The 57,671-nt window shown below is 71.4% G+C and carries 52 protein-coding genes (1 of these 52 running past the window's edge); 5 read left to right on the top strand and 47 right to left on the bottom strand.

What is annotated here, in order from left to right:
• Positions 1 to 495: 495 nt before the first annotated feature.
• The 7 genes from tyrS to D8M39_RS08310 all read right to left on the bottom strand — a co-directional run bounded on the left by tyrS (position 496) and on the right by D8M39_RS08310 (position 10,058).
• Complete coding sequence (gene tyrS, locus D8M39_RS08280) at positions 496 to 1,803, bottom strand: tyrosine--tRNA ligase (protein ID WP_126874807.1); 1,308 nt, start codon at positions 1,801 to 1,803, stop codon at positions 496 to 498.
• Positions 1,804 to 1,816: 13 nt separating this feature from the next.
• The gene (locus tag D8M39_RS08285; protein WP_371413772.1) at positions 1,817 to 4,207 is read right to left on the bottom strand and encodes an AAA family ATPase; all 2,391 of its coding nucleotides are present in this window, start codon (positions 4,205 to 4,207) and stop codon (positions 1,817 to 1,819) included.
• Between the two features lie 88 nt (positions 4,208 to 4,295).
• The gene (locus tag D8M39_RS08290; protein ID WP_055086587.1) at positions 4,296 to 4,823 is read right to left on the bottom strand and encodes an adenine phosphoribosyltransferase; all 528 of its coding nucleotides are present in this window, start codon (positions 4,821 to 4,823) and stop codon (positions 4,296 to 4,298) included.
• A 47-nt stretch (positions 4,824 to 4,870) separates the two neighbouring features.
• Positions 4,871 to 5,581, bottom strand: coding sequence for a DNA-3-methyladenine glycosylase (locus D8M39_RS08295; RefSeq protein ID WP_055086589.1), 711 nt, complete (start codon positions 5,579 to 5,581; stop codon positions 4,871 to 4,873).
• Complete coding sequence (gene argH, locus D8M39_RS08300) at positions 5,578 to 7,023, bottom strand: argininosuccinate lyase (RefSeq protein WP_126874809.1); 1,446 nt, start codon at positions 7,021 to 7,023, stop codon at positions 5,578 to 5,580. Before argH ends, D8M39_RS08295 begins: the two co-directional genes overlap by 4 nt.
• A 226-nt stretch (positions 7,024 to 7,249) precedes the next feature.
• The gene (locus tag D8M39_RS08305) at positions 7,250 to 8,455 is read right to left on the bottom strand and encodes an argininosuccinate synthase (protein WP_055086593.1); all 1,206 of its coding nucleotides are present in this window, start codon (positions 8,453 to 8,455) and stop codon (positions 7,250 to 7,252) included.
• A gap of 88 nt (positions 8,456 to 8,543) precedes the next feature.
• Positions 8,544 to 10,058 carry a long-chain fatty acid--CoA ligase gene (locus tag D8M39_RS08310; protein ID WP_126874810.1) on the bottom strand — a complete coding sequence of 505 codons (1,515 nt, stop codon included), beginning with the start codon at positions 10,056 to 10,058 and terminating at the stop codon, positions 8,544 to 8,546.
• 182 nt (positions 10,059 to 10,240) lie between these two features.
• Between D8M39_RS08310 and D8M39_RS08315 the strand changes: the two genes are divergently transcribed.
• Complete coding sequence (locus tag D8M39_RS08315) at positions 10,241 to 10,672, top strand: ankyrin repeat domain-containing protein (protein WP_055085637.1); 432 nt, start codon at positions 10,241 to 10,243, stop codon at positions 10,670 to 10,672.
• Positions 10,673 to 10,751: 79 nt separating this feature from the next.
• Here D8M39_RS08315 and D8M39_RS08320 read toward each other — a convergent pair whose 3' ends face one another.
• Genes D8M39_RS08320 through argC form a run of 6 tightly spaced genes read right to left on the bottom strand, consistent with a single transcriptional unit; the run spans position 10,752 to position 16,750 of the window.
• Complete coding sequence (locus tag D8M39_RS08320; RefSeq protein WP_083482522.1) at positions 10,752 to 11,246, bottom strand: arginine repressor; 495 nt, start codon at positions 11,244 to 11,246, stop codon at positions 10,752 to 10,754.
• Positions 11,243 to 12,214: an ornithine carbamoyltransferase gene (argF, locus tag D8M39_RS08325; protein ID WP_126874811.1), complete on the bottom strand. Its 972-nt coding sequence runs from the start codon at positions 12,212 to 12,214 to the stop codon at positions 11,243 to 11,245. Before argF ends, D8M39_RS08320 begins: the two co-directional genes overlap by 4 nt.
• A 43-nt stretch (positions 12,215 to 12,257) precedes the next feature.
• On the bottom strand, positions 12,258 to 13,493 hold the full coding sequence (locus D8M39_RS08330) for an acetylornithine transaminase (protein ID WP_055085643.1): 1,236 nt from the start codon (positions 13,491 to 13,493) through the stop codon (positions 12,258 to 12,260).
• Complete coding sequence (gene argB, locus D8M39_RS08335; protein ID WP_055085645.1) at positions 13,490 to 14,440, bottom strand: acetylglutamate kinase; 951 nt, start codon at positions 14,438 to 14,440, stop codon at positions 13,490 to 13,492. Before argB ends, D8M39_RS08330 begins: the two co-directional genes overlap by 4 nt.
• A 10-nt stretch (positions 14,441 to 14,450) precedes the next feature.
• Positions 14,451 to 15,656, bottom strand: a complete 1,206-nt coding sequence (gene argJ, locus D8M39_RS08340; protein ID WP_055085647.1) for a bifunctional glutamate N-acetyltransferase/amino-acid acetyltransferase ArgJ — start codon at positions 15,654 to 15,656, stop codon at positions 14,451 to 14,453.
• A gap of 44 nt (positions 15,657 to 15,700) precedes the next feature.
• Complete coding sequence (gene argC / locus D8M39_RS08345; protein WP_094394728.1) at positions 15,701 to 16,750, bottom strand: N-acetyl-gamma-glutamyl-phosphate reductase; 1,050 nt, start codon at positions 16,748 to 16,750, stop codon at positions 15,701 to 15,703.
• 201 nt (positions 16,751 to 16,951) lie between these two features.
• Here argC and D8M39_RS08350 point away from each other — a divergent pair, with 201 nt between their 5' ends.
• Positions 16,952 to 17,929, top strand: a complete 978-nt coding sequence (locus D8M39_RS08350) for a quinone oxidoreductase (RefSeq protein ID WP_126874812.1) — start codon at positions 16,952 to 16,954, stop codon at positions 17,927 to 17,929.
• Positions 17,930 to 17,998: 69 nt separating this feature from the next.
• Here D8M39_RS08350 and D8M39_RS08355 read toward each other — a convergent pair whose 3' ends face one another.
• The 9 genes from D8M39_RS08355 to infC form a co-directional block, all read right to left on the bottom strand.
• On the bottom strand, positions 17,999 to 18,607 hold the full coding sequence (locus D8M39_RS08355; RefSeq protein ID WP_055085649.1) for a hypothetical protein: 609 nt from the start codon (positions 18,605 to 18,607) through the stop codon (positions 17,999 to 18,001).
• 39 nt (positions 18,608 to 18,646) lie between these two features.
• Positions 18,647 to 21,199, bottom strand: coding sequence for a phenylalanine--tRNA ligase subunit beta (pheT, locus tag D8M39_RS08360; RefSeq protein ID WP_126874813.1), 2,553 nt, complete (start codon positions 21,197 to 21,199; stop codon positions 18,647 to 18,649).
• Between the two features lie 4 nt (positions 21,200 to 21,203).
• Positions 21,204 to 22,262 carry a phenylalanine--tRNA ligase subunit alpha gene (gene pheS / locus D8M39_RS08365; protein ID WP_055085653.1) on the bottom strand — a complete coding sequence of 353 codons (1,059 nt, stop codon included), beginning with the start codon at positions 22,260 to 22,262 and terminating at the stop codon, positions 21,204 to 21,206.
• Positions 22,263 to 22,442: 180 nt separating this feature from the next.
• Positions 22,443 to 24,083 (bottom strand): DHA2 family efflux MFS transporter permease subunit, encoded by a 1,641-nt coding sequence (locus tag D8M39_RS08370; RefSeq protein WP_126874814.1) that lies wholly within the window; start codon positions 24,081 to 24,083, stop codon positions 22,443 to 22,445.
• A 2-nt stretch (positions 24,084 to 24,085) separates the two neighbouring features.
• A complete protein-coding gene (locus tag D8M39_RS08375) occupies positions 24,086 to 24,532 on the bottom strand; it encodes an NUDIX domain-containing protein (protein ID WP_309598336.1) in 447 nt (148 codons plus the stop codon).
• 155 nt (positions 24,533 to 24,687) lie between these two features.
• Positions 24,688 to 25,704 carry an RNA methyltransferase gene (locus D8M39_RS08380; RefSeq protein ID WP_126874815.1) on the bottom strand — a complete coding sequence of 339 codons (1,017 nt, stop codon included), beginning with the start codon at positions 25,702 to 25,704 and terminating at the stop codon, positions 24,688 to 24,690.
• A gap of 8 nt (positions 25,705 to 25,712) precedes the next feature.
• Positions 25,713 to 26,099, bottom strand: coding sequence for a 50S ribosomal protein L20 (rplT, locus tag D8M39_RS08385; RefSeq protein WP_055085659.1), 387 nt, complete (start codon positions 26,097 to 26,099; stop codon positions 25,713 to 25,715).
• 93 nt (positions 26,100 to 26,192) lie between these two features.
• Positions 26,193 to 26,390, bottom strand: coding sequence for a 50S ribosomal protein L35 (gene rpmI / locus D8M39_RS08390; RefSeq protein WP_055085669.1), 198 nt, complete (start codon positions 26,388 to 26,390; stop codon positions 26,193 to 26,195).
• Between the two features lie 117 nt (positions 26,391 to 26,507).
• Complete coding sequence (gene infC / locus D8M39_RS08395) at positions 26,508 to 27,560, bottom strand: translation initiation factor IF-3 (protein WP_055085661.1); 1,053 nt, start codon at positions 27,558 to 27,560, stop codon at positions 26,508 to 26,510.
• A 421-nt stretch (positions 27,561 to 27,981) separates the two neighbouring features.
• Here infC and D8M39_RS08400 point away from each other — a divergent pair, with 421 nt between their 5' ends.
• Positions 27,982 to 28,431, top strand: coding sequence for a DUF1844 domain-containing protein (locus tag D8M39_RS08400; protein WP_126874816.1), 450 nt, complete (start codon positions 27,982 to 27,984; stop codon positions 28,429 to 28,431).
• 113 nt (positions 28,432 to 28,544) lie between these two features.
• Here the strand turns inward: D8M39_RS08400 and D8M39_RS08405 are convergent, their stop codons facing one another.
• From D8M39_RS08405 to D8M39_RS08430, 7 genes are all read right to left on the bottom strand, one after another.
• Positions 28,545 to 29,405 carry an SseB family protein gene (locus D8M39_RS08405; protein WP_094393657.1) on the bottom strand — a complete coding sequence of 287 codons (861 nt, stop codon included), beginning with the start codon at positions 29,403 to 29,405 and terminating at the stop codon, positions 28,545 to 28,547.
• A complete protein-coding gene (priA, locus tag D8M39_RS08410) occupies positions 29,398 to 30,147 on the bottom strand; it encodes a bifunctional 1-(5-phosphoribosyl)-5-((5-phosphoribosylamino)methylideneamino)imidazole-4-carboxamide isomerase/phosphoribosylanthranilate isomerase PriA (protein ID WP_055083802.1) in 750 nt (249 codons plus the stop codon). Before priA ends, D8M39_RS08405 begins: the two co-directional genes overlap by 8 nt.
• Positions 30,148 to 30,223: 76 nt before the next feature.
• A complete protein-coding gene (locus tag D8M39_RS12735) occupies positions 30,224 to 30,385 on the bottom strand; it encodes a hypothetical protein (RefSeq protein ID WP_164497809.1) in 162 nt (53 codons plus the stop codon).
• Positions 30,382 to 31,098 carry an imidazole glycerol phosphate synthase subunit HisH gene (gene hisH, locus D8M39_RS08415; RefSeq protein WP_094393656.1) on the bottom strand — a complete coding sequence of 239 codons (717 nt, stop codon included), beginning with the start codon at positions 31,096 to 31,098 and terminating at the stop codon, positions 30,382 to 30,384. The genes D8M39_RS12735 and hisH overlap by 4 nt, the downstream gene beginning before the upstream one ends.
• Entirely contained in the window at positions 31,095 to 31,712 is a 618-nt protein-coding gene (gene hisB, locus D8M39_RS08420) for an imidazoleglycerol-phosphate dehydratase HisB (RefSeq protein WP_055083799.1), read from the bottom strand. Before hisB ends, hisH begins: the two co-directional genes overlap by 4 nt.
• A 207-nt stretch (positions 31,713 to 31,919) precedes the next feature.
• A complete protein-coding gene (locus D8M39_RS08425; RefSeq protein ID WP_055083797.1) occupies positions 31,920 to 33,023 on the bottom strand; it encodes a histidinol-phosphate transaminase in 1,104 nt (367 codons plus the stop codon).
• A 140-nt stretch (positions 33,024 to 33,163) separates the two neighbouring features.
• Positions 33,164 to 33,664, bottom strand: a complete 501-nt coding sequence (locus D8M39_RS08430) for a LysM peptidoglycan-binding domain-containing protein (RefSeq protein ID WP_083482394.1) — start codon at positions 33,662 to 33,664, stop codon at positions 33,164 to 33,166.
• 293 nt (positions 33,665 to 33,957) lie between these two features.
• Between D8M39_RS08430 and lexA the strand changes: the two genes are divergently transcribed.
• On the top strand, positions 33,958 to 34,722 hold the full coding sequence (gene lexA / locus D8M39_RS08435) for a transcriptional repressor LexA (protein WP_055083795.1): 765 nt from the start codon (positions 33,958 to 33,960) through the stop codon (positions 34,720 to 34,722).
• Between the two features lie 222 nt (positions 34,723 to 34,944).
• Here lexA and D8M39_RS08440 read toward each other — a convergent pair whose 3' ends face one another.
• A complete protein-coding gene (locus tag D8M39_RS08440) occupies positions 34,945 to 37,008 on the bottom strand; it encodes an ATP-dependent DNA helicase (RefSeq protein WP_126874817.1) in 2,064 nt (687 codons plus the stop codon).
• On the bottom strand, positions 37,005 to 38,657 hold the full coding sequence (gene hflX, locus D8M39_RS08445; RefSeq protein WP_094393654.1) for a GTPase HflX: 1,653 nt from the start codon (positions 38,655 to 38,657) through the stop codon (positions 37,005 to 37,007). The genes D8M39_RS08440 and hflX overlap by 4 nt, the downstream gene beginning before the upstream one ends.
• A gap of 87 nt (positions 38,658 to 38,744) precedes the next feature.
• On the opposite strand from hflX, the gene D8M39_RS08450 reads away from it, so the two are divergent.
• On the top strand, positions 38,745 to 39,362 hold the full coding sequence (locus D8M39_RS08450; RefSeq protein ID WP_126874818.1) for a class I SAM-dependent methyltransferase: 618 nt from the start codon (positions 38,745 to 38,747) through the stop codon (positions 39,360 to 39,362).
• A 221-nt stretch (positions 39,363 to 39,583) separates the two neighbouring features.
• Here the strand turns inward: D8M39_RS08450 and dapF are convergent, their stop codons facing one another.
• From dapF to D8M39_RS08530, 16 genes are all read right to left on the bottom strand, one after another.
• Positions 39,584 to 40,528, bottom strand: coding sequence for a diaminopimelate epimerase (gene dapF / locus D8M39_RS08455; protein WP_371413773.1), 945 nt, complete (start codon positions 40,526 to 40,528; stop codon positions 39,584 to 39,586).
• Positions 40,529 to 40,538: 10 nt separating this feature from the next.
• Positions 40,539 to 41,474, bottom strand: coding sequence for a tRNA (adenosine(37)-N6)-dimethylallyltransferase MiaA (miaA, locus tag D8M39_RS08460; protein WP_126874831.1), 936 nt, complete (start codon positions 41,472 to 41,474; stop codon positions 40,539 to 40,541).
• A 48-nt stretch (positions 41,475 to 41,522) separates the two neighbouring features.
• Positions 41,523 to 43,061 (bottom strand): tRNA (N6-isopentenyl adenosine(37)-C2)-methylthiotransferase MiaB, encoded by a 1,539-nt coding sequence (miaB, locus tag D8M39_RS08465; protein ID WP_126874832.1) that lies wholly within the window; start codon positions 43,059 to 43,061, stop codon positions 41,523 to 41,525.
• A gap of 195 nt (positions 43,062 to 43,256) precedes the next feature.
• Complete coding sequence (locus D8M39_RS08470; protein WP_055083782.1) at positions 43,257 to 43,790, bottom strand: regulatory protein RecX; 534 nt, start codon at positions 43,788 to 43,790, stop codon at positions 43,257 to 43,259.
• A gap of 299 nt (positions 43,791 to 44,089) precedes the next feature.
• Entirely contained in the window at positions 44,090 to 45,235 is a 1,146-nt protein-coding gene (gene recA / locus D8M39_RS08475) for a recombinase RecA (protein WP_055083926.1), read from the bottom strand.
• 165 nt (positions 45,236 to 45,400) lie between these two features.
• Positions 45,401 to 45,631 (bottom strand): DUF3046 domain-containing protein, encoded by a 231-nt coding sequence (locus D8M39_RS08480; protein ID WP_371413774.1) that lies wholly within the window; start codon positions 45,629 to 45,631, stop codon positions 45,401 to 45,403.
• A 219-nt stretch (positions 45,632 to 45,850) separates the two neighbouring features.
• Positions 45,851 to 46,276, bottom strand: coding sequence for a helix-turn-helix domain-containing protein (locus tag D8M39_RS08485; protein ID WP_055083928.1), 426 nt, complete (start codon positions 46,274 to 46,276; stop codon positions 45,851 to 45,853).
• Between the two features lie 153 nt (positions 46,277 to 46,429).
• Entirely contained in the window at positions 46,430 to 46,954 is a 525-nt protein-coding gene (locus tag D8M39_RS08490) for a CinA family protein (protein ID WP_083482400.1), read from the bottom strand.
• Positions 46,951 to 47,601: a CDP-diacylglycerol--glycerol-3-phosphate 3-phosphatidyltransferase gene (pgsA, locus tag D8M39_RS08495; protein WP_371413775.1), complete on the bottom strand. Its 651-nt coding sequence runs from the start codon at positions 47,599 to 47,601 to the stop codon at positions 46,951 to 46,953. Before pgsA ends, D8M39_RS08490 begins: the two co-directional genes overlap by 4 nt.
• Positions 47,580 to 50,537 (bottom strand): DNA translocase FtsK, encoded by a 2,958-nt coding sequence (locus D8M39_RS08500; protein ID WP_126874821.1) that lies wholly within the window; start codon positions 50,535 to 50,537, stop codon positions 47,580 to 47,582. The genes pgsA and D8M39_RS08500 overlap by 22 nt, the downstream gene beginning before the upstream one ends.
• A gap of 83 nt (positions 50,538 to 50,620) precedes the next feature.
• Entirely contained in the window at positions 50,621 to 52,315 is a 1,695-nt protein-coding gene (locus D8M39_RS08505; protein ID WP_055083934.1) for a ribonuclease J, read from the bottom strand.
• Between the two features lie 15 nt (positions 52,316 to 52,330).
• Entirely contained in the window at positions 52,331 to 53,266 is a 936-nt protein-coding gene (gene dapA, locus D8M39_RS08510; protein ID WP_126874822.1) for a 4-hydroxy-tetrahydrodipicolinate synthase, read from the bottom strand.
• A gap of 9 nt (positions 53,267 to 53,275) precedes the next feature.
• A complete protein-coding gene (locus D8M39_RS08515) occupies positions 53,276 to 53,911 on the bottom strand; it encodes a hypothetical protein (protein ID WP_055083935.1) in 636 nt (211 codons plus the stop codon).
• On the bottom strand, positions 53,908 to 54,666 hold the full coding sequence (dapB, locus tag D8M39_RS08520) for a 4-hydroxy-tetrahydrodipicolinate reductase (RefSeq protein ID WP_126874823.1): 759 nt from the start codon (positions 54,664 to 54,666) through the stop codon (positions 53,908 to 53,910). The genes D8M39_RS08515 and dapB overlap by 4 nt, the downstream gene beginning before the upstream one ends.
• A gap of 16 nt (positions 54,667 to 54,682) precedes the next feature.
• Positions 54,683 to 56,086 carry a pitrilysin family protein gene (locus D8M39_RS08525; RefSeq protein WP_126874824.1) on the bottom strand — a complete coding sequence of 468 codons (1,404 nt, stop codon included), beginning with the start codon at positions 56,084 to 56,086 and terminating at the stop codon, positions 54,683 to 54,685.
• Between the two features lie 21 nt (positions 56,087 to 56,107).
• Positions 56,108 to 57,671, bottom strand: partial view of a polyribonucleotide nucleotidyltransferase gene (locus D8M39_RS08530; RefSeq protein WP_126874825.1) — the 3' portion only. It continues 692 nt past the right edge of the window; the window shows 1,564 of its 2,256 coding nt (coding positions 693-2,256); the start codon falls outside the window, past its right edge; its stop codon occupies positions 56,108 to 56,110.

Here is a 57,671-nt window from a genome sequence, read left to right on the forward strand (position 1 = left end):
TGACACCCAACACCCCCAGGAAACGGGAAAACACCTGAAAAGGCGTCGGGCCATCAACCAAAAATATAAAACTTTGGTATCAACAAACTAGACACACTATTGAGTTGACAAACAACACACCACAACGCGATCCACTGCTCTTTGCAGGTTCACCACGTTCGGTTGACGACCGGATCACTGCCGGTCAGATTTGTTCGCTGCTTCCGCGGGCCAAGTGGCCCTCCGTGAAGCGGCTTGTACAGCTTAGTTCGGCTTGCTCGGCGTGTCAACTTGACTGTTCAAGCCGATCCGCTTCGCTGGTTCCGAAGCTCGGTAACCGTAGCATGAACGAGGTCCGAATTTCTCGGGCTGATCTTTGCCGGCCACCCGCCGCCGCTCGGTCCCTTCCGGGCCTTCGTCGCGACGACTCGGAATACATTACACACGACTCGGGACCGGCGCAAAACGCCGGTCCCGAGCTGAAGAGGGGTCTGATGGGTGCTGGTCGCGGCCGGTTTAGGCGCCGAAGGTGACCGCCGCGAGGTTCTTCTTCCCTCGACGCAGCAGGGCGAAGCGGCCGTGCAGCAGGTCCGACTCGCCGATCACGGCGTCCTCCCCCGTGACCTTGTGGTTGTTCACCGAGGCGCCGCCCTCCTTGAGGACCCGCCGCGCTGCGGACTTGGAGTCGGAGAGGCCCGTGGCCACGAGCAGGTCCGAGACCAGGTGCTCCCCTGCCGCCACCTCCGCGTGGGGAAGTGCGGCGGCCACCGCGGCGAGGGTCTCCTCGTCCAGGTCCTCGAAGGAGCCGCGGCCGAACACGGCGGCGGACGCCTCGATCGCCTTGCGCGTGGCCTCCTCCCCGTGGACAAGCGTGTTGACGTCCGCGGCGAGCACGCGCTGCGCCTCCCGCCGGTACGGCTCCTCCTCCGTGAGCCTGCCCAGCTCCTCGATCTCTTCCCTGGTGCGGAACGTGAAGACCTTGAGCCGGTCCACCACGTCCGCGTCAGCGGTGTTGAGCCAGAACTGGTAGAAGGCGTAGGGAGAGGTGAGCTCAGGGTTGAGCCAGATCGCGTTGCCCTCGGACTTGCCGAACTTGGTGCCGTCCGAGTTGGTGATCAGCGGCGTGCCGATGGCGTGGACCGTGGCCCCCTCCGTCTTGCGCACCAGCTCCGTTCCGGAGGTGAGGTTGCCCCACTGGTCGGAGCCGCCGGTCTGCAGCACGCAGTCGTACTGGCGGTAGAGGTTCAGGAAGTCCAGGCCCTGCAGGATCTGGTAGCTGAACTCGGTGTAGGAGATCCCTTCCTCCGAGTTCAGACGCTTGGCCACGATGTCCTTCTTGATCATGGTGCCCACGCGGAAGTTCTTGCCGATGTCCCGCAGGAAGTCGATGGCGGACAGCGGCGCGGTCCAGTCCAGGTTGTTGACCATCCTGGCCGGGTTCTCCCCCTCGAAGGAGAGGAAGCGCTGTACCTGCTCACGCAGCAGGTCCACCCACTCCGCCACCGTCTCGCGGGAGTTGAGGATCCGCTCGGAGGTCTGCCGCGGATCACCGATCAGACCGGTGGAACCTCCCACCAGTCCGAGCGGGTGGTGGCCGGCGAGCTGCAGCCGGCGCAGCAGGAGCAGCTGGACGAGGTGGCCCAGGTGCAGCGACGAGGCGGTGGGGTCGAAGCCGCAGTAGTACGTGATCGGGGGGCCGTCGACCACTTCGCGCAGCGCCTCCGGATCGGTGGAGACCTGGATGAGTCCGCGCCAGTTCAGCTCGTCCCACAGGGACGTGAAGGAGGGGTCGTTGTGCTGCGAGGTGAGATCGGTGGTCGACACGGGGACTAAGTTATCAGGCCCTCGCAGCGCCGACGACGCCGCCCGCCGCGGCGCCGTCGTCCCCGCCCGGTGCCGCGTGCCTGACCCCGGCCGCGACCCCGTCGGAAGCCGGAGGCGCGCCACCGTCCGCCGCCGCCCCGGGCCCCGCCGGCTCCACACCCGCGGGCATGCCGTGGGCCGCCACGAGGTAGAGCCGCTGGGTGGGTCGCGTCATGGCCACGTAGAGGTTGCCTGGGCCGCCGGACGGGTCCGCCTCGATCTCGGCGGGTTCCACGACCACCACGGAGTCGAACTCCAGACCCTTGGCATCCCAGGGCGTGAGGACCATGATGCGCCGGTCGAGACTGCGCATCCCGGCGGCCACGAGTCCCGGGAACGCACGCTCGAGGGCAGAGCCGACCGCCGCGATCCGTCGACCGGGACACACCACCCCCACCAGCCCTCCGGAGAGCAGCTCCAGCTCCCGGCCCACGGACGCGACGACCTCCTCGGTCACGGCGTCGTCCGAGGCGGCGGGCACCAGCACGGGAGGGTCCCCGTCCCGCACGGCCGTGGGGTGCGACACCGTGAGTCCCGCGGCGCGGGCCACCCGGACCGCGGCGTCTGCGATCGGCTGGGGCGTGCGGTAGTTCACCGTGAGCTCCTCGAGCGTGAAGCGCTCCCCCACGAACGGCTCCAGCGCACCCTGCCAGGTGGTCGCCGCGGCCGCGTTGCCCGCCTGGGCGATGTCCCCCACCACGGTGAACGACTTCAGCGGGCAGCGCCGCATGAGCACGCGCCACTGCATGGGCGAGAGCTCCTGGGCCTCGTCCACGACCACGTGGCCGTAGGCCCAGGTGCGGTCCGACGACGCCGCCTCGGCCGCCGTGACGCGGTGCGGCGCCTCCGCGTTGAACGCCGTGAGCTGCTCCACGGTCACCACGCCCTGCGCCCCGATGTCCTCGAAGCCCTCCGCCATGGTCTCCAGCGCCTTCTGCGCGGACTCCTGGGCCTTGCGCTCTTCGACGGAGCGGTCCCCGCGCACCTTGATCCCGGCCGTGTCGAAGTCCCCGAGCAGCTCCGCCGCCTCGTCGAGCAGCGCGACGTCCGCCACGGTGAGGGGCGCGTCCACGGGACGCAGCAGCCGAGCCACCTGCTCGTCGGTCAGCTCGGGGGCCGCGGAGCGCAGGTAGCGCTCCTTCCCGAAGAGCTGGGAGACGAGCTGCTGGGGAGTCAGGGGCAACCACAGGAGGTTGAGCGCGATGCGCACCTCCCGGCTCTGCCGCAGGTCCTCCCGCAGGTAGGAGCGGTCCATCGTGGAGCCGGACTTCTCGTTGAGCTCCGCCCCCAGGGCGTCTGCGAGCTCCTTGACGACCACCTTCACGAAGGTCTCGCGGGCCTCGTTGTGCGGCTTGCCAGTGGCGCGGGCCCGCTCCCGGGCACGGCGCACGAGTGCGCGGTCGAGCTTGACGGTGTGGCCGTCCACCGAGAGCCACTGCGTCCTCTCGGGAAGCTTCTGCCGGTCCGCAACGGCGCGCCGGACAACGTCCACCATGTGCAGCCCGGACTTCCAGCGCGCCACCCAGGGGTCCTCCTCGACCGTGCCGTGCACCCCCGGGTAGAGGTCCGCCAGCGAGGACATCACCACGCCCGTCTCCCCCAGCGCCGGCAGCACCCGCTCGATGTACCAGAGGAAGGAGGAGGACGGACCCACGATCAGCACGCCGGACTTCGCGAGGCGCTCACGGTGCTCGTAGAGCAGGTACGCCGCGCGGTGCAGGGCCACGGCCGTCTTGCCGGTGCCCGGCCCGCCCTGCACCACCCGCACCCCGGAGAGCGGTGCGCGGATAATGCGGTCCTGCTCTGCCTGGATGGTGGCGACGATGTCCGTCATGCGCCCGGTGCGCTCGGAGTTCAGGGCGGCGATCAGCGCGCCCTCGCCGTGGACCACGTCGTCTCCGGAGAGGGCCTCGGGATCGAAGACGTCGTCCTCCAGTGCGGTGACCTCCCGGCCGTCCATGATGAGGTGGCGACGGCGCACGAGGTCCATGGGGTTCGCGGCCGTGGCCTGGTAGAACGCCCCGGCCTCCCGGGCGCGCCAGTCCAGCACGAGCCGCTGGTGGTCCTCGGTCGCCAGCCCCAGGCGGCCCACGTAGTGGCGTTCGCCGCCCGCGGTGTCGAGCCGCCCGAAGACCAGGCGCTCGTCCACGGAGTTCAGCTGGGCGAGTCGGTCCTCGTAGTAGGTGGCAAAGGCGTCCCGCTCGGAGCGGGCCTGGTGACCACCGCCGAAGTGGGTGGTCCGGACCTTGCGCAGCTCGCGGTCGCTGAGCTCCCGCAGCTCGTCCAGCCGGGCGTAGGCCCCTGCCACGTACCGGCGCTCGTCCTCGAGCTGCCGGGACACATCCACCGCTGCGGAATCCTCCACGAACTTCACCTCACGCACCCTGCCGACGGAACCGGTCGCTCAACCGGCGATCGACCATCCTACCGCCCGTCGGGTGCGCCCCCGCGGGTCAGACGCGCAGGAGCGCGCGGACCCGGTGCCCGCCCAGCTGGGTGCGTCCGCGCAGGGCCGTGAGCTCCATGATCACGCCGAAGCCCGCCACGTTGTAGCCGCCGCGGGTCAGCAGCGCGGAGGCCGCGCCGAGAGTGCCGCCGGTCGCGAGGACGTCGTCGAGCACGAGCACGCGCGAGCCCCGTGGGGCGTCGTCGGTGTGGATCTCCAGCGTTCCCGTGCCGTACTCGAGGTCATAGGACTGGGACAGGGTCTCGCGGGGCAGCTTGCCCGCCTTGCGCACCGGGATGATGCCGGCCCCGGAGGCGTAGGCCACGGCGGCGGCGATCATGAACCCCCGTGCCTCGACACCCGCCACGCAGTCGTACTGGCCCCGGAAGGCGTCCACGAGCGCGTCCACCGTCCGGCGGAAGCCCTCCCCGTCCGCGAACAGCGGCGTGAGGTCGCGGAAGACCACCCCCGGTTCGGGGTGGTCCGGGATCTTCTCGCACAGCCGGTCGATCATCTGTTCAACGGATTCAGTCACCCGCCCATGGTATCCGCCGGGCACGCCCCCACTCGCCGCCGCGCGGCTCACCGGCTGCGCCGACGCTTGACCGCGGCCTTGCGGTAGGGGGACACGGTCGGGTCCCCCGCGATCGCGAAGCGCCACGGGTAGGTGTCCGTGCCGCCCTCGCCGGAGACCCCCGTCCGGGGGGTCACGACGACGTCGCCCACCGCTTCCTGCCGCAGCGCGAGTCCCGTCCACGCCGGGCCGGGCGTGCGGAGCACGGCCTGCTCCGCGAGCGCCACGGGGTCGTCGGAACGACCGAGGTCGACCAGCGCGGCGCCGTCGTCCTCCCGCGAGAGACCGAGTGCCTGCGCCACGTTGCCCGGGCCGCGGGCGAGTGCCACGAACGGCGGCTCGGAGCTGCGGTTGGCGAGCCGACGGCGCAGGGCGACGTCCTCGCCGAGCACCACCTCCCCGGAGCGCACGAGGATCCCGCCGCCGGTGCCCTCACCCCGGCACACGAAGTTCACGGCGTGGTGCAGCCCGTACGTGAAGTACACGTAGATCCGCCCCGGCGCCTCGAACATGGACGCGTTGCGCGCGGTGCGGCCGCGGTAGGTGTGGGCGCCCGGGTCCGGCAGGTCGGAGTCGTGCGGGCCGCCGTAGGCCTCCAGCTCGGTGAGGCGCACGGCCACCGTGCCGCCGGGCAGGGCGCAGACGAAGACCGCGCCGAGAAGTCTCGGGGCGACGTCGGGCGCCCGGCCCAGCAGCAGCTCCTGCAGTCCCTGCGTCACGAGACCACGGGCTCGCGCGCCTCGAAGCCCGCGAGCGCGGCCATCCGCCGTTCGAGCTCGGCGAGCTGCTGCGCCACCGCGTCCGGGGCGGTGCCGCCCTGGGAGCTGCGGGAGGCGAGCGAGCCCTCGACCGTGAGCACCTCGCGCACACCCGGGGTGAGGTGCTCGGAGATCCGTGCGAACTGCTCGTCGGTGAGGTCCCACAGCTCGATGCCGTGCTCCTCGCACACGCGCACGGCGTCGCCGGAGATCTCGTGGGCCTCGCGGAAGGGGACCCCCTGCCGGACGAGCCACTCGGCCACGTCCGTGGCGAGCGCGAAGCCCTGCGGCGCGAGCTCGGCCAGGCGCTCGGTGTGGAACGAGAGGGTGCCCATCATCCCCGCCACGGCGGGCAGCAGCACCTCGAGCTGGTCGATCGCGTCGAAGACCGGCTCCTTGTCCTCCTGCAGGTCACGGTTGTAGGCGAGCGGCAGGCCCTTGAGCGTGGCCAGCAGCCCGGCGAGGTCACCGATCAGCCGCCCGGCCTTGCCGCGCGCGAGCTCCGCGACGTCCGGGTTCTTCTTCTGGGGCATGATCGAGGAGCCGGTGGAGTAGGCGTCGTCCAGCGTGACGAACGAGAACTCCTTGGTGGCCCACGTGGTGACCTCCTCGCTCATGCGCGAGACGTCCACCGCGGCCATGGCGCACACCCACGCGAACTCCGCGTAGACGTCCCGGGACGCGGTGCCGTCGATCGAGTTGAAGACGGCGGAGTCGAAACCGAGCTCCGCGGCGACGGCGTTGGGGTCCAGGCCCAGCGAGGACCCCGCGAGCGCGCCGGAGCCGTACGGGGAAACCGCCGCGCGGGCGTCCCAGTCCACGAGGCGCTCGACGTCGCGCAGCACCGCCCACGCGTGGGCCAGCAGGTGGTGGGACAGCAGCACCGGCTGGGCGTGCTGCAGGTGCGTGCGCCCGGGCATGGGGGCGTGGGGGTGACGGCGCGCCTGCTCCACGAGGGCGCGCACCACGTCCAGCAGGTTGCGCGCGATGATCGAGGCGTGGTCGCGCAGGTACATGCGCCCCAGCGTGGCGATCTGGTCGTTGCGCGAGCGCCCCGCCCGCAGCTTGCCGCCCAGCGCGGGGCCGGCACGCTCGATCAGTCCGCGCTCCAGGCAGCCGTGGACGTCCTCGTCCGACTCGGCCGGGACGTACGCGCCGCTGCGCACGTCCGCCTCCAGACGGTCCAGCGCGTCGATCATCCCGCTCAGCTCCTCGGCAGTGAGCAGGCCCGCGGCGTGCAGCACCCGGGCGTGGGCGCGCGAGCCCGCGATGTCGTAGGGCGCGAGACGCCAGTCGAACTGGGTGGACTTGCTCAGCGCGGCCAGCGCGTCCGCCGGTCCCCCGGCGAAACGGCCGCCCCACAGGGCGCCCTCGTTGGTTCCGTGCTGCTCGTGCTGGGCCATGGTGCTCCTCGTGGACGGTGGTGGATCGGTGCGCCCCCGGCGGTGTGCGCCAGTGGCGCGGGGCGGTGCGCCGGGGCGGTCTGCCGCGACGACGTGACGGGGACGTCGGTGCGGGGGCGACGACGCGCGGCGGGGTCCCGTGCGCGTCGAACGGCCGGGCTCCAGTCTAGGAGCCCGGCCGTTCGTCACCGCGTCCGCGGGGGTGCGCCGCCCGCGGCGCGTGGGATCAGTCCTCGCCCAGGTTCTGCTCGCGCCGGGACGCGACCTTGGAGGACATTCCGAACAGCTCGATGAAACCGCGCGCGTTGGACTGGTCGAACGAGTCGCCCTCGTCGTAGGTGGCGAGGTTGAAGTCGTAGAGACCCGTGTCCGAGCGCCGCCCGGTCACGGTGGCCCGGCCCGCGTGCAGCTCCATGCGGATGTCGCCGTTGACGTACTTCTGCGTGTCGTCGATGAACACGTCCAGGGACTTCTTCAGCGGTGAGAACCACTGGCCGTCGTAGACCAGCTCGGTCCAGCGCTGGCCCACGGTCTTCTTGAAGCGGGCCTGCTCGCGCTCGACCGTGACGTTCTCGAGCTCCTTGTGGGCGGTGATCAGCGCCATGGCACCCGGGGCCTCGTAGATCTCGCGGGACTTGATGCCCACCAGGCGGTCCTCGACGATGTCGATCCGGCCCACGCCCTGCGCGCCCGCCCGACGGTTCATCTCCTGGATGGCCTGCAGCGGGGTCACGGGCTTGCCGTCCAGCGCCACCGGAACACCGCGCTCGAACGAGATCACGACCTCGTCCGCGGCGGGCGGGAACGTGGGATCGTCCGTGTAGTCGTAGACGTCCTTGGTGGGACCGTTCCAGATGTTCTCCAGGAAGCCCGTCTCCACGGCTCGACCCCACACGTTCTGGTCGATGGAGAACGGGTTCTTCTTGGTGGTCACGATGGGGAGCTCGTTCTTCTCCGCGTAGGCGATGGCCTTCTCACGGGTCAGCGCGAGGTCCCGCACCGGGGCGATGCACTTGAGCTCGGGGCCGAGCGTCTGGATGCCCACCTCGAAGCGGACCTGGTCGTTGCCCTTGCCCGTGCAGCCGTGGGCCACGGTGGTGGCCCCGAACTGCTTGGCCGCGGCCACCAGGTGCTTGACGATCACCGGGCGGGAGACCGCCGAGACCAGCGGGTAGGAGTCCATGTAGAGGCCGTTGGCCTTCAGCGCCGGCATGCAGTACTCGCTCGCGAACTCGTCCCGGGCGTCCGCGACGTAGGCCTCCACGGCACCGCAGTCCAGGGCGCGCTGACGGATGGTCTCGAGGTCCTCGCCGCCCTGTCCGACGTCCACGGCCACGGCGATCACCTCGGCACCGGTCGCCTCACCGATCCACCCGATGGCCACGGACGTGTCCAGCCCACCCGAGTAGGCCAATACCACGCGATCACTCACGGCGTTCTCCTCACACACTGCTCAACGACGACACTGACTGCGCGGGACGACCCGCGCTCCGTGCATGACTATACACAACTGTCGTTATTTATGCATCGAGCGAGAGCTCGCGCTTGAGGATCTTACCCGTGGGGCCCTTGGGCAGCTCGTCCGTGATGCGGTAGATGCGGGGGTACTTGTACTTGGCCACCCACTCCTGCACGAACGCGTCCAGCTCCTGGCTCAGCGCCTCCCGGCCCTTGGACTCGAGCACACCGGACTCGAAGACGACGACGGCGCCGACCTCCTCGCCGTGCTTCTCGCTGGGCACGCCCACGACCGCGGCCTCCACGACACCCGGGAACTGGTAGACGACCTCCTCGATCTCGCGGGGGTACACGTTGTAGCCGCCGCGCAGGATCATGTCCTTCTTGCGGTCCACGATGAAGATGGCGCCGTCCTCGTCCTTGCGGCCCATGTCCCCGGTGTGGAACCAGCCGTTGCGCATGGCCTCCTCGGTGGCCTCGGGCTTGTTCCAGTAGCGCTTCATCACGTACTGCCCGCGCACCGCGATCTCCCCGACCTCGTTGGTGGGGACCTCGTTGTCGTCCCCGTCCACGATCCGGATCTCCGCCCCGCGCACGACCGTGCCGATGGACCCGGGCTTGCGGACGTTGCCCGGCTGGTTGAAGCACACGATCGGGGAGGTCTCCGAGAGGCCGTAGCCCTCGTACACGCTGGTGTCGAAGACCTTCTCGAACTTGGCCATGACCTCCACGGGCATGGCGGAGCCGCCGGAGACGCCGGCGCGCAGGTCGATCCCCTCCGTGGTGAGCTCGCCCTTGCCCAGCTCGTGCAGCAGCGCCACGTACATGGTGGGCACGCCCACGAAGATGTTGACGTGGTCCCGGCGCAGGATCTCCAGGGCCTTGACCGGGTGGAAGCGCGGCAGCAGGGAGACCGCGGCGCCGCGGGCCACCACCCCGTTGAGGGCAACCGTCTGGCCGAAGACGTGGAAGAAGGGCAGCCCTCCGAACATCACGTCCCCGTTGCGCAGGTCGAACAGCTCCCCGGCAATCTCGGCGTTCGAGTGCAGGTTGTGGTGGGTCAGCTCCGCACCCTTGGGGCGCCCGGTGGTGCCGGACGTGTACAGCAGCACCGCCGTGTCCTCGTCCTCGCGCTCGACGACCTCGGCCGCCGGCTCAACCGACATCAGGTGCCCCACGGTGCCCTGGGCGCTGATCGGCAGCACGGCCACGCCGTCGAGCTCCTCGACCGCCTTCTGGCTGGCCTGGGCCATGTCCTCCCACGCGAGCACGAAGCTCACGCCCGCGTCCTGGAAGTGGTAGGTCAGCTCGCGAGGGGTGAGCAGCGGGTTCAGCGGGACCACGATGCCGCCGGCGCGCAGGATCGCGTAGTACAGCACCGCCATGTGGGGCACGTTGGGCAGCACGAGCGCCACGCGGTCCCCGGGGCGGATGCCGTTGGCGGTGAGCAGGGCGGCGCCGCGGGCGGAGAGGTCGTCCAGCTGCCCGTAGCTCAGGTGCAGGTCATCCAGGATCACGGCGGGATCGGACGTGTACTTCGCGGCCGAGGTGGTGAGCAGCGTGGCCAGGTTGGTCATGGGTCCTCCAGGGAACGTGTGTGAGATCTAACACGTGAGACTGCCAGTATCGGGTACCCGAGTCAAACGCCCACGCCACGGGTCCGGGAGCGCGTGCGAGACTGGGAGCAAGCCCGGATCGCCCCCGCGATCCCCACCCGTGCCCCGCCGAGTCGGAGCACCCGTCCGCAGGAGGACCTCCCGTGACCCAGCCGGAATCCGCACCCCAGCCCCCGCAGCTCACCGAGGCCGAGCTGGCGTACGCCACCTCGCTCTTCGACGCCGCCCGCAACGGCGACACGGACACCCTGCGTGCCGCCCTGGACGCGGGCGTGCCGGTCAACCTCACCAACGGCAAGGGCGACACCCTGCTGAACCTCGCCGCCTACCTCGAGCGCAAGGACACCGTGGCCATGCTCCTGGAGAAGGGCGCGGACACCGAGCGCGTGAGCGACATGGGCTTCACCGCGCTGGTGTGCGCCGTGTTCCGCGGCAATGAAGCCATCACCCGCATGCTCCTGGAAGCCGGGGCGGGGCAGGCCACCGGGCACCAGCACGCGCAGGACGTCGCCAGGGTCTTCGGCCAGGAGCAGCTGCTGCCGCTGCTCACGCAGTACGAGACCCGCGAGGCCTGAGCGCCGCGGACTCCGCGTCCCGGGTGCCACGAGCGCCGTGGCCGCCGGGCGCAGGAGGGCGGCACCGCGGCGGCGTCGCTCAGCGGGCGAGGTCGAGGAAGGTGCGGGCCAGGTCCGCGCCGCCCTGTGGGTCTCGCGCCACGACCATGATGGTGTCGTCCCCGGCGATGGTCCCCAGGATCTCGGGCATCACCGAGTGGTCGATGGCCGAGGCGAAGTACTGGGCGGCTCCGGGCGGGGTGCGCAGCATCACGAGGTTCGCGCTGCCCTCCGCGGTGACGAGCAGCTCCCGGCACAGCGAGGCCAGCTTCGCCTCGGCACTCTCGCGGGTGATCCCGGTGGCCGGGGAGCGGTCCGCGCCCGCGCGGGGCATAGCGTAGACCATGCCCCCGTTGGCGGAGCGCACCCGCACCGCCTCGAGCTCCACGAGGTCCCGGGACAGGGTGGCCTGCGTGACCTGGATGCCGTCCGCGGCGAGCAGCTCCGCGAGCTCCGCCTGGGAGTGGATCTCCCCTCCGGTGACGAGCTCCAGGATCCGGGCCTGCCGCGCCGTCTTGGTGGTGGGCATGCTCACCGGGCCTCCTCCCGTCGCAGGGCTGCCGGCAGGTCCGCCGAGAGTCCCGAGGAGTCGAGCAGGAAGGTCAGCAGCGCCTTCTGCGCGTGCAGCCGGTTCTCCGCCTCGTCCCACACGAGCGAGGCGGGCCCGTCGATGACCTCCGCCTCGACCTCGAATCCCCGGTAGGCGGGCAGGCAGTGCAGGAACACGGCCTGCTCGCCGGCGAGCGCCATGGCCTCACGCGTCACGGCGTACGGCTGGAAGATCCTCGTGCGCTTCGCCTTCTCGTCCTCCTGGCCCATGGAGACCCAGGTGTCGGTGACGACGGCGTCCGCGCCCCGCAGCGCCTCGGCCGGGTCCGTGGTCACGAGCACGGAGCCACCGGTCTGCTCGGCCCTCTCCCGCGCGGCGTCGACGACGTCCTGGCGCGGCAGGTGCTGCTGGGGCCCGGCCACCCGCACGTCCATCCCGGCAGTGGCGCAGCCGAGCAGGTACGAGTTGGCCATGTTGTTCGCGGCGTCCCCCACGTAGGCCAGGGTGCGGCCCGGCAGGTCCCCGAGGTGCTCGCGCAGGGTCAGCAGGTCCGCGAGGATCTGGCACGGGTGGTAGTCGTCGGACAGGGCGTTGACCACCGGGACGGTGCTGTGCTCGGCCATCTCCTCGAGCCCGGACTGCGCGTAGGTCCGCCAGACGACCGCGGCGAGCATGCGGGAGAAGACGCGCGCGCTGTCTGCCACGCTCTCCTTGTGCCCCAGCTGCGACTCCCCGGGGTTGATGATCAGGGGGCTGCCGCCGAGGTCGCTGACGCCCGTGGCGAAGGAGACCCGCGTGCGGGTGGAGGTCTTGTCGAAGACCACCCCCACGGTCTGCGGGCCCGCGAGCGGGCGGCGGGAGAAGCGGTCCGCCTTCAGCGCGAGCGCGAGGTCCAGGACCCGGGTCTGCTCCTCGGGCGTGAGGTCGGTGTCGATCAGGAAGTGACGGAGCACGGGGCATCCTCCTTGGGGAGCGGGTGAGGGGCGGGGCGGCGGTTCAGTGCTCGCGGGCCGCGAGCAGCCGCGGCAGGGCGGCCACGAACTCGTCCACGTCCCGCTCGGTGATGATCAGGGGCGGGGCCAGGCGCAGGGTGGCCGGGCCCGTGGCGTTGAGGATGAACCCGGCGTCCCGGGCCGCGGCGACGACGCGCTGCGCCACCGGGTCCTCGGGGCCCTCCTGCACGAGGTCCACGCCGAGCAGGAGACCGTACTGGCGGACGCCCGCCACGCCGCCGACGGCGCGCAGGCCCTGGGCGAGGTGCTCCCCCACCCGGCGGGCGTTGGCGAGCAGGTCCTCGTCCTCGATCACGGTGAGGGTCGCGAGGCCCGCGGCCATGGCCAGCGGGTTGCCGCCGAACGTGGTGCCGTGCTGCCCGGCGCTCAGCAGGCCGGAGACCTCCGGGCCCGCGGTGAGCAGCGCCCCCACGGGGAAGCCCCCGCCGAGACCCTTGGCGAACGTCACGGCGTCAGGGAACTCTCCCGCGGGCAGCTGCGCGCTGGAGGCGAGCCACGCACCGGTGCGACCGATCCCGGACTGCACCTCGTCCACCACGAGCAGCGCACCGTGCTCGCGGGTCAGCTCCCGGGCTCGCGCCAGGAAGCCCTCGGGCAGGCCAAGCACCCCGGCCTCGCCCTGCACGGGCTCCACGATCACGGCGGACACGGTGTCGTCCAGCGCGGCCTCCAGCGCCTCGACCGTGGCGGGGACATGCTCCACCCCGGCGGGAAGCGGTTCGAAGGGTGCGCGGTACGCCTCCTTGGCGGTCAGGGCGAGCGCACCCATCGTGCGGCCGTGGAAGGAGTGCTCCAGCGCGATCACCCGCTGCCGGGGCCGCCCCTGCGAGTCTGGGTGGGCCGCGCCGTGGCGGCGGGCCAGCTTGAACGCCGCCTCGTTCGCCTCCGAGCCGGAGTTCGCGAAGAACACGTGCGAGCCCTCCGGTGCCCCGGTGACATCCAGCAGCTTGTGCGCCAGCGCAATGCTGCCCGGGGAGGTGAAGAGGTTGGAGATGTGGGCGAGCGAGCCCGCCTGCTCGCTGACGGCCCGCACCCACGCCGGGTGCGCGTGTCCCAGCGCGTTCACGGCGATCCCGGCCAGCAGGTCCATGTAGCGCTTGCCGTTCGCGTCCGTGACGTGGACCCCCTCGCCCGAGACGAGCACGAGGGAGGGATCCCCGAACACCCCCAGGAGGTTGTCCCTGTACTGCTCCAGCAGCTCGTCCTGCCGCGCGCTCATGCGTTCTCCGTCCCGTCCGGTGTGACCTCGGTGCCGATGCCCGTGTCCGTGAAGATCTCCAGCAGCGACGAGTGCTCCGAGCGCCCGTCCACGATGCTCGCCCGCGGCACCCCGCCCTCCACGGCGCGCAGCGCCGCACGCATCTTGGGGATCATCCCCGACTCCAGCGTGGGCAGCATCTCCCGCAGCTCCGACGCGGTGAGCGAGGAGATCAGCGAGGACCTGTCCGGCCAGTCCGCGTACAGCCCCTCCACGTCCGTGAGGGCCACGAACTTCTCCGCGCCCAGCGCCACCGCGACCTCCGCGGCAGCCGTGTCCGCGTTCACGTTGAGGACCTGACCCGTCAGCGAGCCGAGGCCCGCGGCGTCGTCGTCCGAGTCCGCGAGCTCCGGGGCGATCGAGGCGATCACCGGGATCTTGCCGATGTCCAGCAGCTGCTCCACGGCGGCGGTGTTCACGCGCGTGACCGTGCCCACCAGCCCCAGGTCCAGCGGGGCGCCGTCCGAGCCGGTGCGCACCCGGCGCGCCTGCAGCAGCCCGGCGTCCTCCCCGGACATCCCCACCGCGTAGGGACCGTGCGCGTTGACGAGGCCCACGAGCTCCCGGCCCACCTGCCCCGTGAGGACCATGCGGATCACGTTCATCGCCTCCTCGGAGGTGACGCGCAGCCCGTCCCGGAACTCCGAGGCGATGTTCAACGAGTCGAGCATGGCGCTGATCTGGGGGCCTCCGCCGTGGACCACGACCGGGCGGATCCCCACGTGGCGCAGGAAGACGATGTCCTCCGCGAACGCGCGGCGCAGCTCGTCGTTGACCATGGCGTTGCCGCCGTACTTGAAGACCATGGTGGAGCCCGCGTAGCGCTGGATCCACGGCAGCGCCTCCATGAGGGTCTCCGCCTTGGAGCGGGCTGTTTCGTACCTGGTGTTATCGCTGAGACGTGACATGGTGGGCGCGCTAGCTCGAGTAGGCGCTGTTCTCCTCGACGTAGTCGTGGGTGAGGTCGTTGGTCCACACCGTGGCCTGCTGGTCCCCGTTCTTGAGGTCCACCACGATGTCCACGGCGCGCGACGCCGCGAGGTCCACGCCCTCGCGCGGGTCCCCGATGGCGCCGTTGCGGCACACGGTGACGCCGTTGATCGAGACGTCGATGCGGTCCGGGTCGAACTGCGCCTGCGTGGTGCCCACCGCGGAGAGCACGCGCCCCCAGTTGGGGTCGTTGCCGAATACCGCGGTCTTGAGCAGGTTGGAGCGGCACACCGTGCGGGAGACGTCCTCCGCCTCCGTCTCGGTGGCCGCACCCACCGTGGTCACGGCGATGTCGTGGGACGCGCCCTCCGCGTCCGTGATCAGCTGCTGCGCGAGGCTGTGGCACACGGCCGTCAGCGCGCGGGTGAACTCCACCTGGTCCGGGCGCTGCGCGGAGGCGCCGGAGGACATCAGCACCACGGTGTCGTTGGTGGACATGCAGCCGTCCGAGTCCGTGCGGTTGAACGTGATCCGGCACGCCTCCTTCAGTGCGAGCGAGAGCTCCTCCGCGCCCAGGACGGCGTCCGTGGTGAGCACCACGAGCATGGTGGCCAGCCCCGGGGCGAGCATCCCCGCGCCCTTCGCCATGCCGCCCACGCTCCAGCCCGCACCGCTCACGCAGGCCTGCTTGGGGACGGTGTCCGTGGTCATGATGGCCTCGGCGGCCTCCGCCGCGGCACGCTGCCCGGGGGCGAGCGCGGCCACCGCGGCTGGGACTCCCCCGCGCACGACGTCCATGGGCAGCTGCTCTCCGATCAGCCCGGTGGAGCACACCAGCACCTCTCCGGCACCAATGCCCAGCTGCTCCCCCACCAGCTCGGCGGTCTCGTGCGTGTTCTGGAAGCCCTGCGGGCCGGTGCACGCGTTCGCCCCGCCCGAGTTGAGCACCACCGCGCGGGCACGGCCCTGCCGGATCACCTCCCGGGACCAGTGGACGGGTGCAGCGGCCACGCGGTTGCTCGTGAACTCGGCCGCTGCGGCGTCGTCGGGCCCGGTGTTGACCACGAGCGCGAGGTCACGGCCCCCGGACTTCTTGAAGCCGGCCTCCACGCCGGCCGCGCTGAAACCGGCCGCGGCGCACACGCCGGAGTCCGTGCTCACGGGGACGTCGGGAACGGGGTTGTGCGAGGACATGGCAGCTCCTGGTTCGGACGGGCGGTCGGGCGCGGACCCGGCACTCACGGTGCCACGCCCTGCGCGGTGAGGCCCGCGGTCTCGGGGAGGCCGAGAGCCAGGTTGAGGGACTGCACGGCGGCGCCCGCGGTCCCCTTGGTCAGGTTGTCGAGGGCCACGCTCACCACGAGCCGCCCGGCGTGCGGGTCCACGGCCAGCTGCAGCGCCACGTGGTTCGAGGCCTGCACCGACTTGGTGGTGGGCCACTGCCCCTCGGGCAGCAGGTGCACGAACGGCTCGTCGTCGTACGCGGCGCGGTACGCCTCCCGCACGGCCTCCTCGGTGGTGCCCGGACGCAGCGCGGCGGTGGCCGTGGTGAGGATGCCGCGGGGCATGGGCGCCAGCGTGGGGGTGAACGAGATCCGCACGTCCTCGCCGGCCGCCCAGCCGAGACCCTGCTCGATCTCCGGCGTGTGGCGGTGCCCGCCGCCGACGCCGTACGGGGACATCCCGCCCATCGTCTCGGCACCGAGCAGGTGCGGTTTCAACGACTTCCCGGCGCCCGAGGTCCCGGACGCGGAGACGATCACGATGTCCTGGGCAGACACCAGCCCCGCCGCGAGCGCGGGCGCCAGCGCGAGCAGCGAGCCCGTGGGGTAGCAGCCCGGGACAGCGATCCGGGTGGCACCGGGCAGGTTCTCGCGCTGCTTGCGGCCGCTCGGGTCCACGAGCAGCTCGGGCAGCCCGTAGGGCCACGTGCCGGCGTGGTCCGAGCCGTAGAACGCGCGCCACGCCTCGGCGGACTCGAGCCGGTGGTCCGCCCCGGCGTCGACCACGACCGTGCCGGCGGGCAGCTGCTCGGCCACCGCCGCGGACTGGCCGTGCGGCAGGGCCAGGAACACGACGTCGTGCCCCGCCAGGTTCTGCGCGGTGGTCTCGACAACGTCCCGGTCCGCGAGCGCGTGCAGGTGCGGCTGGAGCGCGCCCAGCTTCTGCCCGGCGGAGGAGTGGGCCGCCACGGTGGCGATCTCGATGTCCGGGTGCCCGCACAGCAGGCGGAGCACCTCTCCCCCCGCGTAGCCGGTGGCGCCTGAGACTGCAGCGGTGTAGGTCATGGGCACCACCATACCGTATTCCTATGCACTCCACTCAATATTTATGCATAGCGCGGGCCATGTCCACGCTCGGGTGAGCACCCTCCCCGCGGACCGCCCCGACGTGCACTGCCTTGTCCTGGACCGTGGCCCGGCGCGAGACTGGCGGGGACGCCGTCGTGCCCGCACGGGCACGGTGCCCAGCTGCGAGGAGGAACGAGAATGAGCGAGACCACGATGCAGGCGATCGTCGCGCAGGAGCCCGGCGGTCCGGAGGTGCTGCGACCCGCCGAGGTGCCCGTCCCGGAGCCCGGTCCCCGGGAGGTCCTCGTGCGGACCGAGGCCACCGGTGTGAACTTCATCGAGACCTACCAGCGCTCCGGCGCGTACCCCGTGGACTTCCCGTTCACGCCGGGCTCGGAGGGCACCGGCGAGGTCGTGGCCGTGGGCTCCGAGGTCACCAGCGTGCGGACCGGTCAGCGCGTGGCCACCTCCGAGGCCACCCGCACGTACGCCCAGTTCTTCACGGTGGACGAGGGCAAGGCGCTGCCCGTGCCGGACGGCATGGACCCGAAGACCGCCGGCACGCTGCCCCTGCAGGGGCTCACCGCGCACTACCTGGTGCGCTCCACGTTCCCTGTGCAGCCCGAGCAGACGGCGGTCATCACGGCGGCATCTGGCGGCGTGGGCGGGCTGGCCATCCAGCTGCTCAAGCGCATCGGCGCCACCGTGATCGCCCTGACCTCCACCCCGGAGAAGGCCGCGACCGCCGAGCGGCTCGGCGCGGACCACGTGCTCGGCTACGAGAACTTCGGCGAGCGCGTGCGCGAGCTCACCGACGGCGTGGGCGCAGACGTGGTGTACGACTCCGTGGGCCGCACCACCTTCGACGAGTCCCTCGCCGCCACGCGCGTGCGCGGGACCACGGTGCTCTTCGGCGGCTCCTCGGGCCAGGTGCCCCCGCTGGACCTGCAGCGGCTCAACAGCTCCGGCGCGCTCTACGTGACCCGCCCGTCCCTGGCCTACTACACGCGGGACCGGGACGAGCGCACGTGGCGCTGGGGCGAGCTCGTGGACGCCGTGACCTCCGGGGACCTGGAGGTCCGGGTGGGCGGCGCCTACCCGCTCGACGACGCCGCCGCGGCGCACCGCGACCTCGAGTCCCGCGGCACGCAGGGGAAGCTCCTGCTGCTGCCGTGAGACGACACCGCCCCGTGGGTCCGGAAACCCACGGGGCGGTGCACCACCGGCCTCTGCCGGAGCCGTGTCCTAGATGCCTGCACGCACCCCGCGGTGCACGCGCCGCGCGCCCCACACCGTGAGGCCCACGCAGAGCAGCGCACCCGCCGCGAGCGCACCGGCGCGCACACGCTGGCCGGTGACCATCGAGTCCGTCACCCCGCTGTCCCCGTAGGAGCCGGGCTCGCCCGTGTCCACGACCGTGAGGTGCCCGCTCTGCTCCGCGAGCAGGGCATCCACCTCCCGGGGGAAGTCGGAGTCCTGGACACCCGTCTGGGTGCCGCGGAACGTGATCTGGTCCCCCTCGGACTTCTTCGCGGGGTCGTTGAGCTGGTTGTCGAACGGGTACTTCTCCACCAGCTCGTTCTTCGGCATGACCCCGGTGTAGATCCCGTTGTACTCCTTGGTCACGAGGTCGTTCGTGAGGGTCTGGTACGTCCCGGAGACCACCATGGACCGGCCCGCCCAGTCGTCCAGCCGAGAAGCCTTCTCGAATGACAGCGCGGAGCAGATCCCCAGGACCAGGGTCAGCACCGCCCCCGCGAGCACGATGAGCACGATCAGCCACCCGCGCGAGCCGCGCGTGCGCTCCTCCTCCTGCTCGTGGAAGTCGATGAGTTCGGGGGAATCGGGGGACACGGTGCTCCTTGCGCCTTGGCGTTGCTGCGGGGGTGGGGGTCAGCTGCGGATCTCGGCGCCGTGCTCCCTGTGGGCCGCGTCCACCGCGTTCTCACGGGCGTGGGAGGCCTCGTCAGCGGTGAGGGTGCGGTCCGGGGCACGGAAGCGCAGCGCGATGGCCACGGACTTCTTCCCCTCGGGGATCCCGGTGCCGGAGTACACGTCGAAGACCTCCGCGGCCTCCAGCAGCTCGCCCGCACCGCGGCGGACGGTGGCCAGCAGGTCCGCGGCGGGGACGTCCGCGTCCACCACGAGGGCGACGTCCTGGGTGGCCGCGGGATAGCCGGAGATGGCCTGCGCCGTGACCGCCGCGGACTCGTGGTCCAGCAGGGCGGAGAGGTCCAGCTCCACGGCGCACGTGCGCTCGGGCAGGCCCTGGGCGGCCACGAGCTGGGGGTGCAGCTCACCGGCCACGCCGATCTCCACACCGTCCGCGGTGCTCAGCCGCGCCGTGCGTCCCGGGTGGAACGCGTGGTGCGAACCCTGAGCGACCGTCAGCTCCACGCCCACGGCACGCGCCGCGAGCTCGGCGACGTCCAGCGCGTCCTGCCAGTCCAGCGGACGAGGGGCGACCCACGGACCCGCGGGTGCGTCGTTGCCGGCCAGCACGGCCGCGAGCTTGCGCGGCTGGTCGGGCACGGCCGCGTTGAGGCGTTCCAGTTCCTGGTCCCCGGGACGCACGCCCAGCGGGGGCACGGGCTGGGTGTCCGCGACGACGCCGTCGGCCAGGAACACGTGGCCGATCTCGTACAGCGCGAGGTCCCGGAAGCCTCGGGACCGGTTGCGCTTGAGCACCTCGACGAGCCCGGGCAGCACGCTCGCCCGCAGCATGGGCTGGGCCTCGCTGATGGGGTTCGCGAGCTTCACGGAGGCCACGTGCTCGCCCTCGGGGCTGGCCCACAGGTCGTTGTCCGCCTGCGAGACGAACGGGTAGCTGAGCACCTCGGTGAGCCCGGCGGCCGCGAGGGTGGTGGCCACGCGGCGTCGGGCGGCCTGCGAACGCGTGAAGCCGCGCCCGGGAGGAGCCACGGGGAGGCGGTCCGGGATCCGGTCGTAGCCGTCCAGGCGCGCGACCTCCTCGACGAGGTCCTCCTTCTCGAGCAGGTCCGGGCGCCACGACGGCGGGACGACGGTCCAGCCGTCGGCGGTCTCCGTGACCTCGGCGCCGATGGCCACGAGGCTGCGCTCGACGACCTCCGGGGAGTAGTCCACGCCCACGCGCGCCGCGGGGTAGCCCGCGGGCAGCTCGATGGGGGCGGGGCGATCCGTGTGGTCCACGTCCGTGACCCGGCCGGTGTCGGTGCCGCCGGCCAGCTCCACCAGGAGGTCCACGACGCGCTGGGCGGCCACCGGCGCGAGCTGCGGGTCCACGCCGCGCTCGTAGCGCTTGGACGCCTCGGAGGGCAGCTTGTGGCGGCGCGCGGTGCGGGCCACCGAGACCTCGTCGAAGCGGGCCGCCTCGACGAGCACGCGGGTGGTGGAGTCCCCCACCTCGGTGCTCGCGCCGCCCATGACGCCAGCGAGTCCCACGGGCCCGGACTCGTCCGTGATCACGAGGTCACCGGCGTCGAGCTCACGGGCCTTCCCATCCAGCGTGGTGAGCTTCTCCCCCGCACGGGCGCGGCGGACGGTGATCCCGCCCTGCAGCGCGTCCGCGTCGTAGGTGTGGATGGGCTGGCCGTACTCGAGCATCACGTAGTTGGAGACGTCCACCGGCAGGCTCACGGAGCGGACGCCCGCAAGCCGCAGGCGCGAGACGAGCCACGGCGGCGTGGGGACGGTCGGGTCGATGCCCTCGACCACCCGGACCGCGAAACGGTTGCAGCCGGCGCGGCCATGGATGGGAGCGTCGTCGGCAATCGTCACGGGGAAGCCGTCCGCGGTGGGCTTCGGCACGCTCGGCGCGAGCTCCGCCACCGGGTCCGTGAACGGTGCGCGCACCGCGTGGCAGTACTCGCGGGCGATCCCGCGGATCGAGAACGCGTACCCGCGGTCCGGGGTCACGTTGACCTCCGCCGCCGAGTCGTAGAGACCCAGCAGCTCCAGGGCGTCGGAGCCGATCTCGGGGTCCAGCCCGATCCGGGAGAGCACCAGGATGCCGTCGTGGTCGTCGCCGATGCCGAGCTCGCGCACGGAGGCGATCATGCCGGCCGAGGTGTGGCCGTAGGTCTTGCGCGCGGAGATCCGGAAGTCACCCGGCAGCACCGCACCCGGAAGGGCGACGACCACCTTGTCACCCACCGAGAAGTTGTGGGCACCGCAAATGATTCCCTGGACGCCCGAGGGGTCGATGCCCTTGCCCGTCAGCGTCTGCTCCTGGCCCTCCGGCACCACGCGCACGGAGCACCAGTTCACGGTCTTGCCGTTGGAGTGGGTCTCCGGCTCCATGGAGAGCACCTGGCCCACCACGATCGGACCGGAGAGGGAGTCGGAGGGACGGTGGACGTCCTCCTCCTCCAGACCGACCTTCACGAGGGTGGCCAGGACGTCCTCCGCGGTGGCGTCCTCGGGAACGGGCGCGTACTCGCGCAGCCATGACAAAGGAACTCGCATTGCTCTAGATCTCCATCCCGAAGTGTTCGCTGAAACGGACGTCGCCCTCGACCATGTCGTGCATGTCCGGGACGTTGTTGCGGAACATCAGGGTCCGCTCGATGCCCATGCCGAACGCGAATCCTGAGTAGCGCTCGGGGTCGATCCCCGCGGCCCGCAGCACGTTGGGGTGCATCATGCCGCAGCCACCCCACTCGATCCACCGCGGCCCGCCCTTGGCGGTGGGGTGCCACACGTCCAGCTCCGCGGAGGGCTCGGTGAAGGGGAAGTAGTTGGGGCGCAGCCGGATCGCGGCCTCCGGTCCGAACATGGTGCGCGCGAAGTGGGTGAGGGTGCCCTTCAGGTCCGCCATGGACAGCCCCTCGTCCACCGCGATGCCCTCCACCTGGTGGAAGACCGGGGTGTGCGTGGCGTCGAGCTCGTCCGTGCGGTAGGTCTTGCCCGGGCACACCACGTACACCGGCAGCTCACGCTCCAGCAGGGAGCGCATCTGCACCGGCGAGGTGTGCGTGCGCAGCACCAGGTGCGAGGACGGCGGGTCCACGAAGAACGTGTCCTGCAGCTGGCGTGCGGGGTGGTCCGGCTTGAAGTTCAGGGAGTCGAAGTTGAACCACTCGTGCTCGAGCTCCGGACCCTCCGCGACCTCCCAGCCCATGCCCACGAAGATGTCCCCGATGTGCTCCATGAGCGTGTTCAGGGGGTGACGCCCGCCGAGCCGACGACGTCGCGTGGCCGCGGTGACGTCCACGGCCTCCTCCACGAGGATCCGGGCGTCCCGCTCCTCCTCGAGTTCCGTGGTGCGCGCCGCGATCGCCTTGTTGACGCGGCCGCGGGCCTGGCCCACGAGCTTGCCCGCGACGGCCTTCGCCGACTTGTCGAGCCCGCCGATGGCGCGGTTGGCGAGCGCCAGCGGGGACTTCTCCCCGGCGTGGCGCAGCCGGACGGTCTTGAGCTCGGCGAGGTCGGCGGCGGCCTGGATCTCGTTCAGCGCCTGCTCGACGGCGGCGGCGACCCCGGCCTCGTCGGTGGGGTCCACCGTGGCGGACGGTGTGGTCTCGGACATGGCTTCTCGCGTTCCTGCTCTCGCGGACGGGGTGGGCCCGGTCCCGGGTGCTCGGCAGCCGCGGGGTTCGGGGGGCCCGCCGCCTCGGCGGACGGGCACGGTCAGTCTAGTGGATGCGGGCACCGCCGCCCGCAAGACCACCGGGCCCGACGACGTCGCCGTCCGGGCCGTGCGCCGGGTTCAGCCCTGCGCGACGCCGGGTCCGGGGCCCTGCCCGGACCCCTGCGGGGAGCCGCCCCCGGAACCCTGCCGTGAGCCGTGCCGTGAGCCGTGCCCTGTGTGCCAGTGCGGCGGGCGGAAGAAGGCCGCGGCGAGCGCGCCCAGGAGCAGCACGGCCACCGGCAGCATCAGTGACTGCGTCATGGCGAGGGAGAACCCGTCCTGCAGCGGTGCCGGAAGCCCACCCGCGGTGCTGGAGGCACCGAGCTCCCCGGCCCCCGAGCTCGCACCGGCCGGGAGGTTCGCCGCGAGCCGGGACTGCATGAGCACGGCCACCATGGCCGAGCCGATCGCCGCGGCCACCTGCCGGGTGGCGTTGAAGACGCCCGACCCCGCCCCGGCCACGTCCGGGCCCAGGTCCGCCGTGGCGGTCAGGGACACCGGGGACCAGATCATGGCGCTGCCCAGCCCGATCACGAGCGTCAGCGCCGCGAGCAGCAGCACCGGGGTCCCGGGGCGCAGCGCGAGCGCGTAGACCGCCAGGCCCGCGGCCATGACGAGCATCCCGGGCAGGGCGAGGCTGCGGGGAGCCACCCGCGTCAGGGCACGGCCCACCACCGGGGCGAGGAACGCCGAGAGCAGGGACATGGGCGCGTAGCTCAGGGCCGCCACGGTGGGGTTCAGCCCGCGCACCACCTGCAGGTACAGCATCGCCGGGATGATCATGGAGTTCACGGTCAGGCTCACCGCCGCCATCGCGATGTTGGCGAGCGAGAAGTTGCGGTCCCGGAACAGGCTCAGCGGCACCAGGGGCTCGGCGGGGGTGAACCGCTGCCACACCACGAACGCCACCAGCACGGCCAGCCCCGTGCCGATGAGCAGCCACACCGTGACGGGGCCGACCACGGTGCCCCAGTTGTAGGTCTCCCCCTCCTGGATGCCGAAGACCACCAGGAACAGCCCGATCCCTGAGAGCAGCACCCCTGGGACGTCGAACGAGTGGGAGCGCACCGGGAGCCTCGGCAGCCTGGTCCACGCGCGCCACAGGGCGAAGATCCCCACGGGCACGTTGACCCAGAAGATCCAGCGCCACCCCGCGAGGTCCACGAGCACTCCGCCGAGGAGGGGCCCGACCAGTGTGGCCACACCCGCGGTGGCGCCCCAGATGCCGAGGGCGGCGCCACGGCTGCGCGCCGGGAACATCCGGGTGATGATCGTCATGGTCTGCGGCGTCATCAGCGCCGCCCCGAGGCCCTGCACCACGCGGGCGAGCACGAGCCCCGCGATGTCCTGGGACAGGCCGCACCACAGGGACGCGGCCGTGAAGATGCCGAGGCCCCACAGGTACACGGTGCGCGGGCCCACGCGGTCCCCCAGCCGCCCGGTGATCAGCAGCGGCACCGCGTAGGCGAGCAGGTACCCGCTCGTGACCCACAGGACCCCGGAGATGTCGGTGTCCAGCCCGGCGGTGATGGCGGGAATGGCGGTGGAGACGATCGTCGCGTCCACCAGGATCATGAAGAAGCCGAGCACCATGGCCCACAGGGCGCTCCACGCGCGGTGGTCGGCCTCCGGGGAGTTCGACGCGGAGCCGTCCGCCCGGTGCCGGCCGCGCGGCCGGTGCCCCCGGTCCTCGGGACGGTCGGACGAGGGGTCTGTCATGCTCACTCTGTTCGCAGCATCTCCAGCAGCGCCGCCACGATGGGCAGGTCTGCGGGGATCCACGGTAGTCCGAGAATCTGCGCGGGGTCCGCGAGAGGCAGCCAGCGCACGGCGAGGTGGTCCTCCCCGACCCGGACGAGCGCCTCGGGATCCCCGGCGGCGTCGTCCATGGTGGGGGCATCGGTGACCACGGCAACGAAGACACGCATCACGGCGGTGCCGGCCAGCGGCCACCCCTCGGGTGCGGGCGGGGTGACCTCGTCGAGCAGCACCACGTCCACGTCGAGCTCTTCGCGGCACTCCCTCACGAGGGCGTCCTGCGCGGACTCGCCGGGCTCCTGCTTGCCGCCCGGGAACTCCCACAGACCCGACAGCGCGGGCGGGTACGCGCGCTGGGCTGCCAGCACACGCGTGGGCTGCTCCACGGAGTCGAGGATCGCAGCGCCCACCACGCGTGTGGGCGCTGCATCCGCGCCGTCCGTCGGCTCTGCCGGAGTACCGGCTGCGGATCGGCCGGTGCCACCTCTGGTTGGTTCCTCGGGACGGCCGTGCGCCGGCTCGTCTCCCGCGCCGCGCCCGTCGTTCGAGCGGGTACCGGGCGCCGTCACGCGGGGTCCCCGGAGACGACGTCGACCGGGCCGCGGCGCTGCGCCCGCGCCGAGGCGTAGAGGCACACGGTCGCGGCCGTGCCCACGTTGAGGGACTCGGCGCGCCCGTGCAGGGGGACGGCCACCGCGGCATCCGCCTGTGCGCGTTCGTGCTCGTCCAGGCCCTGCGCCTCGTTGCCGAACAGCCACGCCGTGGGCTGCTCGAGGCGCACGGCAGAAGAAGAGGGGGTCTCGAGACCCGCGTGGCGCAGCAGTGCGGCATCCGCGAGTTCGTCGACGCTCGTGTCCGCGCGGCCGTCCGCGGCGAGCACGGTGACACCCGCGGCGTGCGCCGCGGTGGAGAACTCGTCCAGGTCCAGGCCCGTGAGCACGGGGACGTGGAAGAGGGAGCCCGCGCTGGAACGCACGGCCTTGGGGTTGAAGGGGTCCACGCTGCCCGCGGTGAACGCCACGCTCTGCGCCCCGGCGGCATCCGCGGCCCGCACCACCGTGCCGGCGTTGCCGGGGTCCTGGACGCGCACGAGAACGCACGTGAGATCGGGGAAGGCGGCGTGCGGCGTCGTCGTCCCCTCCGGGAGCCGGCACACGGCCAGCATGCCCTGGGGCGTGACCGCGTCCGTCATGGCGCCGAGCACCTCCGGGGTGACGGCGCGGATGAACACGCCCCCGCGGGAGTCGAGCTCCGCGAGGTCCGCGGCGATCTCCGGGTGCCGGGACAGCTCCTCGAGCGTCACGTAGACCGCGTCGAGGACGGGCAGGCCCCCGGCTGTCGAGTCCGGGCCCGACGGCGCGCGGTCCGGGTCGCCCTGGCCTGGCGCATCCTGACCCGGCGCTGTGCGGGAAATCGTGGCGAGCGCGAGACGCACGGCCTCCCGCACGTTCTGCGGGCCCTCGGCCCGGAAGAGCCCGCGCCTGGAACGCGTCGAGCGCCTGGTCAGCGCGGCCACGTCCTTCACCCGATCGGCTCGGGGATTGGACAGAAGCCGGTTGTCCAGGCGCTCGACGAACGTCACGACAGTGCTCAGGCGGCGGCGCGCGGCGCGGAGGTGTCCTCCGGCAGGGCGTCCTTGGCCACCTGGACCAGGGCCGCGAAGGCGGTCTCGTCGTTGACGGCCAGCTCGGCCAGCATGCGGCGGTCCACCTCGACCTCAGCGGCCTTCAGGCCCTGGATGAGGCGGTTGTACGTCAGGCCGTTGGCGCGGGACGCGGCGTTGATGCGCTGGATCCACAGCCGGCGGAAGTCACCCTTCTTCTTCCGGCGGTCGTTGTACGAGTAGGTGTACGAGTGGAGCATCTGCTCCTTGGCCTTGCGGTACAGGCGCGAACGCTGTCCGCGGTAGCCCGACGCCTTCTCGAGGACTTCCCGACGCTTCTTGTGGGCGTTGACTGCCCGCTTCACACGTGCCACGTGTGTACTCCTAACGATTCGGTCCCGGCCGGAGCCGGAACATGTCTACCCGCCGCGCTGCCGCGGCGAACTGCTGAGGGGACGAAAGAGGGCCTACTTGCCCAGCATCCGCTTGATGACCTTGGCCTCGCCCGGGGTGGAGACGATCTGGTCGCTCGCGAGACGGCGGGTCAGGCGGGAGGACTTGTGCTCCAGGTAGTGGCGGCGGTTCGCCTGCTGGCGCTTGACCTTGCCCGAACCGGTCAGCTTGAAACGCTTCTTGGTCCCGCTGTGGGTCTTCATCTTCGGCATGGTGGCCGTCTCCTTCTCCATCGACCGGTGTCACACACCGGCGGGCCGCGGCACGGGGCCGCGGCCATGCTGATGCCGGGCGATCACACGCCCGACGCTGTCAATCCTTGTGCGGCGCTACTTCTTGGCCGGACCGGGCTTGCCGGCACCCGGCTTGGGCGCACCCGGCTTCGGGGCCGCGGGCTTCGCAGAAGCGCTCGGCTTGCTCGCCGCCGGCTTGGCCGACGCGGCGGGCTTTGCAGCGGCGGCAGGCTTCGCCGACGCCGCAGGCTTGCTCGCAGCGGGCTTCGCCTCGGTCGCAGCGGGCTCGGCCTTGGCCTCAGCCGCCGGCTTGGCAGCCTTCTCCTCGGCCGCGGGCTCCACGACGGTCTCCGTCGTCTCGCTCGCCGGCGCCACGGTGGCCTTGACCTCGTCCTCGGCCGCCACGGGGGCGGACTCCACGGGTGCCTCGGGGGCAGCCTCCTGGGGCGCCTCGGCCTGCGTGGCAGGCTTCTCCTCGGCCGGGGCCGACGCCGCCTGGCGCAGCTCCTCGGGGAACGCGTCCCCGATGGACTGGGTCACCGACTCCGCGGAAGAGGTGTCCACACGCTGCCTGCGCTCGTTGTCCGCCTTGGACTTCTCACGCTGCTGCTGCTTGCGGGCCTCGGCGCGGGCCTCCGCCTTGTTCTTCAGCGGGCCGATGACCATGACCATGTTGCGGCCGTCCACGCGGGGCGTGGTCTCCACCGCGCCGACGTCCGCGACGTCGTCCGCGAGGCGCTGCAGCAGGCGGACACCCATCTCGGGGCGCTGCTGCTCACGGCCGCGGAACTGGATCATGGCCTTGACCTTGTCCCCCGCGGAGAGGAAGCGCTTGGCGTGGCCCACCTTGGTCTCGTAGTCGTGCGTGTCGATCTTCAGACGGAAACGCACTTCCTTGAGCACCGTGTTGGCCTGGTTCTTGCGGGACTCACGGGCCTTGACCGCTGCTTCGTACTTGTACTTGCCGAAGTCCATGAGCTTGGCCACCGGGGGCTTGGCGTTCGGGGCGACCTCGACCAGATCGAGATCCGATTCACGGGCCAGCCGCAGCGCGTCCTGGACGCGCACGATGCCGACCTGCTCGCCGCCAGGTCCGACCAGACGGACTTCCGGGACGCGGATTCTGTCATTGATACGTGGATCGCTAATGCCAAGCTCCTAGGTTCGTGGGTTGTCCCGCTGTCGGGTCCTCGACCGCAACGAAAAAACCTCCGCTGCGGCACGCGCGAGCGGAGGTGGGGAACCACACTGGGGACCGATGAGTCGAGCACTCTCCCCGGACTGGCCGGGAAGTGCTCGTTCGGTCACGAACCCGAACACCTGTTGCTCCTCGATCTCTCGGGGGCTGTCGGTAACGGGTGGGAGTCGCCTCCGCTTGCACACTGCCGTCCATCGTAGCGCACCGACGCCCCACTCGGCCACCCGGGGCCGTGTGGGGCGGGACCGCGCACTCCCGGACGGCGCCCGCCCGGAAGGGGGGGCCGAGGAAAACCCGGGGGCGACGCCGGACGGGCCGTGCGCCGTCGTCGCCCCGCTGTCCGCGCGGCGCCGCTGTTCTACAGTGGGACGCATGTCCGACGCACCGCGCTCCGAGCGCTACGAATTCACCGACGCCCCCGGCACCGCCCCCGCCGACCACGAGCACCCCGCCGAGACCCCCGGCCTCCCCGATGACGCGGTGGACGCGGTCCAGGGGCAGATGCGCGACATCGCGGAGGTTCCCGCGGTGGAGGTGATCACCACCGCCGCGGTGCACCTCATGAGCGCCGCCGCCGTGAAGTGCGGCCTGGCCGCGGACGAGGACGCCGATGAGCTCAAGGACCTCGACGAGGCGCGCAAGCTCATCACGGCGCTGGCCGGCTTCGTCACGGCAGCCGCTCCGGAGATCGGCTCGCAGCACGCGGGACCCCTGCGTGACGGCCTGAAGTCCCTGCAGCTGGCCTTCCGCGAGGCCTCCCCGTTCCCGGACGCCCCGGGCGCCGGCCCCGGCGAGAAGTTCACCGGTCCCGTCTACGGCTGACACCCGCGCAGAACAGGCGCAGAACCCGCAACGAGCAGAACGCCTCACGAGAACGGCCCACGACCACTCCGGTCGCGGGCCGTTCCCGCTGTTCTCTCTGCGCGGGAGGCTCCTCAGGAGGTGAGGCGCAGCTCCACGGAGTCCACGGCGTCCGCCATGACCTGCTCGGCAGCGAGACGCTGCTGGTAGCGCTCCACGGCGGCCCGGACCTCGTCCTGGGACATGCCCGCGCGCAGCTGCAGGGTCACGGTCAGCTCCGGGCCCTCGCCCCCGCCCGTGAGAGCGGTCCCGTCCGCGCGGACGGCGGCGACGCCGCGGCCCGGCCCGGCGAGCGCGGCCTGCACGCCGTCGAGACCGAGACCCGCGCGCATCACGGCGTCGTCCACCGCGAAGTCCCGGTAGGACGGAGTCCAGTCCCGCCCCTGCGCGACCGCCCACAGGGCCGGCCGGCGCACGACGAACGCCGGGTCCGTTCCGGGGTCCAGCACGAGCATCGCGGAGCCGTCCTGCACCGCGGACAGTGCCGCACGGCGGATCTCCACCGCCACGGGACGGGCCTGCGCGTTCCACGCCTGCAGCGCGGCGGTTGAGGTGAAGACGGGAAGGGCCGCGCGGCCGTCCGACGCCGTGAGGCTCACGAGGGCCATGTCCGCCTCCTTGTCGGAGACCAGCCCGTCCTCGGTGATGTGGGACTGGGAGACCCGCGCCACGATGGGCACGAAGACGCGCGCGGAGCCGAGGGCCGCCACGACGTCCTGCTCGCCCAGCCGCCCCTCACGCCACGCGGTGAGCGCTCGTTCGAGCTGCCGGTCCGCGGTGCCGGGATCCTCCGGGAACTGGTGGGTGTGGCTCGTGCCCTCCCCCAGGTTCCGCCCCTCCCAGGCCTGACCGCCGGTGTCGGTGGGCCCACCCGCCGACCGCAGCTGGGCGGCGATGTGCGGGGGCAGGGGGCGGGCGTGCGGGGTCTCAGGCACCGGGGCGACCGGCGACGTCGAGTGCCTCGGAGAGCGTGAACCGCCCCGCGTAGAGGGCCTTGCCCACGATGGCGCCCTCGACGCCCGTGGACACGAGCTCGCGCAGTGCCGCGATGTCCTCGAGCGAAGAGATGCCGCCGGAGGCCACCACGGGCTTGTCCGTGCGTCGCGCCACCTCCGCGAGCAGCTCGGTGTTCGGGCCACGGAGAGTGCCGTCCTTGGTCACGTCCGTGACCACGTAGCGTGCACAGCCGTCCGCCTCCAGCCGGTCGAGGACTTCCCAGAGGTCCCCGCCGTCACGGGTCCAGCCACGCGCCGCGAGCGTGCTGCCGCGAACGTCCAGCCCCACGGCGATCAGGTCCCCGTGCTCCGCGATCACCCGACGCGTCCACTCCGGGTTCTCCAGAGCCGCGGTGCCGAGGTTGATGCGCGCGGGCCGCAGGGACAGGACACGCTCCAGGGACTCGTCGTCGCGGATGCCCCCGGACATCTCGATCTTCAGGTCGAGGTTCTGCGCCACACGACGCAGCACCTCGATGTTGTCGCCGCGGCCGAACGCGGCGTCGAGGTCCACCAGGTGGAGCCACTCGGCCCCGGCGTCCTGCCACGAGCGCGCGGCCTCCAGCGGATCTCCGTATCCGGTCTCGGAACCCGCTTCGCCCTGGACGAGGCGCACGGCCTGTCCGCCCTGGACGTCCACCGCCGGAAGCAGCTCGAGGCGGGGTTCGGTGGTCTCTGTCATGTCTCTCCTCGCGTCAGCGCCGGGTGGCGCGGTCAGGGTGTCGATGGGTGTCCGGGGACGTCTCGGCGGCGGGGCCTCACACGCTCACGGACCACGAGTACGCCCCGTAGCCGATGAGTGCCGCGGCGATGACGGCGATCAGGACCACCGACCACAGGGGTTTGCGCTGCTGGTGGAACGAGATGGCGCCTCCCACGAAGAACGCCCCCGCCACGAGCACCAGGAGTGAGGGTGTCACGGGGTGGCCTCCGATCCGGTTGCGGGCATGCGCCCCTGCATGCGGCCGGTGCGCGGGAGCGTGTCGAGCCAGTTGCGCAGCAGTGCGATGCCCGCGTGCGAAGACTTCTCGGGGTGGAACTGCGTGGCGCTCAGCGGACCGTTCTCGACGGCGGCCACGAACGGGGCCCCGTGCTCGGCCCAGGTGACGGCCGGCGGGGACATCTGCTCGATGCTCTGGTCGAACGCCCAGTCCTGGACCCCGTAGGAGTGCACGAAGTAGAACCTCTCGTCCTCGAGCCCGCGGAACAGCACGGAACCCTCCGGAGGCTGCACCGTGTTCCAGCCCATGTGGGGAACCACGGGAGCGGCCAGCCGTTCGACCGTCCCCGGCCACTGGCCCAGTCCCTCGGACTCGCGGCCGTGCTCCACACCGCGCTCGAACATGACCTGCAGTCCCACGCAGATGCCCAGGACCGGCCGGCCGCCGCTGAGACGACGGTCGATCAGACGCGGCGCGTCCACGGCGCGCAGCCCGGACATGACCGCCTCGAAGGCACCCACGCCCGGGACGAGCAGCCCGTCCGCGTCCGCGACGTCGCGGGGGTCCGCGCTGAGCTTCACGCGCGCCCCGGCCTCCTCGAGCGCCCGGACCGCAGAGCGGACGTTGCCGGCCCCATAGTCCAGCACGACGACGTCGGGAGCGTCACGGACTCCGGTGTCCACCCCGCTCACAGTGCGCCCTTCGTGGACGGGATGGAGCCTGCCATGCGCGGATCCAGCTCCACGGCCTCGCGCAGCGCACGCGCCAGGGCCTTGAACTGGGCCTCGACGATGTGGTGCGGGTCCCGGCCGCGGAGGAGCTCCACGTGCAGGCACAGCTGCGCGTGGTGGGCCAGGGACTCGAAGACGTGACGGGTCATGGACCCGGTGAAGTGACCGCCGATCAGGTGGTACTGCTGCCCCTCCGGCTCGCCGAGGTGCACGGTGTACGGGCGGCCGGAGACGTCCACCACCGCGGAGGCCAGGGCCTCGTCCAGCGGCACGGTGGCCTGCCCGAAACGGCGGATCCCGCGCTTGTCCCCGAGGGCCTCGTGCAACGCCTCTCCGAGCACGATCGCCGTGTCCTCCACGGTGTGGTGGACGTCGATGTCCGTGTCACCGTGCGCCTGGACGTCCAGGTCGATCAGGGAGTGCTTGGACAGGGCGGTGAGCATGTGGTTGTAGAACGGGACGGTCGTCTCGATCCGCGACGTCCCCGTGCCGTCCAGGTTGACGCTCACGCGCACCGTGGACTCGCTCGTCACGCGCTCCACGGTGGCGGTTCGCTGGTTCTCGGCTGCGCTCATGTGCTGCGATGACTCCTTGGTGTTCGCGTCCCGCGACCCTTCACGGGACCGTTCCAGTCTAGGCGGGCCCTCCGACCGGCTTGACCGGGCTAACGAGACCTCCTCGCGGCCCGGGTGGACGCGGGCCCCTCGTTCAGCGCGGGGCAATTCCCGCCGGGGCGGTCCCGGTTGGCTGCGGGCCTCGCCCCGCCTGGCCCGGGTGCCGCGTCAGCGGACGGACAGGTGGTCCTCCACGGCCTCGAGGAACGCGGTGTTCTCGGCCTCCGTGCCGGCGGTGACGCGCAGGTGACCGGGGATGCCGACGTCGCGCACCAGGACGCCCCGGTCCAGGAGCGCCTGCCACATCTCGTGCGCGTCCCCGTGGCACGCGAAGAAGACGAAGTTGGAATCGGACTCCGCCGGGGTCAGACCCATGCGCTTGAGCTCGTCCACGATCCGGTCCCGCTGCATCTTGACGTCCTCCACCGTGGCGAGCAGTGTCCCGTGGTGCGCCAGCGCCGCCAGCGCCGTCGCCTGGGTGACGCTCGAGAGGTGGTAGGGCAGGCGCACGAGCCGCATGGCATCCGCAACCTCGCGGGCCGCCGCGAAGTACCCGAGCCTCGCCCCGGCCAGTGCGAAGGCCTTGCTCATGGTGCGGGTCACGATCAGCCGGGGCCGGCCCTCCAGCAGGGTCAGGGCGGACGGCGTGCCGAAACGGGCGAACTCGGCATACGCCTCGTCCACGACCACCACGGTGTTGGTGGCCTCTCCCGCCTCGTACACCGCACGGACCACGTCTAGGCCCAGCGCAGTGCCCGTGGGGTTGTTCGGTGAGCACAGGAAGACGACGTCCGGTGCGTGGGCCCGCACCTGCTGCGACGCCGACTCCGCCGAGAGGGAGAAGTCCTCCGCGCGGTCCCCCGCGATGAACTCCGTACCGGTGCCGAGTGCCAGCAGGGGGTACATCGAATAGGTGGGGACGAAGCTCAGCACGGAGCGGCCAGGCCCTCCGAAGGCCTGGAGGATCTGCTGCAGGATCTCGTTCGAGCCGTTGGCCGCCCAGAGGTTGTCCTCGGTGAGACCGTGCCCCAGGTAGTCGGCGAGTGCGCGGCGCAGGTCTGTGAAGTCGCGGTCCGGGTAACGGTTCAGGGACGCCGCCGTCTCGTGCACTCGTTGGGTGATGGCCTCCACGACCTCGCCCGGCACGGGATGCGTGTTCTCGTTCGTGTTCAGAGCGACCGCGACCTGCAGCTGGGGAGCCCCGTACGGGGACATTCCGCGCAGGTCGTCGCGCAGCGGAAGGGAGTCGAGGGGTGCGGCAGGATCATTCACCGCTCCAGTCTATGAACTTCTCCGTCGAAGTTCTCGGTGGAAATTCTCCGTGGAACTTCTCCGCGCGGTTCCGAGGTGTCGAACACGACGGCGCACCGGCGTCGTCTGCTCCGACCCGGGATCCCCGGCCCAGGAGGGCATCAGCGGGTTGGCACCTCGAGGACCTGTCCGGCCGTGAGCGAGGGCGAGGAGAGCCCGTTGAGCTCCGCGATGTCGCTCATGACCTCGCGGGTGTCGCGCTGGGGGTCCGCCGAGGCGGCGATCTCCCAGAGGGTCTGGTTCGACTGCACTGTGACGCTGCGGGTGACCGGCTCCGTCACGCTGTCGGTCGAGGCCTTGACGGTCGCGGGGAGGAGGAACACGGCGGCGACCACGAGCAGCGCCGCGGCACCGGTGACGAACGGGAGCCCGATCAGGAAGAAGCGCCCACGGCGCGTGAGGTGCACGCCGGAGCCGGTGCTTGCGCCCCCACCGTCCGTGCGGCGCACGCTGGCACTCGCACCGGCTGCGCGCACCGTGCTCGCCCCGCGGGTGGCTGCCGGAGCGGCGACCGAGGCCGGGCGACGGACGGCCCGGGAGATGCGGGACACGGGTGCGGCGGCACCGCGACGTAGGGACTTCGGCATGATGAGTGCGGTCATGACAACCTCCTGGTGATCGGGGCGGCGCCACCTCCCGGTGACGGTGTTCGAATCCTGTACTGCCTTCGTAGAACACATCTTCGAATGGCAGGGTTCAGTTCTAGCACGGATGTACGAACGCTGTCGAGGATGTTTTCGAACACATATTTGAATCGACGGCCTCGCGCGGGTTAAGCTCGAGGTCACACAGCAGTCAGTCGACCCCACGTCTCCGACACGCATAAGCGCCCCGGCGCCGCGCCGTCCCCCTGGGACACCGTCGCACCGCGTGACACGGTGAAAGGACCCCGCACGTGAGCACTTCTTCCCCGGAACGCCACGCGGCCGAGACCCGCGCGCGTTCGCTCACCCCGCGGCAGGCCAAGATCCTGGCCGCCGTCCAGCGCTCCATCGCCTCGCGGGGCTACCCGCCGTCCATGAGGGAGATCGGGGACATCGTGGGCCTGGCCTCCCTCTCCAGCGTCACGCACCAGCTCGGCCAGCTCGAGAAGTGGGGCTACCTCCGCCGCGATCCCCGCCGCCCCCGTGCCATGGAGATGCTCCGGCCGCTGAGCGCCGAGGAGCTGGACCGCCACCTGGGAGCCGAGCAGGATGCTCCAGACGCCCGTGGGGAGACGGCGGGGCGTGCCCCGTCCCCGGCCGTCCACACGATCGGGGACCTCCCCTCCGCGGACGAGTCCTCCGCCATGGTCTCGGTTCCGCTCGTGGGGCGCATCGCGGCCGGCGGTCCCATCACGGCCGAGCAGTCGGTCGAGGACGTCTTCTCCCTCCCGCGCCAGTTCGTGGGCCACGGCCAGCTGTTCATGCTGAAGGTCTCCGGCGACTCCATGATCGACGCCGCCATCTGCGACGGCGACTGGGTGGTCGTGCGCCAGCAGAACTCGGCGGAGAACGGCGACGTCGTGGCCGCGCTGCTGGACGACGAGGCCACCGTCAAGACGTTCCGCCAGCGCGACGGACACACCTGGCTGCTGCCGCAGAACACGCGCTACGAGCCGATCCTGGGTGACCACGCCACCGTGATGGGCAAGGTCGTCTCAGTGTTCCGGGCCCTGTAGGCCCGCCCGCACAACCAGTCACCGCGCCGCGTCACCGCCTCGTGGCGCCCGCTCATGTGGCGCCTCACAGCAGCAGGGGCGCGGAGCCTCCGTGCATTGCCGTCACCGGAACGGCGGTGCCACACGCGTGCCCGCCAGCGGGACCATCAAGCCGGGGCAGCGTCGTCGTGACCGGTACCCGCCTCGGCCCACCACACAGCCACGCCCTGCCCGGAGGTTCCGTCAGGAGGCGTCGAGGCGCTTCAGCGCGCCGAGGACCGTCTGCCGGTCCGTGGTGCGCCACAGTGGTGGCAGCGAACGGGTGAGGAAGGTTCCGTACCGGGCCGTGGCCAGGCGGGAGTCCAGCACGGCGACGACGCCACGGTCCCCGCTCGAACGGATCAGTCGCCCGGCGCCCTGCGCGAGGCGCACCGCGGCGTGGGCGGCCGAGACCGCCATGAAGCCGTTGCCCCCCGCCCGCTCGGTGGCACGCGTGCGCGCGGTGCCCAGCGGATCGTCGGGGCGCGGGAACGGGATCCGGTCGATCACCACGAGTCGGCAGGAGTGACCGGGAACGTCCACCCCCTGCCACAGGCTCATGGTGCCGAAGAGACTTGCCGCGGGGTCGTCCGTGAACTCCTTGACGAGCGAGGGCAGGGAGGCGTCCCCCTGGCACAGGATGGGCAGCTCCGTCCGTTCTCGCAGCGCCTCGGCGGCGTCCTCCGCGGCGCGGCGGGACGAGAAGAGACCGAGTGCGCCACCCCCGGACGCCTCGAGGAGTTCCAGCAGCTCGTCGAGCTGCTCGTGCGAGACCCCGCGACCCGGTTTCGCGAGGTGCTTCGCCACGTAGAGGATGCCCTGGCTGCGGTAGTCGAAGGGGCTGCCGACGTCCACGCCGCGCCACTTCGGTGCTCCTGGGCCCTGCAGCCCGAGCGATCCGGCGACCGACGAGAAGGAGGAGCCCACGGCCAGCGTGGCCGAGGTCAGGACCACGGTGCGGCCGTCGAACAGCCCCTCCCGCAGGGGCCCGGCCACGCTGAGGGGTGCGATGTTCAGGGTCGCGGGCTCCCCCGGGCCGGCCCCCACGTACCCGGCTCCGGGACTCCACCTGCCCACCCGGGAGACCCACAGGACGTCCCTGGTGGTGTCCGCGCCCAGCATCCGCTCGGCGGTGTCGAGCAGCTCGGAGAGCCGCGACCGCGCGGCGTGGCGGCCGGCGTCCTCTCCCTTGCTCTCCCCCTTGGTCTCGCTCAGACCCGTGCGGGCCGCGTCCTGGACTCCCCGCACCGCGTAGACCTGCTCCTCGGTGAAGCCGCGGGGCAGCAGCCCGGACTGCTCGTCGTCGAAGGCGCGGTCGAAGGCCTCGGCGGCGCGCTCGAGCGCTTCACCCGAGGCGGCCGTGTGCTTGCGCACGCCGGTTCCCGCCGCGCGCACGGCCGCCGCGGACAACGACGCCGTCACGGCTCCCGTGACACGGTCGCGCAGCTCGTGGGCCTCGTCCACGATCACGACGTCGTGCTCGGGCAGCACCGAGAGTCCCTCGAAGGCGTTGATCGCGAGCAGCGCGTGGTTGGTGATCACCACGTCCGCCTCTCCCGCCTGGGCGCGCGCCCGCTCGGCAAAGCACTCCTCCACGAGGGGGCACTTGCGCCCCAGGCACTCCTTCGCGGTGACCGAGACCTGGCGCCACGCGGCGTCCGAGACACCGGGCTGGACGTCGTCCCGGTCACCGGTCTCGGTGGACTCGACCCACTCCCGCAGCCGCACCACCTGCTGGGCGAGCCCGCCGAGGGGACGCTCCGCCCCGGAGCTGGCACCACCGGTGGCCGTGACGGGCACGGAGAACAGCGCGGCGTCGTCGTCCTCCGGGTAGCCGCCCTCCACCTTGTGCAGGCACGCGTAGTTGGAACGGCCCTTGAGCAGGGCCACGGTGGGGCGTTCGTCGAGCTCGTCCTCGAGAGCGTCCAGCAGACGGGGGACGTCCCGGCCGGTGATCTGGGACTGGAGGGCGAGCGTGGCGGTGGCGACCACCACGGGCTTGTCCGCGTCCCGGGCGTGGCGCAGCGCCGGAACGAGGTACGCGAGGGACTTGCCCGTGCCCGTTCCGGCCTGTACCAGCAGGTGTCTGCGGGTCTCCAGCGCCTCGGCGACCTTCGCGGCCATGAAACGCTGCCCGTCGCGCCGCTGGCCTCCCAGTGCGGCGACGGCGGCGTCCAGCAGCTCGAGGGCGTCCGCGCCCCCGGGCAGGGACTCCGGGCGGACGTCCGAGATGTCCTTCCCGGTCTCGTCGATGAACACGGAGGTCATGCGCCGGCGGGATCCTCCGCGTCCGGGACCAGGTAGGGCTCGAGGTCCGCCACGAGGTCCTCCCGCACCCGCACGTGCAGCCGGGTGCCGTCCTCCGTGTGCTCGGTGCGCAGGATCTCGGCGTCCTGGGCGTGCAGCCGTGAGACGACCTCGCCGTGGACGTAGGGCACCAGCAGCTCCAGCTCGTGGTCCGGGCGCGGGATGGCGGCCGCGATCAGGCGCTGCAGCTCCTCGACCCCCTCTCCCGTGCGGGCGGAGACGGCCACCGAGGGGTTCTCGTGGTTGCGCAGCCGCGCGAGGACCACGGGATCCGCGATGTCCGCCTTGTTCAGCGCCACGATCTCGGGGATGCCGTTGGCACCGACGTCCGTGAGAACGTCACGCACGGCCTTGAGCTGGCCCTCGGGGTCCGGGTGGGAGGCGTCCACCACGTGCACGATCACGTCCGCGTCCGCCACCTCCTCCAGCGTGGAGCGGAACGCCTCGACCAGCTGCGTGGGCAGCGAGCGCACGAAGCCCACGGTGTCCGCGAGGGTGTAGCCGATGCCGTCCGGGGTCTCCGCCTTGCGGACGGTGGGGTCCAGCGTGGCGAACAGTGCGTTCTCCACGAGGACCCCGGCGTCCGTGAGCCGGTTCAGGAGCGAGGACTTCCCCGCGTTGGTGTAGCCGGCGATGGCCACGGAGGGCACTGCGTTGCGCTTGCGGTTCAGCCGCTTGGTCTCGCGCGCGGGCTTCATCCCGGCGATCTCGCGGCGCAGCTTGGCCATGCGCTGACGGATGCGACGGCGGTCCAGCTCGATCTTGGTCTCACCGGGTCCGCGGCTGCCGATGCCCTCGCCGGACGCGGCACGGCCGCCGGCCTGACGCGAGAGGGAGTCGCCCCAGCCGCGCAGGCGGGGAAGCATGTACTCGAGCTGCGCGAGCTCGACCTGTGCCTTGCCCTCCTTGGACTTCGCGTGCTGCGCGAAGATGTCCAGGATGAGCCCGGTACGGTCGATGACCTTGACCTTGACCACGTCCTCCAGCGCGCGGCGCTGGGACGGGGCGAGCTCGGCGTCCACGACCACGGTGTCCGCGCCCGTGGCGGCCACGACGTCCTTCAGCTCCAGGGCCTTGCCGGAGCCCAGGTACGTCCCGGGGTCCGGGTTCACGCGGCGCTGCAGCAGGCCGTCCATGACCTCGGAGCCGGCGGTCTCCGCCAGGGCTGCGAGTTCCCGCAGGGAGTTCTCGGCGTCCGCCAGGGTGCCGCTCGAGTAGACGCCGGCGAGCACCACGCGCTCCAGGCGCAGCTGGCGGTACTCGACCTCGGTGACGTCCTCGAGCTCCGTGGACAGCCCCGCGACGCGGCGCAGGGCGTGGCGCTCCGCGAGGTCCTGCTGGTCGCCGTCGCCGACGCCGTGGTACTCGTTCTCCGCGGCCAGCTCCCGGGCGCGCCCCAGGTGCTCGCGGCCGGTGCGGGCCCCGCTCTCCGTCTCGGCGTCGTCGCCGTGGGCCGGATCGGAGCCGACTCCCGCCAGGGGGGCCTCGGCGCGGCTGCGTGCGCGGGCCAGTACCCTCGAGACGACGTCCTCGAGCTCCGGGCCGGTCAGGTCACCGGGCTGCGCGGAGTCCTGCGGCGCGGCGTCCCGGTGGGTGTGAGATTCAGTCATGTATTCCTGTGTTCGGGAGGGGTGGTCAGTGCTGCCAGTCTAGCGCCGGGCACCGACACACCCGGGCGGGCACTACCATGTGGAGCCATGACCCCCGAGCCCTCCGCGCAGCACTACTTCGTCTCCGACCCCGCCGTGGCGCAGAAGCCGCGCCGGATCACCGTGGAGCTGAGGGGACGCACCGTGGAGGTCGGCACCGACGCGGGGATCTTCTCCCCCGGGGCCCTCGACAAGGGAACGGCGGCGCTGCTGCGCAACGTCCCCGATCCCCGGGGCCACTCGTTCCTCGACATCGGCTGCGGCTGGGGCCCGCTCAGCATCGCGCTGGCCCAGGCCGATCCGGAGGCGAGCGTCACGGCCGTGGACGTCAACGAGCGCAGCCTCGCCCTGACCTCGGCCAACGCGCAGGAGCTGGGACTGCGGGGCGTGCAGACGTTCCTGCCCGAGGACGTCCCCGCGGAGCGGACCTTCGACACCATCTGGTCCAACCCGCCCATCCGCGTGGGCAAGGACGCCCTGCACGAGATCCTCGCCCAGTGGCTGCCCCGGCTCGCTCCCGGCGGCAGCGCGTGGCTCGTGGTGCAGAAGAACCTCGGCGGCGACACCCTCCAGCGGTGGCTGCGGGAGACCCTGCCGGAGGAGTTCCACGTGCGCCGCGCGGCCACGGACAAGGGCTTCCGGGTCATCGCGGTGGAGCGGGACTGACCGCGGTGGCGCAGCGCAGCTGATCCTCGCAGCGCAACTGGTCACCGTGCCGTGGGACTGATCCCCGTGCACCCGCGGGGATCACCGCGGGTGCAGCGGGTCGCCCTTGCCCAGCGGGCCGTCATGGTGCGGCGGGTCGTCATGGGTGCGGCGGGTCACCATGGGACGACGGGCCACCGCGGTGTGGCGGGAACGACGACGCCGCACAGCCGCCCCGCGCCTCACACGAGTTCGGCGGTGGCCACCACCCGCACCGGGCCGGCCAGCACCACGTGCTCCGTACCGTCCGGGGCCGGGACGAAGGTGACCGAGAGGACTCCCCCGGGGACCCGCACGAACCAGCGGTCCGGCGAGTCCGGCCCGCCCCAGAAGCGCGTGGCCGCCGCGGCGGCGCACGCCCCCGTGCCGCACGAGTAGGTCTCCCCGACCCCGCGCTCGTAGACGCGCATCTCGATGCGGCCCACGGCGTCGTCGTCGTGCTCCAGGGGCACCACGAACTCCACGTTCGTGCCGTCCGCCGGCGCCGGGTCCACGACCGGCGCGGTGTGCAGGTCCAGGGCGTCCAGCTTCTCTCCCTCGGACAGCGCGACGACCGTGTGCGGGTTGCCCATGCTCAGCGAGATCCCCGGGCGCTGGACCGTGAGGCCCGAGACCGAGACCAGGCAGTCGGAACCGCGCTCGCGGGCGGCGTCGCCGTGCTCGAAGCTCCAGGGGCCCATGTCCACCGCGTACCCGTCCGCCGTGCGCGCGACGCTGCGGACACCCGCCCGGGTGCCGATCCGCAGCCGCGCGCCCCGGGACAGCTCGACGAGGCCCTCCCGCACCAGGTGGTCCACGAACACACGCACGCCGTTGCCGCACATCTGGGCGAGCGAGCCGTCTCCGTTGCGGTAGTCCATGAACCACTCGACGTCCGGCGACCGCTCGGCGAGCCGACGGCCCTCCGGCACGTGCTCGGCGCGCACGGCGCGGATGAGACCGTCACCGCCCAGGCCCAGGTGCCGGTCGCACACCGCGGCCACCGTGTCCGCGGAGACGTCCAGGGAGCCGTCCAGGTCCGTGAAGACCACGAAGTCGTTGCCCGTGCCGTGCGCCTTGCGCACGCGCACTCCCGCCAGTTCCGGCCAGTGCGCGGCGCGGCCCGTTGTCCCACTCGTTTCCGTCATGGCCGTCATCCTACTGACCGCGCAGCACGGCCCGCGCGCGGTCCGCGAGCTCCGCCACACCGACGGGGGCGGCGGCGTCGAGCCAGTGGACGCGCGGGTCGGCGCCGAACCACGTGCGCTGCCGCTTGGTGAACCGGCGCGTCGCCGCCACGGTCTGCTCGCGCGCCTGCTCGAGGTCGAGGGTGCCGTCCAGCACGGCCAGCAGCTGCGGGTAGCCCAGGGCCCTGCCCGCCGTGGGGCTCTCGCGCAGACCGCGCGCCTCCAGGGCACGCACCTCCTCCAGCCAGCCGCGCTCGAGCATGACGTCCACGCGACGGGCCAGGCGCTCGGTGAGGACCTCCCGGTCCATGCCCAGGCCCACCTGGACGGTGGGGCGCACGTACCGGCGCCGCGGCATGAAGGAGGTGAACGGTCGACCCGTGAGCTCGTGGACCTCCAGCGCCCGGACCAGCCGCCGCTCGTCCTTGACCCGGGCGGAGGACTCCGGGTCCACGGCGGCCAGCTGTTCCAGCAGCGGTCCCCGCCCGTCCCGGGCGAGCTCCGCCTCGAGACGCGCACGGATGCCGGCGTCCGTGCCCGGGAACTCGATGTCGTCGAGCACTGCGCGGACGTAGAGACCGGAACCTCCCACGAGGATCGGCACGCGGCCTCGTCCTGCGATCTCCGCGATGGCACGGCGGGCCTCGCGCTGGAACGCGGCGACCGAGGCCTCCTCGTGGATCTCCAGGACGTCCAGCAGGTGGTGCGGCACCCCGCCCCTCTCCTCGGGCGGGAGCTTGGCCGTGCCGATGTCCATGCCACAGTAGAGCTGCAGTGCGTCCGCGTTGACGACCTCGCCGTCCAGCCGGTGCGCCAAGGCAATCCCGAGGTCGGACTTTCCGGTGCCCGTGGGACCCACGACGGCCACGACCGGCGGGCCGTCTGGGCCCGGTTCTGGCGCCCTCAGATCTTTCACGCCGTCGGGGCCCGCCTGCTCGTCCACTGCTGCCACGGTTCAGGGTCTCCGCAGGGACGGCATCCCGAGCCCCACTGCCCCCGGGGCTCCGGACGACGACGGCGCGGCGCAGGACTCGGCCTGCGCCGCCTCCCAGGCGTCCCCGCCGCGGGTGCGGCGCAGCTCGTACTCGGAGGCGTCACGCGGATCCGCGAGCTGGTGGTACGCGGCGGCCCCCGTCACGGGGACGCTCACCACGTCCCCGGGCCGGGGCTGCGGCGCACCCTCGGGCACGCTGAAGTGGATCAGGCGCTGGTCGCGGCCCCTGCCCGACAGCCGGTGGGTGCTCTCCGCCTTGCGACCCGACTGCGCGCTCACGAGGATCTCGGCGCGGGAACCGATCAGTCCACGGTTCAGGCGGGCGCTGATCTCGTCCTGCAGTGCGGTGAGGCGCTCGAAGCGCTCCTGCACGACGGCGGCCGGAACCTGGTCCGCCATCTCACCGGCCGGGGTGCCCGGGCGCACCGAGTACTGGAACGTGAACGCCGAGGAGAACTCGGAAGCGGCCACCACGTCCAGCGTGTCCTGGAAGTCCTGCTCCGTCTCCCCGGGGAAGCCCACGATGATGTCCGTGGTGATGGCCGCGCCGGGGATGCGCTCGCGGACCCGTTCCAGGATCCCCAGGAACTTCTTCGAGCGGTAGGAACGGCGCATGTCCTTCAGGATGCGGTCCGAACCGGACTGCAGCGGCATGTGCAGCTGCGGCATCACGTTGGGGGTCTCGGCCATGGCGTCGATCACGTCGTCCGTGAACGCCGCCGGGTGCGGGCTCGTGAACCGGACGCGCTCCAGCCCCTCGATGTCGCCGCACGCGCGCAGCAGCTTGGCGAACGCGCCGCGGTCTCCGAACTCGACGCCGTAGGAGTTCACGTTCTGCCCGAGCAGCGTCACCTCCACCGCGCCGGAGTCCACCAGGGCGTGCACCTCGGCGAGGATGTCTCCGGGCCGCCGGTCCTTCTCCTTGCCGCGCAACTGCGGGACGATGCAGAACGTGCACGTGTTGTTGCACCCCACGGAGATCGACACCCATCCGGCGTAGGCCTGTTCCCGCTTGGTGGGCAGCGCGGAGGGGAAGGTCTCCAGAGCCTCCAGGATCTCCACCTGGGCCTGCTCGTTGTGGCGGGCTCGCTCCAGCAGCACCGGCAGGGAGCCGATGTTGTGCGTGCCGAAGACCACGTCCACCCACGGTGCCTTCTCCACGATCGTAGCGCGGTCCTTCTGGGCCAGGCAGCCGCCGACGGCGATCTGCAGCCGGTCGTTGCGGCGCTTGACCGGGGCGAGCTGACCGAGCTGACCGTAGAGCTTGTTGTCCGCGTTCTCGCGCACCGCACACGTGTTGAAGACGACGAGGTCCGGCTCCCGGTCCACGGCCGGAACGTAGCCGGCTGTCTCCAGGAGACCGGTGATGCGCTCGGAGTCGTGGGCGTTCATCTGGCACCCCAGCGTGCGCACCTCGTAGGCCGGTGCGGCCTCGCGGGCGTCGAACGCCTCGTGCGGAGCGGAGGGCTGGAGGGGCTGCGTCTGAACCGACCGGGGCATCTGAGTCACCCCCTCATTTTAGGGATCGGGTCAAATTCTCCCGCGGTGACGTCATGTGGTTCCTGCGGCGGCTGAGTGCGGCCCGGTGACCGTGCGGGGCGGCACATCAGCACCGCGGTGTTTCAGCGCCTCCCGCACCTCAGAACCCCAGAACCCCATCACTTCAGCACCTCGGCACCTCGGCACCTCGGCACCTCACGGGGTGTCCCACACGTCCGCGCCGTCCAGGTCAGAGCGTTCCTCCCCGGTTCCCGCCGATCCGAGCTCCGCGAGCTCGTCCTTCACGACGGCGAACGCGAGCCCCGGTGCGTACCCCTTCCGGCCGAGCATGCTCACCAGCCTGCGGGTGAGCTTTTCGTGCTCCGTGCGGTCGCCCGGGTCCACGGTGGCGGGGAGCTTCTTGCGCACGAGTTCGTGCGCGTCCCGGAGCTCGTCCTCGTCCGTGCGCTGGTCCAGCGCCTCCTCCGCAATCTCACCGGTGATCCCGCGCTGCGAGAGCTCACGGCGCAGCGCGGAGCGTGACAGCCGACGGGTCTCCGCGCGCGAACGGACGAACATCGCCGCAAAAGCGCGGTCGTCCACGAGATTGACCTCTTCGAAGCGGTCCAGCACCTCCCCGGCGACGTCTTCCGGGATGTCCTTGTCCGCCAGCTTGTCCTCCAGCTGGCGCCGCGACTTCGCCGACGCCGTCAGTTGACGCAGCACGATCGACCGGGCGCGCTCGCGCACCTCGGGGTCCTCTCCCCTGTGGCCCCCATCGGCAGAGACTCCGGCAGGTACCTGGGAACCGGCCCCGGGGGCCGATGCAGGTTCTTGCCCCGTCCCGGCATGGTGCTCCGTCCCGGGAGGGGCCGCGAACAGCGGTTCCCCCGAGGAGGGGGCGGCGGAGGGGGCCGCGTTCACGGAGGACGTGGAGTCGGCCGCGGAGTGTGACGCGGACGGCGCCGCCGGGCCACGGCGGGATGCCGTGGCCCGGCGGCGCCGGGCATCGTAGCGTGACGAGTCACTCATGGATGCGGTCCCTCACCTCAGAAGGCGGGAAGCTCCGTGTCGTCCTTCTGGGGAGCGAAGGGAGCGTCCGGGTCCAGGTCCTGGCCGACGTCCTCCAGCGCGTCCGCATCCTGTGACGCCTCGTCCGGATCCTCGGTGATGCCGAGCTTCACCAGGATCTTGCGCTCGATCTCCTGCGCGAGCTCCGGGTTGTCCTTGAGGAAGCGGCGGGAGTTCTCCTTGCCCTGCCCCAGCTGGTCGCCCTCGTAGGTGAACCACGCGCCGGACTTCTTGACGATCCCGTGCTCCACCCCCATGTCGATCAGGCCACCCTCGATGGAGATGCCCTGGCCGTAGAGGATGTCGAACTCGGCCTGCTTGAAGGGCGGGGCCATTTTGTTCTTGACGATCTTGGCGCGCGTGCGGTTACCGACGGGGTTGGCGCCGTCCTTGAGCGTCTCGATGCGGCGGACGTCCACGCGCACGGACGCGTAGAACTTCAGCGCCTTGCCACCCGTAGTGGTCTCCGGGGAGCCGAAGAACACGCCGATCTTCTCGCGCAGCTGGTTGATGAAGATGGCCGTGGTGTTGGTGTGGGACAGCCGTCCCGTGATCTTGCGCAGCGCCTGGGACATGAGGCGGGCCTGCAGACCCACGTGGCTGTCACCCATCTCGCCCTCGATCTCTGCCTTGGGCACGAGGGCCGCCACGGAGTCGATCACGATGATGTCGATGGATCCGGAGCCCACGAGCATGTCCATGATCTCGAGCGCCTGCTCACCGGTGTCTGGCTGGGAGACCAGCAGGTTGTCCGTGTCCACGCCGAGCTTCTCCGCGTAGGCGGGATCCAGGGCGTGCTCGGCGTCGATGAACGCGGCGATGCCGCCGGCCTTCTGGACGCTCGCCACCGCGTGCAGGGCCACGGTGGTCTTGCCCGAGGACTCCGGGCCGTAGATCTCCACGACGCGGCCCCGGGGGAATCCGCCGATGCCCAGTGCGACGTCCAGCGCGATGGAGCCGGTGGGAATGGTCTCGATCTTCGTGGCGGGGCGGTCGCCCAGCCGCATGACCGAGCCCTTGCCGTAGTTCTTGTCGATCTGGGAGAGCACGGTGTCCAGTGCCTTCTCGCGATCGGAGCCGGCCACCTGAGAGGGTGCGGGTGCGCCCTTGGACTTGGCTGCCATGTTTCACCTCTGGTTCTCGGGGGCCGGTGCGGCCCTGATGATGTCTTCGCGGTCCACGGTATAGCGGGGGTCCGACACCCATAAGAGACCGGTGCCGGGTGTGGAGCACGTGTGACCGGGTTCGAATATACCTTCGAACCCGGTGCGGCGCACGTCAGCCGGCCGTCACCGCCGCGGCGGCTGGTCCGGACCCCACCACCGGGACTGCGGCACCTCCTGGGCACGGCACACGGCAAACCACACGGTCTTGGGATCCTCCCCCGCCTCGAGCGCCTCGCTCGCCGTGCGGTCCCCCAGCTCGGACAGCACGAGGTCCCGGGCCAGCACCCTGCAGTAGGCAGCCCCGAACTCGTGGGCCATCAGGTCCCAGAACGCACTCACTCGCATGCTCGTCATCTCCTCCTCGTCGCGAACTCTTCACCGCGCACCGCCCGGGCACGCGCCCTCGGCCAGCCGGGCGCTTCCGAACCCCGCCTCACCGAACCGAACCCCGCCGCACCGCACGATGTCACGTGCCGGGCGCGAACATGAAACGGACCCGCCCGAGGGCGGGTCCGTCCGTGTGGTTCCAGGTCCCCCGGCCGGAGGTGAGCACCTCCCGCGCCAGGGCCTGTCTCAGCGCGCGCTCGCGGCGCTGCCGCCGCGCAGCTGGCGCACCTCCCGGGTGAACTCCTCCGTCATCTCCGACGGCACGGTGTCCGGGATGAAGTTGCCCTCCGCGTAGGCGAGCCGGTCCGCGACCTCGCGCAGCATCTGGGACATGGGGATGTCCAGGGCCGTGCAGATCGAGGCCAGCAGCTCCGAGGACGCTTCCTTCTGGCCGCGCTCCACCTCGCTGAGGTATCCCAGGGAGACGCGGGCGCTGTGCGAGACCTCGCGCAGCGTGCGCCCCTGGCGCTGGCGGACGTTGCGCAGCACCTCTCCGATCTCCTGGCGCAGGACACCCACCTTCATCTCGTGGGTCTCCGCGTGAGCTTCATCGGCCACACCCACGTCCTTCCAACGGACGACACCATTGACAGACACGGGTTGCTTCGTCATGTGAATTGCCTACTCCTCGTACGTACGAACGGGGCCTCCCCGCACCGTCACGGCTGCGGTGGACTCCAGAGTCTTGAGCCCGACTGGCTCAACGCTCCGACTGTCATAACGTGCTTGCATGTTCAATTGTTCCCTGCTGCCGTCCGAAAAGCACTATGCGTTGGCTGTGAAAGCAATTTGAGTCGTCAGTATGTCGATCGCACGTGCCACCGTGGCGGCCCGGATGCCCGCTCGGTCACCCGTGAGGGTGAGACGCTGCGAGAAGTCACCCGTGGGCCCGCTGACGCCCACGAACACGGTCCCCACGGGGTGGCCGTCGTGCGGCTCCGGGCCGGCCACGCCGGTGGTCGACACCGACCAGTCCACACCGAGCGCCGTCCGCGCTCCGCGGGCCATGGCCTCCGCCACCTCCGCGTCCACGGCTCCCACGCGCTCCAGGAGCTCGTGGGACACCCCCAGAACACGCTCCTTGGCGGCGTGCGAGTAGCTCACCACGGCACCCTCGAAGCACGACGACGCCCCGGCGACCGTGACGATCTCCGACGCCACCGCACCTCCCGTGAGGGACTCCGCGGTGCCCACCGTCACGCCGAGGCGCGTGGCGAGTGCGACCAGCGCCGCGGCGTCGTGCCCAGACCCCCCGTCACTGCCGGGGCCGGACGGCGCGGAACCGCTCACGCGCTCTCTCCCCTGACCGCGCGGTTGCGCAGCTGCACCGCCTTGACCACGTAGTCCACGCCCGTGACCACGGTGGCGAGCAGCGCCAGAGCGGTCAGCAGCCACGCGAGCCACAGCCACCACTGGCCCACGAACGGGGCGAGCGGAAGCAGCAGGGCGATCAGTGCCGCGGTCTGCAGCACGGTCTTGGTCTTGCCGCCCTTGGACGCGGCCATGACGCCGTAGCGGATCACCACGAAGCGCATGACGGTGATGCCCCACTCGCGCACGAGGATGACGATGGTCACCCACCACCACAGCTCGCCGAGCATCGAGAGCACCACGAACGCCGCCCCCGTGAGCAGCTTGTCCGCAATGGGGTCCGCGATCTTGCCGAAACTCGTGATGAGGTTGCGGGCGCGGGCGATGTCACCGTCCAGCTTGTCGGTGAGCATGGCCAACCCGAAGGTCACGACCGCGGCCCACCGCATGGCCATCGAGTCCTCGCCGTGCGTGCCCCCGGCCACCAGGAACCACACGAAGAACGGCACCATCACGATGCGCAGCGCGGTCAGCGCGTTCGGCAGGTTCCAGTTCGAGGTCCTGGGGGCGGGTGCGCCCTGTGGCGTTCCGTTGTGGTTCGTGGTCATCGTCCCGTCAGCTCCCATGCGTCCTCGGATTCGTCGGACCCGTCGTGGTAGTCGTGCGCAACGTCGGCGAGCGAGGCCTCGACCGGGTCATCACCGTAGTCGACCGAGCCGGTCACAGCACCGGCGCCCGTGGTGTCGGTGCCCTCTTGCGCGGACCCGCCACCGGCGGGCGGCTCTTCCCCGCGGATCAGTGCCAGGGTGGCCGCGAGATCGTCCGGCTTGACCAGCACGTCCCGCGCCTTGGAGCCCTCGGAGGCGCCGACGACGCCGCGGGACTCCAGCAGGTCCATGAGCCGCCCGGCCTTGGCGAAGCCCACGCGCAGCTTGCGCTGCAGCATGGAGGTGGAGCCGAACTGCGTGGTGATGATCAGCTCCGCGGCCTGCAGCAGAACGTCGAGGTCGTTCCCGATGTCCTCGTCGATGGTCTTCTTGGGCGCCTCCTGGACGACGTCGTCCCGGTAGTGCGCGGACATCTGCGACTTCACGTGCTCGACGACCTTGTGGATCTCCGACTCCGAGACCCACGCACCCTGCACGCGCATGGGCTTCGACGCGCCCATGGGCAGGAACAGCGCGTCACCCTGGCCGATGAGCTTCTCGGCGCCGGCCTGGTCCAGGACCACGCGGGAGTCCGTGACCGACGACGTCGCGAAGGCCATGCGGGAGGGCACGTTCGCCTTGATCAGGCCCGTGACCACGTCCACCGAGGGCCGCTGGGTGGCGAGCACCAGGTGGATGCCCGCGGCGCGGGCGAGCTGCGTGATGCGCACGATGGCGTCCTCGACGTCCCGCGGCGCGACCATCATGAGGTCCGCGAGCTCGTCCACGATCACCAGAAGGTACGGGTAGGGCCGGATGGTCCGCTTGGAGCCGGGCTCCGGCTGGACCTTGCCGTTGCGCACGGCCTTGTTGAAGTCGTCGATGTGCTTGTACCCGAAGTGGGAGAGGTCGTCGTAGCGCGCGTCCATCTCCCGCACGACCCACTGCAGCGCCTCGGCGGCCTTCTTGGGGTTCGTGATGATCGGGGTGATCAGGTGCGGCACGCCCTCGTACGCCGTGAGCTCCACGCGCTTCGGGTCCACCATGACCAGGCGCACCTCGTCCGGGGTGGAGCGCATCAGGATGGACACGATCATCGAGTTCACGAACGAGGACTTTCCCGCGCCGGTGGCGCCGGCCACGAGCATGTGCGGCATCTTGGCCAGGTTCGCGAGCACGAAGCCGCCCTCGACGTCCTTGCCCACGCCCATGATCATGGGGTGCTCGGACGTGCGGGCCTTCTGCGAGCGCAGCACGTCGCCCAGCGCCACGGTCTCGCGGTCCGTGTTCGGAATCTCGATGCCGATCGCGGACTTGCCCGGGATGGGCGAGAGGATGCGGACGTCCGCCGAGGCCACGGCGTACGCGATGTTCTTGGACAGGGCGGTGACGCGCTCCACCTTGGTGCCCGAGCCCAGCTCGATCTCGTAGCGGGTGACCGTGGGACCGCGGGAGAAGCCCGTGACCTCCGCGTCCACCTTGAACTGCTGCAGCACGTTGGTCAGCGCCGCGACCACCTGGTCGTTGGCCTCGGAGCGCTCCTTCGCCGGGGGCCCCTGCACGAGGTCCGCAACCGGGGGGAGGCTGTAGGCGACGTCGCCCTGCAGCTTCAGCTGCTCGGAGCGGGCGGGGATCGGGGTGCTGGGCGTGTGGGTGCGCGTCGCGACGTCGTGCCCGTCCGAGGAGTCGTCGACGCCCGGGGTGTCGTCCAGCGCGGCGAGGGCCGGGGCGTCCGACGCCGCGGCGGTGTCCGCGGCCGGCGCGATGCCCTGCTCCTCGCGCAGCTTCCGGGCCTCACGCTGGGAGCGGGTGGGCCGCTTCTCCCCCGGGCGCAGTGCGGGTTCGGGGCTCGGCACCGTCTCGGTGCGCTGGGAGTCCGCGGCGTCGGCGTCCGTGGCCTTCGCGGCGCGGGCCTTCGAGGAGCCTCCCTTGCGGGGCACGCTCGACCCGACGTCGAACACGCTCGTGGCGCCTGCCCCCTTGGCCTCGCGGCGGTTGGCCTCGTCCACGACGGCGCGCTCGAACGCCTCGTCGCCGTCGTAGCGGTCCAGCTCCTCGCGCTCACGACGACGCCGCGAGCGCGCCGTGCGCGCGGAACGTCCCGTGCTCGCGGGGTCCAGGTAGGAGCGGTCGTGCTGCGGGGCGGAGAGGTCCGTGCTGCGCGGCTCCGTCTGGCCCGTGAGCCTGCGGTAGAGCAGGTGCAACCGGGGCCCGATCTCCCCCACGGGGGTTGCGGTCATCACGAGCAGTGCCAGCACGGCGAGCGCCACGAAGACCACGAGCGCGCCCCACGGGGTGATGAGAGAGGACAACGGATCCGCGGCGAGGAAGCCCACGAAGCCCCCGGCGCTCCAGACCGCCTCGAAGCCGTCCCCCAGGGAGGGCGAGCCGCCCGCGATGTGGGCGGTTCCCGCTCCGGCGACCGTCAGGGCGAGCAGCCCGATGGCGATCCGGTTGTTGGCCTGGGTGGCCTCGGGGTGGCGGAAGATCCGCACGGCGAAGCAGAAGCAGAAGATGGGCAGCACCAGGGCCATGAACCCGAAGGTCCCGCCCACCACGGCGTGTGCCCAGGACGCGGGGACGGCCACGGCGGCGAAGTCCACGCCGCGCAGGTTCCACCACTCGAGCGCGGCGATCAGCACCGCGAGCACGAGCCACACCAGCGCGCCACCGTCACGGCGCTGCTCGGGGGCGATGTCCGTGCGCAGGGTGCCCACGCGACGCACCGCGGCACCCACCACGTGCCCGACGCCGGACCACGCGTTCACGATCCCCCGCAGGGCACCGGGGGCCGCCGGGGAGGTCTTAGACGTGCCGCGGGCCGGGGTCTTCCTGCCGTTCTTGGGGGACCCCGAGGACTTCGCGGACCGGGTGGCGGTCTTCGTGGAGCGCGCGGGGGAAGTTCGTGACGCCATGCCCCCAGGGTACCCGGACGCACAGCGGCCCGCCCGGAGTGCATTCCGGGCGGGCCGCTTTGGTGTGTGGTGGCGAGGGGCGCTCAGGCCTCGACGACCACCGGGACGATCATGGGCTTGCGGCGCAGCTTGCGCGAGACCCACGAACCGACCGTTCGGCGCACGATCTGCTGCAGCTGGTGGGAGGTGTGGTTCTTCCCGCTCTCCCCCAGCGCCTCCTCGAGCGCGGCGGCGATCTTCGGACGGATCTCGTTGAAGACCTTGTCCTCCTCCGCGACGCCGCGGGCGTGGATGTCCGGGCCCGAGACGATCTTGCCGGTGTCCCGGTTCACGACCGTGACCACGGAGATGAAGCCCTCCTCGCCCAGCGTCATGCGGTCCTTGAGGTCCGCCTCGGTGATCTCCCCCACCGAGGAGCCGTCCACGTAGATGAACCCGCACTCCACCTGGCCGGTGATCTTGGACGCCCCGTTGTGCATGTCCACCACGGTGCCGTTCTCCGCGAGGATCACGTGGTCCTCGGGGACACCGGTCTCCTTGGCGAGGTCGCCGTTGGCGATCAGGTGGCGGACCTCACCGTGGACGGGCATGACGTACTCGGGCTCCACGATGTTGTAGCAGTACAGCAGCTCGCCCGCCCCGGCGTGGCCGGAGACGTGCACCTTCGCGTTGCCCTTGTGCACCACGTGGGCCCCGAGGCGCATGAGCCCGTTGATCACGCGGAACACGGAGTTCTCGTTGCCCGGAATCAGGGAGGAGGCCAGGATGACGGTGTCGCCCTCGTTGACCTGCACCTTGTGGTCCCCGTTGGCCATGCGGGACAGCGCGGCCATGGGCTCGCCCTGGGAACCGGTGCACATGATGACCAGCTTGTCGTCCGGGTAGTCCCCGACCTTCTTCTGGTCCACGAGCACGTTCGGCGGGACGTCCAGGTAGCCGAGCTTCTCCGCGATCGTCATGTTGCGGATCATGGAGCGGCCCATCAGGACCACCTTGCGGCCGTTGGCCACCGCGGCGTCGAGCACCTGCTGGACGCGGTGCACGTGCGAGGAGAAGGAGGCCACGATCACGCGCTGCTTGGCGCGGGAGACCACGTCCGTGAGGACGGGGCCGATGGCCTTCTCCGACGCGATGAAGCCGGGGACCTCCGCGTTGGTCGAGTCGGTGAGGAACAGGTCCACACCCTCCTCGCCGAGCCGCGCGAAGTGCCGCAGGTCCGTGATGCGCCCGTCCAGGGGCAGCTGGTCCATCTTGAAGTCGCCGGTGTGCAGCACGGTTCCCGCCTTGGTGCGCAGGAACACGGCCAGGGCGTCCGGGATGGAGTGGTTCACCGCGACGAACTCGCACTCGAACTCGCCCAGCTTCTCCACCTGCCCCTCGCGCACGGCCATGGTGAACGGCTTGATGCGGTGCTCCTGCAGCTTGGCCTCGATCAGTGCGAGGGTCAGCTGCGAGCCCAGGATGGGGATGTCCGGGCGTCGCTTGAGCAGGTACGGGACGGCGCCGATGTGGTCCTCGTGGCCGTGCGTGAGCACGATCGCCACGATGTCGTCCAGGCGGTCCCGGAGGTAGTTGATGTCCGGCAGGATCAGGTCGACACCGGGCTGCGTCTCCTCGGGGAAGAGCACGCCGCAGTCGACCACGAGCAGCTGCCCGTTGATCTCGAACACGGTCATGTTCCGGCCGACCTCGCCGAGCCCGCCCAGCGGAGTGACACGCAGGGTGTCCTTCGCCAGTGCGGGGGGCTTGACAAGGTCAGCGGTGTTCCATCGGGTCATGAGACCCCTTTCGTCTCAGTCGGTCAAAGTGTCCGCAGCCACCGATGTGCTCAGATCCGCACGGATCTGCTCCAGCTCGGCCTGCGTGGGTGCCACGTGCGGAAGCCGCACCGTGTTGTTCGGCAGGCGACCCTGCCACTGAAGAATGGTCTTGGCGGCCACCGCACCCGGCACGCGGGTCATCGTGGCGCGCACGAGCGGGAGCAGCTCCTCGTTGATCCGCCGGGCGGTCTCGAGGTCGGATCCCAGGGCGGCGTCCACCAGGCGGCGGTAGCGGGGGGTGTCCACGTGGGTGGTCACGCCCACGAGCCCGGCGGCTCCCAGCGCGATCCACGGGAGGGTGAGGCCGTCGTCGCCCGAGTAGAAGACGAGGTCCGTCTCCGCCATCACGCGCGCGGCGGCCGTGAAGTCCGCCTTGGCGTCCTTGACGGCCACGATGTTGGGGTGCGCGGCGAGCGAGATCATGGTCTCGGGCTCGATCGGCACCCCGGAGCGGCCCGGGATGTCGTACATCATGATGGGCGTGTCCACCGAGTCCGCGAGGGAGCGGAAGTGCGCCTCGATCCCGGCCTGCGTGGGCTTGTTGTAGTACGGGGTGACCACGAGCAGCCCGTCCATCCCGATCTTCTGCGCCTCCAGGCACAGGTGGCGGGAGTGCTCGGTGTCGTTGGAGCCGGTGCCCCCGAGCAGGGGAACGCGCGATCCCACGGCCTCCTTGACGGCCCGGAAGACCGAGAGGTTCTCCTCGTCGGTCATCGTGGAGTACTCGCCGGTGGTGCCGCAGACCACCAGACCGTCGCAGCCGCCGTCCACGAGCTCCTCCGCCAGGCGCGCCGTGCTCTCGAGGTCCACGGAGCCGTCGTCGTGGAAGACGGTGACCATGGCGGTGAGCAGGGTCCCGAACATGGGCGCGGGGCGGTCGGTCGGCACAGGGGTGCTGTGTTCAGTCATGGTCACAGGTTACCGCCCGGAGCCGACGAGCACCGTCTCGGGGTCCGCCCCGCCGTGCAGCGCGATGGCCGTGCGCATGGCGCCGCGCGCGCGGCGGCCGTCGCCGCTGGCGGAGTAGGCCAGGCTCAGGCGGTACCAGCCGCCCCAGTCCTCGGGACGCGCCTCGACCTCGCGGCGCACGACGTCGAAGCGCTCGTCCGCGGCCTCGCGCACGTAGCGCCCCGAGGCCGTTCGCGGCAGGTCGTCCGCGGGCAGCTCGCCCCTGGCCGCGAGCTCGCGTCCGAGGCGCTGGGTGCGGGCGCCGAAGACGATCTCGCGCACCATCGCCCACGCCCCCACCGCGGGGATCACGAGCATGGCGACCCCGAGCAGCTTCGCGATCCACCCGTCGCTGCCGAGCAGCAGCACGGCCCGCTGGAAGGAGAGCCCCAGGTAGAGGGTGAGCAGTGCCACCATCAGCGCCGCGAGGATCCGGCCCCTGGACCCGACCTCGAGCACGGTGAAGACGCCCGCGAAGGCCAGCATGGCGATCAGCCACGTCTTGGACCCCGCGGAGACGGGCAGCAGCAGCACCGTGAGCACGAGCAGCGCAATCACCGCGGCGCTCCACCAGCGCAGCCCTCCCCGGCGGCCCGCGGCACTCACAGGCCCAGGTCCATGTAGCCGTCGAGACCCACGGTGAGACCGGGGTGCTCCGCGACCGAGCGCACGCCCAGGAGCACGCCGGTCATGAACGACACGCGGTCGAACGAGTCGTGGCGCAGCGTCAGCTGCTCACCGGTGTTGCCGAGCAGCGTCTCCTGGTGCGCCACGAGTCCCTGCAGCCGCACGGAGTGGACGTGCACGCCGGCCACGTCCGCCCCGCGCGCGCCGAGCGGGTCCGACTCCGTGGCGTCCGGGGACGCGCCTCGCCCCGCGCGCTCGCGGGAGCGGCCGACGAGTTCGGCCGTGCGGCTCGCAGTGCCCGACGGCGCGTCGAGCTTGCGCGGGTGGTGCAGCTCCACGATCTCCACGGAGTCGAAGAACGCCGCGGCCAGCTCGGAGAACTTCATGGCGAGCACCGCACCCACGGCGAAGTTCGGGGCGATCAGCACACCTGTGCCCGACGCCTCCGCGAGCTGCTCCCGCAGCTGCGCCAAGGCATCGTCGTCCCAACCCGTGGTGCCCACGACGGCGTGGAGACCATGGGCCACGGCGAAGCGCACGTTCTCCCGCGTGGCGCTCGGAACCGTGAGGTCCACGACCACCTGTGCCCCGGCGTCCACGATCTCCTGGAGGTCGTCCCCGCGGCCGAGCGCAGCCACGAGCTCCAGGTCCGGTGCATCCTCGACGGCGCGCACCGCCTCGGAGCCCATGCGCCCGTTTCGGCCCAGTACGGCAACCTTGATCCGGTCGTTCATGTCCCTACCACCTTTCTCAGTCCTGCGATTCCGACGCGCCCGGGCCGACCACGGTGCGCACCGTGGCGTCCTGCCCCAGCTGCGCCGCGAGCTGCTGCACGTCCTGGGACGTGACGGCGCGGATCCGGCGCAGCGACTCGTCCACGTCCATGAAGTACCCGGTCTTCAGCTCCGCCGAACCCAGCCGGGACATCCGGGAACCTGTGTCCTCCAGCGCGAGCACCGTGGCCCCGCTGACCTGGCCCTCGACCTTCGCGAGCTCCGCGGCGTCCATGCCGTCCTGCGCCAGACGGTCCAGCTCTTCCCGCATGAGCCGGCTCACCTGCTCCACCCGCTCCCGCGTGCACCCGGCGTACATGCCGAAGAACCCGGCGTCCGAGTACGAGCCGGAGAACGAGAACGTGGAGTACGCCAGGCCCTTCTGCTCGCGGATCGTGTGGAACAGCCGTGAGGACATTCCCCCTCCCAGCGCCGCGTTGAGCACGGTCATGGTGAAGCGGCGCCCGTCCCCCACGGGCAGCCCGGAGCCGCCCAGGACCACGTGCGCCTGCTCCACCGGTCGTTCGAACGTGTGCGTGCCCACCAGGGGCCTGGGCTGCGCCACCAGGGTGCGACGCCGCGCACCGGCCGCCGCGGGCTCGTCCGGGTCCCAGCCCGCACGCACCAGCGACTCCCGCACCAGCCGCACCACGTTCTCGTGCTCCAGCCCGCCTGCCACCGTGACCACGAGGTTCTCAGGACGGTAGGCCCCGCGGTAGTGGCGCCACACGGCGTCACGCGTGACACTGCGGATCTCCTCCGGCGTGCCGGCGATCGGCCGCGCGAGCGCGGAGCCGTGGAGCACCTCGGCGTTGAACTGCTCGAACGCGAAGTCCATGGGGTCGTCGCGGTCCATGGCGATCTCCTCGAGGATCACACCGCGCTCGCGGTCGAACTCCTCGGGGTCGAGCACCGCCCCGGTGAACATGTCTGCCAGGACGTCCACCGCCATGGGCAGCTGGTCGGACAGCACCCGTGCGTGGTAGCACGTGTGCTCGTGGGATGTGAATGCGTTGGACTCCCCACCCACCCGGTCGAACGCCTCCGCGATCTCCAGGGCGCTGCGTCGGGACGTGCCTTTGAACAGCAGGTGCTCCAGGAAGTGGGTGGAGCCGAGCATGCCCGGGGCCTCGTCCCGCGAGCCCAGGCTCACCCAGAAGCCCACGGACACCGAGCGCTGCCCGGGCATCCGCTCCGTCAGCACACGGGTGCCGCACGGCAGAACCGTACGGGTGATCACGTCACCCTCGGCGTCGTCGTGCACCACGTGCGTGAAGCCGCGGCCGGGGTCCGGGGTTGGGGATGCCCGAAGGCGGGCGTCCGCGCCGGAGTCGAGCTCCGACGGGTCGCCCGCCTTCAGGGGTAGGTCGACGACAGTCATCGAGTACCGGAGGCCCCCCGCTCAGTTCTCGTCGTCGGTGTCGGCCGGTGCGTCGGAACCGGCGACGACGGGCGAGAGCGAGAGCTTGCCGCGGTCGTCCACCTTGGTGATCTCCACTTGGACCTTCTGGCCCACGGCCAGGACGTCGTCCACCTCGTTGACGCGCTTGTCGTCGTTGAGCTTGCGCATCTCGGAGATGTGCAGCAGACCGTCCTTGCCCGGGGTCAGGGAGATGAACGCACCGAAGGTGGTGGTCTTCACGACCGTGCCCAGGTAGCGCTCCCCCACCTCGGGGACCTGCGGGTTAGCGATCGCGTTGATCGCGGAACGCGCGGCCTCCGCGGACGGACCATCGGTGGCCCCGATGTACACCGTGCCGTCGTCCTCGATGGAGATGTCCGTGCCGGTGTCCTCCTGGATCTGGTTGATCATCTTGCCCTTGGGGCCGATGACCTCGCCGATCTTGGAGACGGGGACCGTCACCGAGATCACGCGCGGCGCGAACTCACTCATCTCGTCCGGGGCGTCGATCGCGGACGTCAGCACGTCCAGGATGTACAGCCGGGCCTCACGAGCCTGGGTCAGCGCGGACGCGAGCACGGAGGCGGGGATGCCGTCGAGCTTGGTGTCCAGCTGGATGGCCGTGACGAACTCCGAGGTGCCAGCCACCTTGAAGTCCATGTCGCCGAGCGCGTCCTCCGCACCCAGGATGTCGGTCAGGGCCGCGTACTGGACTTCACCGTCCACGGTGTCGGAGACCAGACCCATGGCGATGCCCGCCACCGGGGCGCGCAGCGGCACACCGGCGTTGAACAGCGACAGCGTGGCGGCGCAGACCGAGCCCATGGAGGTGGAGCCGTTGGAGCCCAGTGCCTCCGAGACCTGGCGGATCGCGTACGGGAACTCCTCGCGCGTGGGCAACACGGGGGTGATCGCGCGCTCGGCGAGGGCGCCGTGGCCGATCTCGCGGCGCTTGGGCGAACCCACTCGACCGGTCTCGCCCGTGGAGTACGGCGGGAAGTTGTAGTGGTGGATGTAGCGCTTGTGCTTCACCGGGGACAGCGAGTCGATCTGCTGCTCCAGCTTGAGCATGTTCAGCGTGGTGACACCCAGGATCTGGGTCTCGCCGCGCTCGAACAGTGCGGAGCCGTGCACTCGCGGCAGCACGTCCACCTCGGCGCTGAGCTCACGGATGTCCGTGAGGCCGCGGCCGTCGATGCGCACGCCGTCCTTCAGGATCCGCTGGCGCACGGTCTGCTTGGTGAGCGCCTGGTAGGCGCCGTTGATCTCGTCCGCGCGGCCCTCGAAGGCCTTGCCCTCGCCGGCGAGCTCCGCCAGGGTGTCCCGGTGCAGCTCGTCGGTGGCGGCCTCGCGCTCCTGCTTGCCGGCGATCGAGTAGACCTGCGCCATGCGCTCGCCCACGAAGTTCTTCACGGCCTCGGCGGCGTCGTCGCCGAAGCCCCCGAAGCGCGGCAGCTCCATCTCGGGCTTCTTGTTGCGGGCCGCGAGGTCCGCCTGCGCGTCGCACAGGGCCTTGATGAACGGCTTGGAGGCCTCAAGGCCCTCGGCCACGAGCTCCTCGGTG

It is taken from the genome of Kocuria sp. HSID17590, from assembly GCF_003989485.1.
In the GTDB taxonomy this organism is placed as follows: domain Bacteria; phylum Actinomycetota; class Actinomycetes; order Actinomycetales; family Micrococcaceae; genus Kocuria; species Kocuria salsicia.

Coding starts and splice junctions, on each gene's coding strand:
- argH (WP_126874809.1), bottom strand. CDS start 7,023: ATGGCCCAGCACGAGCAGCACGGAACCAACGAGGGCGCCCTGTGGGGC.
- D8M39_RS08310 (WP_126874810.1), bottom strand. CDS start 10,058: ATGACCAACCTGGCCACGCTGCTCACCACCTCGGCCGCGAAGTACACG.
- D8M39_RS08330 (WP_055085643.1), bottom strand. CDS start 13,493: ATGAGCGCGCGGCAGGACGAGCTGCTGGAGCAGTACAGGGACAACCTC.
- argB (WP_055085645.1), bottom strand. CDS start 14,440: ATGTCACGTCTCAGCGATAACACCAGGTACGAAACAGCCCGCTCCAAG.
- argJ (WP_055085647.1), bottom strand. CDS start 15,656: ATGTCCTCGCACAACCCCGTTCCCGACGTCCCCGTGAGCACGGACTCC.
- argC (WP_094394728.1), bottom strand. CDS start 16,750: ATGACCTACACCGCTGCAGTCTCAGGCGCCACCGGCTACGCGGGGGGA.
- D8M39_RS08350 (WP_126874812.1), top strand. CDS start 16,952: ATGAGCGAGACCACGATGCAGGCGATCGTCGCGCAGGAGCCCGGCGGT.
- pheT (WP_126874813.1), bottom strand. CDS start 21,199: ATGCGAGTTCCTTTGTCATGGCTGCGCGAGTACGCGCCCGTTCCCGAG.
- pheS (WP_055085653.1), bottom strand. CDS start 22,262: ATGTCCGAGACCACACCGTCCGCCACGGTGGACCCCACCGACGAGGCC.
- D8M39_RS08370 (WP_126874814.1), bottom strand. CDS start 24,083: ATGACAGACCCCTCGTCCGACCGTCCCGAGGACCGGGGGCACCGGCCG.
- rpmI (WP_055085669.1), bottom strand. CDS start 26,390: ATGCCGAAGATGAAGACCCACAGCGGGACCAAGAAGCGTTTCAAGCTG.
- D8M39_RS08400 (WP_126874816.1), top strand. CDS start 27,982: ATGTCCGACGCACCGCGCTCCGAGCGCTACGAATTCACCGACGCCCCC.
- priA (WP_055083802.1), bottom strand. CDS start 30,147: ATGACAGAGACCACCGAACCCCGCCTCGAGCTGCTTCCGGCGGTGGAC.
- hisB (WP_055083799.1), bottom strand. CDS start 31,712: ATGAGCGCAGCCGAGAACCAGCGAACCGCCACCGTGGAGCGCGTGACG.
- D8M39_RS08430 (WP_083482394.1), bottom strand. CDS start 33,664: ATGACCGCACTCATCATGCCGAAGTCCCTACGTCGCGGTGCCGCCGCA.
- D8M39_RS08440 (WP_126874817.1), bottom strand. CDS start 37,008: ATGACCTCCGTGTTCATCGACGAGACCGGGAAGGACATCTCGGACGTC.
- hflX (WP_094393654.1), bottom strand. CDS start 38,657: ATGACTGAATCTCACACCCACCGGGACGCCGCGCCGCAGGACTCCGCG.
- D8M39_RS08450 (WP_126874818.1), top strand. CDS start 38,745: ATGACCCCCGAGCCCTCCGCGCAGCACTACTTCGTCTCCGACCCCGCC.
- dapF (WP_371413773.1), bottom strand. CDS start 40,528: ATGACGGAAACGAGTGGGACAACGGGCCGCGCCGCGCACTGGCCGGAA.
- miaB (WP_126874832.1), bottom strand. CDS start 43,061: ATGCCCCGGTCGGTTCAGACGCAGCCCCTCCAGCCCTCCGCTCCGCAC.
- recA (WP_055083926.1), bottom strand. CDS start 45,235: ATGGCAGCCAAGTCCAAGGGCGCACCCGCACCCTCTCAGGTGGCCGGC.
- D8M39_RS08480 (WP_371413774.1), bottom strand. CDS start 45,631: ATGACGAGCATGCGAGTGAGTGCGTTCTGGGACCTGATGGCCCACGAG.
- D8M39_RS08485 (WP_055083928.1), bottom strand. CDS start 46,276: ATGACGAAGCAACCCGTGTCTGTCAATGGTGTCGTCCGTTGGAAGGAC.
- pgsA (WP_371413775.1), bottom strand. CDS start 47,601: ATGGGAGCTGACGGGACGATGACCACGAACCACAACGGAACGCCACAG.
- D8M39_RS08500 (WP_126874821.1), bottom strand. CDS start 50,537: ATGGCGTCACGAACTTCCCCCGCGCGCTCCACGAAGACCGCCACCCGG.
- D8M39_RS08505 (WP_055083934.1), bottom strand. CDS start 52,315: ATGACCCGATGGAACACCGCTGACCTTGTCAAGCCCCCCGCACTGGCG.
- dapA (WP_126874822.1), bottom strand. CDS start 53,266: ATGACTGAACACAGCACCCCTGTGCCGACCGACCGCCCCGCGCCCATG.
- dapB (WP_126874823.1), bottom strand. CDS start 54,666: ATGAACGACCGGATCAAGGTTGCCGTACTGGGCCGAAACGGGCGCATG.
- D8M39_RS08525 (WP_126874824.1), bottom strand. CDS start 56,086: ATGACTGTCGTCGACCTACCCCTGAAGGCGGGCGACCCGTCGGAGCTC.